Here is a 53823-nt window from a genome sequence, read left to right as displayed (position 1 = left end):
CTTCGGCCTGCCCGTGCCCAGTCGCGAACGCCATCCGACGGCCTTCAACCTGGACCCGGAATACAAACGCGAATGCGTCTGGCACGGCCCGATACTGCGCCCGTCCGCGCTGCTGGCCGACCGCTCCGGCACCCGGGTCCGCATCCGCGACGAGTCCGGCTCCTGGGCTGAAGGCGGCCACTCGATCGCCCTCACCGACAGCATGTTGAGCGAATTCGCCGACCCGCGCCGGTGCCCGGAACTCCTGATCGTCCGCGACCGAGTCCGCGCGTGGCGGTTCTACGACCACTTCCGCACCGACGCCGACGCCCCGGGTAGGCAAAGCCGCATTGGCACCCGCACCTGGGCGTTGGACCACGACGGCGGCGACCTGGCCGCGGCCCTGCGCACCATCCAGGAATCCACCGACGCCGACGCCCTGACCACCGCGATCGACGACGCCTTCCCCGGCTCGTCCGTCGAAGTAGCCACCGCCGACGGCCGCTTCGACCTCCGCTTCCACCAGCACGGCCTGCTGCGCCCGCTCAGCGCCGCCGAACTCTCCGACGGCACCCTGCGCTACCTGCTGTGGGCCGCGGCGCTGCTCAGCCCGCGCCCGCCGGAGCTGCTCGTCCTGAACGAACCGGAAACCAGCCTGCACCCGGACCTGCTGCCGGCGTTGGCCGCGTTGATCACCGCGGCGGCGAAGAAGACGCAGCTGCTGGTGGTTTCGCACTCCCAGCTGCTGGTCCGGTTTCTCGAGGACGCCTCGGTACTGGAACTGGAGAAGGACTTCGGCGCGACGGTGGTCGCCGGGCAGGGACGGCTGGACCAACCGGCTTGGCATTGGCCGAAACGGTAAAGCCTGGCAGGATTGCCGGTATGCCGATCAGAAAGGGCCATGCCGCGTAGGCGCCCGTCGCAGCTCCGGGGCCGCGAGTCGCCCTACCCTCAGCCTGGCCCGCGGTTTGTCCATCCCTCGTACCGGCAGCTGGACCGGCACCCGCCGGAAGACCACGTTCCGTACTACGCCGAGTACGGTCCGGCGACTGATCCAGTGTCCGCGCGGGCCCGGTTAGGCCAGGCGTTGCATCGGTTGCCGCGCAACGCTTCCCGCGAGCTGCGTGCGCGGGTCCGGCCGTTGGACGAGAGATACCTGTCCCGCTCGATCCCCGCACCGGAGGTCCAGCACCTCCGGGCGCTGCCCTAACGTTTCGCCCGCTGCCCGTCTGCCAACTCCGGCGGCCTCCGCCGTTTGGGCGCCGCGGCCGGCCGCCGTGCGCGAGTCGATTTCCCCGGCGTCCGGACCGGCCGGTACGGCTCCGGAACCGGCAGCCGCAGGATCCGCCCGATCTTGCCCGGCCCGAGATGGTTCAAGTCCGCCACCGCCGCGGGTTCGTGCCGGGCGCAACTGGCGAGCACGCCGAACAGGAACATAGTCACGATCAGCGACGTCCCGCCGTACGACACCAGCGGCAGCGTCACCCCGGTGACCGGCAGCGCGTTCACCACGTACCCGATGTTGACCGCCGCCTGCGCCACCAGCAGCACGGTGATCGTCGCGGCCACGATGCGGATCCACGGGTCGAGGTTGCGCGTCGCGATCCGCAGGCCGACCAGCGCGAGCCCACCGAACAGCAGCAGCACCACCGCGCAGCCGAGGAAACCGAGTTCCTCGCCGATCAGCGCGAAAATAAAGTCGTTCTGCACGTTCGGCAGGTACTTCCACTTCGACGCGCCCTGTCCGAGCCCGACGCCGAACAACCCGCCCTCGGCGAGGGCGTACTGCGCCTGCACCGCTTGGTATCCGGCACCGGAGGTGTCCGCGTCGGGGGAGAGGAACGACAGCACGCGCGCGAGCCGGTAGTCCGCGACCAGCGCGAGCACCACGAACCCGCCGACGCCGCCGGCCAGGAGCGCGGCGAAGAGCCGTCCTGGCGCGCCGGAGAACCACAGCAGCGCAAGCAGCACGATGCCGAGCGAGATCGTCCCGCTGAGGTTCGGCTGCGCCATCACCAGCGCGAACATCAGCAGCGCGACCGGCACCAGCGGCACCAGGAGGTGCCGCCAGTGGTGCAGCAGCCGGGCTTTGACGACGAGAATGTGCGCGCCCCACAGGGTCAGCGCGACCTTCGCGACCTCGACCGGTTGCAGTGTCAGCGGTCCCAGCGCGAACCACCGCTGCGCACCGTTCACCTTCGCGCCGAGCGGGGTGAGCACGAGCGTGAGCATCGCCAGCGTCACGAGCATCAGCATCGGCGAGAGGGATCTGATCCGCCGCAACGGAATCCGCAACCCGGCCCACAGCGCGACCAGGCCGATGAGGACGAAGATGACGTGCTTCTGGAACGTGCTGTACACGCCGCCCGGCTGCGCGGAGGACGCCGACAGCACCATGATGACGCCGAGCAGCGTGAGCAGGCCGCACAGCGCGAGCACGAGGTGGAACGACGCCAGCGGCCGGGAGAGCCAGCCGACGATCGCGACCGGAACCCGGGTTCGTCTGTTCCGTGTCGTAGCCACTCGCGCACCGCCGTCCGCCGATTTTCCGGCGCGCGGAAGGAACGCGCCGGGCCGATTATGCCCTAACCGTCCTCATCGGATAGTGCGGCGCGCGGGCATTCGCCGCTGAAGCTATTTCACACAAGGGATTCCGCCCCCGCTCAACGCCGGCGGGGGAGCGGGAACGCCGCTGCTGTGCGTCATCGGGCGCACATACGCAGCCGGTGTCGGCACCGGAGCGCCGCTGAGCAGTTGCGCGACCAGTGACTGGATTTGCCCGGTATTCACGAAGTTGACGTCTTCGCCGGACGGGCTCTTGCCGAAATGGTCGACCGGAAGGGTAACGAAACTGACATTCCCGCCGGTCAGGCTGGACGCTTGCTTCGCGAGCGCGAGCAGGTCCAGCCCGCTGTCGACCGCGGTGTTCTGCTTCGCGACATCCAGGATCCCTTGGAGTTTCGCCGGGTTCGTGAAGGTACCGCCCTGTTTGAGCTGATAGGCCAGCGAAGAGATGAAAGCCTGTTGTCTGCGTTCGCGGTCGAGATCGGTGAAATTGAGCGCTGGATGCACGTTGTCGCGGCGCTGCCGGACGAATTCGACGGCCTGTTCGGCGCTGATCTCCTGCTGGCCGGCGTGGAAATTCGCACCCGAATAGCTGTCCTGGGTGTCCTCGTTGAGGCACACCGTGATCGGCTGGACTACCTGGGCGATCTCGAAGAACGCCACGAGGGTGACCTCGACGAAATGGTCGATCGGGACGCCGCCGAGGAATTTCCGCACGGTGTCGATTTCCGCCCGGCGGCCCGCGTCCCGGGCTCGCTGCTCGCGCTGGGATTTGTCGGTGACATTCTGCGAGACGAGCTGTTTGGCCTTTTCGTCGAACGCCAGCCCGTAGGCCTGTTTGATCTTGCCCTGGCACACGTTGTCCGGACAGCCCGCCAGCGGAACGTAATCGTCGCGCGGGATCGAGATCGACGTCGCCCTGCCGCCGTCGCCGGGAACGTGCAGCAACATCAGCACATTCGCGTTGTAGCCGCCGTCCTGCTGATCCCCGGCGTGCAGCGAGTTGTAGATGTCCTTCGGCAGCGGGTTGCCGTTCTCGTCGAGCCGCGAATCGAGGCCCATGACGAGGATGTTGGTGTCGCCGCCGCTGGAGGTCGACTGCCCGTCGAGCACGTCGGAAACCTGCAGCCCGGACACGACACCGTGGTAGGCAGCCCAGCCGTAGCCGGTCAGCGAGAGCGTCAACGCGGCCGCGAGGGCCAGCGCGACCCGGCCGGTGACCCGCCGCCGCCGGGCCGCGGCACGGGCGGCGACACCACGCGCCGCCGCACTTCGGGACACGGCGGCACGTCTGTCGTGAGGGTCGGTCATCAGGCCTTCCGGTGCCGGGGCGTCATGGTTGACCACTGTTCTGCACACACGCTGTGTACACGCTGAGAACGAAGCTCACGCAGAGTTAACCCAGGGGTGGCGGTGGTCATGGCAAGCACTCCCTCCAGCCCCGCTTCCCGGGCCGATCGCGTTTCCAGGCTCGCGGAGTACTCAACGTCCTCCGCCGGATAACTGTCAAGCAGTTGTACAAGTGTTGTAGTTATCAAAGTGACTCAGGTCACAGTCGAGGTAATGTCGAGAACGCCGTCCGGGCTCCGTCCCCGCAGCACCTGACCGAAGCCGAGAAGGAGACCACGATGGAACCGCAGGAAGTCGCCGAAGTCCTGAACCGCCCGCTCAGCCGTGAACTGCTCGCCCGCGACATCACCCGGCTCGCCTACGTGGCGAAGGACGGCACTCCGCGCAGCGTCCCGATCTCGTTTACCTGGAACGGCACCGAGGTCGTCCTGTGCACCACCAAGAACGCGCCGAAACTGCCTGCGCTGCGGGCGAACCCGATGGTCGCGCTGACCATCGACACCGAGTCGCACCCGCCGAAGATCCTGCTCGTCCGCGGCCGCGCCGAACTCGACTACGTCGACCACATCCCCGACGAGTTCCTCCAGATCAACGGCACCTACGAGATGACGGCGGAACAGCGCGTCGAATGGGAAGCCGAAGTCCGCTCCCTGTACGCGGACGGCATGGTCCGCATCGTCGTCACGCCGACTTGGGCGAAGCTCATCGACTTCGACACCACGCTGCCGTCCGCGGTCGAGGAACTGGTGCAGCGGCGAGCGGAAGCGAACGCCGGATAGCCGTCCGCTGATCCACTACACTGAATCGCCTACACGCCCCCGACGCGCGAAGGCGGAGCGCATGATCCTGGTGACGGGTGCGAGCGGCAACGTGGGATCGGCGCTGGTCAAGCAGTTGCGCGCGGCCGAGGTGCCGTTCCGGGCCGCTTACCATTCCGCGGAGAAAGCACAGAAAGCCACCGCGGACGGAATCGACGCGGTCACCGTCGAAATGTCCGATCCGGCTAGCGTGCAACCGGCGCTGGCCGGAGTGTCGAAGGTTTTCTTGCTGGGTGCGATGAGCCCCGGACAGACCGGCAACGAGTCCAATGTGGTCGAAGCCGCCGTGTCCGCCGGGGTCTCGCACGTGGTGAAACAGTCGCTGTGGCGGGCGGACGAGGAACTCACCCCGATCGCCCGGCTGCACCGTCCCGTCGAGCGGATGCTGGAAACCTCGCCGCTGTCCTGGACCTTTCTCCGGGCGAACTTCTATCTTCAAGCGTTCTCGGGAAACTGGGCCGGAACCATCCGGTCCGGGAATTTCTTCGCCAGCCCGCTGATCCGCGGTCCGATCGCCTTTGTAGACGCCGAAGACATTGCCCGCGTAGCGTTTCGGGCACTGACCGAGGACGGTCACGCAGGCAAAGCGTACACGCTCAGCGGTCCCGAAGCGCTGACGTATGACGAGGCCGCGGCAGTGCTGTCCGAAGTGCTCGGCCGTCCGATCACGTACCGCGGAATGTCGAACGAGCAAGCACTTTCCGCGCTGGCCGAAGCCGGCATGTCCTCGTTCCACGCCAAGGCGCTGGTCGAGGTGTGCAATACGTACCTGGACGGCGGCGCGGAAACCGTGACGTCCACAGTCGAGGACATCACCGGCCAGCGGCCACGGAACTTCCGCGAGTTCGCGACGGCGCACCGGCATTGTTTCGAGGCAGCACAAGGCAGCTGAGCACGGCGGCGACGAGACTGAGCCCGGCGGTGACCAGGAAGACGTCGCCGAGGTCGGCGGCGTAAACCAGCCCGAGCACGGCGACGCCGAGCGTCTGGCCGAGCTGCCGGAACGTAGCCATGGCACCGGACGCCATCCCCGCGCGGTCCCCAGGAACCGCGCTGAGAATCGCGGTGCTGCCCGCAGGTCCGGCGATCCCCATCCCAGCGCCGGTCACGATCAGCCCGGGCAGCAGGCTGAGCCACGTCGAATCGCGGTCGAGCAGCATCCACTCCAGGCCGCAGCCCGCAGCCGCCAGCAGGGCCCCGAGCCCGAGCACGATGCCCGGCGAAACCGCGTGCAGCCGCTTGCCGATCAGGATCGAGGCGAGAAAAGACGTTGCCGCCAACGGAATCAGCGCAAGCCCAGCCTCGGTCGGGCTGAGGTGTACCGCGGTTTGCAGCCAGATCGACACGTAAACCAGGCAGGCGAATACGAAAGAACTCGCGACAACCACGACCAGCACTGTCACGAATGATGCCCGGCGGAACAGTGCGAGATCGAGCATCGGGTGCTTCACTCGTCGCTCGACCACAACGAAACCTGTCAACGCCACGGCCGCGAGAGCGAACACCGGCCACGCATGCTGGATCAACGCGTAGATCACCGCACCCGAACCGACTCCGAAAGCCAGCATGCCACCGAAGTCGATCCGGGTGCCAGCCGGTCGTTTCGGTGCCTCGGCCAGATACTTCCGGGTCAGCAGCAGAGTCAGCACGCTCAACGGCAAATTGAGAAAGAATATCGCCTGCCACCCCGCCCACTGCGTCAAAACGCCACCGAGAAACGGGCCCGCCGCACCAGCGCCACCGAGCACCGCCGTCCACGTCCCGAACGCGGCACCTCGCTCCTTGCCCGCGTAATTGGCTCCCAGCAACGACATCGCAGCCACCATCATCGCCGCGCCGCCGATCCCTTGCACCGCCCGCGCGCCAATCAGCACGCCGACATTCGGCGAGAGCGCACATCCCAGCGACGCCACCGCGAACAACGCAACCGAACCGACGAACACCCGGCGCTGCCCTACGATGTCGCCGATCGCGCCCGCGCTCAACGCGAGAATGGCGAGTACCAAGGTGTAGCTGTTGACCACCCATTGCAGGCTGGCCAGCGATGCTCCCAGCCCGCGTGCCATCTCCGGCAACGCAACCGTCACCACGGTGGTGTCGAGGATCAACATGAACGACCCGAGGCAGATCGCCGCCAACGGCCCCCATTTGCGCATCACAGATCCCTTTCTCTTTCCCCGAAGAGTGATCTCGCTGTCGGCGCGCCTCAAGCAAACTGGCCTTTGGTGGCGGATCCCGTCATCAACTACCGTGAAGTGATGAAACCCGTCACGCTGGACTCCGTGGACCGCCAGCTGATCCACGCGCTGGATCTCGACGGCCGCGCCGCTTTCGCGCGGATCGCCGACGTGCTCGGCGTTTCGGAGAACACCATCGGCAGGCGCTACCGGCGGTTGCGACAGGCCGGGGTGCTCCGGGTAGTCGGCGCGGTCGCGAGCGCGAGACTCGGGTACGCACTGTGGACGGTCCGATTCGCCTGCGCGCCCGCGTCCGGCCTCCCGATCGCGACGGCGCTCGCCAAGCGCCCGGATACGTTTTGGGTCCATTTGCTGTCCGGCGGCACGGAAATCGCGTGCACGACGCAGTCGTCCATTGTGGATGAACCCGACGTGCTGCTGCTCGACAAACTCCCGCGGAGCAGCCGGATCACGTCCGTGTCCGCGCATCAGATGCTGCACGGGTTCACGCGCCTAGGCCGGTGGTCGGCCTTGTCCGACCAACAGATCGCCGCGCTGCAAGTCCCAGTCGACCCCACCGAAGAGATCACCTTCGACGACGCCGACCTGCAGTTAGTGCAAGTCTTGGCCGACGACGGCCGCGCCAGCTACGGCGAACTGGCCGCCGCGTCCGGCCTGTCCGAGTCGACCGTGAAGCGCCGGATCGAAACCCTCCGCCGAGCCGGGGTGCTGTCGTATCAGCTGGATATTTCCCTGCGCGCCTTGGGTTTTCAGGCAGAAGCGCGACTGTGGATGATCGTCCGCCCCTCAGTCGTCACCTCGGTGGCAAGTGCCTTGGCGGAACACGAAGAGGTGCAATTCGCCGCAGTCACCACCGGCCCGGCGAACCTGGTCGCCGCGATCGCCTGCCGAAACGCGACGCACCTGTACGAATACCTCACCGAACGCGTCGGAGCACTCGACGGGATCCAGCAAATGGAAACCGCCCCCGTAGTCCGCACGGTGAAGCGCACTGGATCGCTGCTGCCGCTCTAAACCGCGGCCTTCCCGCTGTAAGCGTTCAGCACCTCGGGCAACGAACCGTGCTGCCTCACGTGCCCCTCGTCCATCCACAACGCGGTATCGCAAAACTCCGCGAGTAACTCGTCGGAATGATTCGCGAACACCAGGATCCCGGACCGCCGCACGAGGTCCTTGAGTCGATCGCGCGCCTTGGCGAGGAACGCCGCGTCGACCGCTCCGAGCCCTTCGTCGAGCAGCAGGATCTCCGGATCGATCGTGGTCACCACCCCGAGCGCGAGCCGCACCCGCATCCCGGCCGAGTAGGTGCGCAACGGCAGCTCGAGATAGTCGCCGAGCTCAGTGAACTCCGCGATGTCCTCGACCCGCTTCGCCATCTGCCGCCGGCTCATCCCCAGAAAGAGCCCCTGTATCAGGATGTTCTCGCGCCCGGACACCTCCGGATCCAGCCCAACCCCCAGATCGAACACCGGCGCGACCCGCCCCACGACCTTCAGTGCGCCGCGCGTCGGCTCGTAAATCCCGGACAGCAACCGCAGCAACGTGGACTTGCCGGCCCCGTTGTGCCCCACCAGCCCGACCCGATCGCCCTCGCCAAGCCGGAACGACACGTCCCGCAACGCCTCGATCACCGGCACCTTGGCCCCGTCGGCGATGGTCCCGCCGACCTTCCCGAGCACCCGCTTCTTCAACGACCGGGTCTTGGCGTCGAAGATCGGAAAGTCGACGTAGGCGTTGCGCACCTCGATGCTGACCATGGCTCCCCCTCCTAGATGCGAACAGGAATTATCATTCGCATATCCGCGACGCTACCAGTAACGTGCCGCGAGTGAGCGAGACCAGCGAGGGCTTCCGCCCGCCGCAACAAGCCCGCAGCCGCGCCGCGCTGCAGAAACTCCTGACCGCAGCCGAACAAGTCCTGGCCGAGCAGGGCCTGGAGTCGTTTACTGTCGCCGCGGTGGCCTCACAGGCAGGCATGTCGGTCGGCACGATCTACCGCCGCTTCGACGGCAAGGAACAGCTGCTGCACGCCGTGAAGGACCGCTTGTTGACCCAGCTGGAAACCAGCGTCCGAGACGCCCTCCGCTCAGCGCCCCCGGACCTGCGCTCGATCTTCACCGCCTTCGTGGCAGCCCTGGCGCAGACCTTCGAAGAACACGACGGGATCTTCCCGGAACTGCTGGACGCCCAACGCTCCGACGGCCGAGACCGCGGCCTGGCCGCCCTGTCCGCGATCCAAGACGCTCTGCTGGAAGCCCTGCCGCTGTCCTCGGCCGAGGTCGAGAACCTGAAAATGGCCGCCAGAACGATCATCGGCGCATGCGTCCACCGCGCCGCGACCAGCAGATTCTGGCCAGACGACCGCCCGTGGGAGACATGGGCGGAGGAAGCGGCGGAGATGGCACTGGCGTACCTGACTTCACCGCCCACGGGCCCCGCTAGGATGTAGCCAGCAGCACGCGACGGCCCTCGTAGCTCAGGGGATAGAGCACGGCTCTCCTAAAGCCGGTGTCGCAGGTTCGAATCCTGCCGGGGGCACACATCCGCAGGTCAGATCCTATTTCGATCAAGAAGGTTCGAACCGGGAAGCCTCAAGAGTCAGAAAACTGTCTGAATTCAGCGCGTGACGGTTCGGCCCCCGACCGTACCTCTCCGCACACGGTCCGCACCTCCCGCGGCTTCCCGCGTAACAGGTCCGCTTCGCTCTGCGATCCCCTTTGCCGGACCATGACGAGGGGGACACCGTGGGGGACGACTCCGACAGACCGAGATGCTTCACCTCGCGATCGATCGGGGCGCTGCTGGCAACCCTGGTCGTTGCATTCGGTCTGACCAGCTTCGCGCCACCGGTCGACCCGGTCGCACGGTCGGCCGGGTTGAGGCCGACCGATCGCAAAGCGCCGACGTGCGACCAGGCCACGGTGATGAACCGGCGGCTCGACGAGCTCGGTCGCGGCGGCTTCACCTGGACGATCGCCGAGCCGCCCGACAATCTGTGGGGCGTGGTCGACCTGCACGGCACGATGCAGGTGCGCATTTCCCCGCGGGTTCCGTGCTCGCACATGATCGACGTGATCAACCACGAGTGGGTTCATACGCGGCAATACGCCAAGTACGGCGACCGCACCATGCAAGCCTACGGCGACGTGCTGGAACCGGTCGCCGACTGCGGCTCGCGACTGCTCGGCTCGGCGTACACGCCGTACCTCGACCAGCGGGGGGACTGGCTGCACCGAGTACGAGGTGGCGTCCGCGCGGTCACTGCTCGCCGCCAACCGACCGGGTTAGCTCTGGTCAGAGCCGAACGCCTGCCCATCGCGCGAACCCAGCCGGAGTCGCGGTGGTGCGCCGCTCGGAAGCGGCGAGCGCCCGCACCGTCTCGGTGACCGATGGGTGGTGACGGGTCGCGTTCGGTGCGACTTCCCTGGCCGCGTTCAACTCTGCGAGAGTGCGCTCTCGGTCACCATGGAGCATCCATGCGCGCGCCATGTCGATGTGGTGGTGCCCGACCCGTTCCGGTCGACGCGGGTCCGTAACTTCGACGGCGGAGGCACGCCGGACGGCTTCGGTGCCGTTGTAGTTCTCGACCGGCTTCGCGCACCAGTGAACGACGATGTTCGTCGTGCTGGCGTCGACGCCGTAGTACGGGACCGCGGGCGGCTGGAACTCGTCCGCGAACGCGCGTACCTCGCCCAGATAGTCGTCGGCCTCGACCGGGTCGCCGGCACGAGCGGCGAGGATCGCTGAGCGCAGGTCCAGTTGGATTGCCACTGACCGACTGGGGCTGACCCGTTTTGACGGACAGGGTCGTTGAGGCGGTCAGGCTATCCGGTGGGTGGGTTCGTAGGTGTTGGGGCTGAGGTAGCCGAGGCTGGAGTGCAGTCGGCGGGTGTTGTACCAGCCTTCGATGTAGCCGAAGATCGCTTTGTGCGCGGCAACCCGGGTAGGCCAGCCGCGCCGGTCGAGCAATTCCGCTTTGATGGTAGCGAAAAACGATTCGGCGACGGCGTTGGGCCAGCACTGTCCCTTGCGCCCCACCGACAAACGCGCGCCGTGCTCGTCGGCGAGGGCACCGAACTGGGCAGGCGTGTATTGACAGCCGCGATCGAAGTGGAAGATCACCCCGGGTTCCGGTCGGCGCTGGGCAACGGCGTTGTTGAGCGCGTCGGCGATCAGGTCGGTGCGCAGGTGATCGGCGGTGGCCCAGCCGACAACGCGGCGGGAACCGAGGTCGATCACCGTGGCCAGATACAGCCAGCCTTCCCAGGTGCGGATGTAGGTGATATCGCCGCACCAGCGAGTGTTGATATCGCTTGTGCTGCAGGAGAAGTCCCGCTTGATCAGATCGGCCGGAGTGTGCGCGCCCGGGTCGGGGACGGTGGTGGTGCGCCACGGTTTCGGAGCTCGTCCGGCGCGGCCGGCGGCGCGCAGGAGCCGGGCGATGCGCTTGCGGGAGTGCCGCCGCCCGCGGTGGCGCAGTTCGGCGTGCAGCCGGGGCGTTCCGTAGGTGCCGTTCGACTCGTCGTGGATCGCGGCGACCACCACGCCGACGACGAATGTGGGATCAATCCCCTGTTCCTCTTCTCCGACTGGCTGCGCCGAGCGCCGGGCTTCGCTCGCATTGGTCCGCCGCGCCGTCCAATCCGGATACGACTCGCCTGCAAAGCCTGCGGCGCGACCGCCAAGCACACGGACCACCGATGCGGCGAGTGCGGCGAAAGCTTCCGTTTGGACATCTAGACAGCCCGGCACCGCGGCGGTGATCCCTCGACACGCTGCGGCACCGGGTGCGCCCCCACCGGACGGGGTGCGGGGGACGGTGGGCTATCCCGAAGACCACCGCCCCCATCCAACAGACTGCGATGACAGGAACACCGGATGGAAACGCCGGACGAGGCGCGCGCGAAACGGATCAAGCGAAACCGCCGGATGATCGAATCCTGGCGAGCCGGTGAGTCGGTCACCGAGATCGCTCGGGAGCACGGGCTGTCGCTGAGCTGGACCGGGCGATTGCTGCGGCAGGAAGGGGCCGTGCTGCCGCCCATCCGACAGGGTGTGAAGCGCACCGACCTCGACATCGAACAGAACATTCTCGACTACGAAGGCGGCGCATCCATACAGGCAGTCACCGACGCACACAGTACGTGCTATGCCACGATCCGTCGGCTCCTGAAGAAACACAAGGAGACGATTCGCCCGCACGGCGGCCAGAACGCCATCGAGCTCTCGCCCCTGCTAACCCTTCGATCCCGCACATAACCACGACCCCATGCCGCACGTCCGCATGCTTCCCTCTCGCAGGCGCGTGGCGGGGCGGTTCCGTTGTCCGGTGAAATGTGCCGGTCGAGCGACGCGCATGGCGGCGATCTAGCGTTCACGAGTCCTTGGGCGCTGCACATCAGGTCGTGCCACGCGTCGCTTCTCCTCCTCCTGAGTAGTTCTATCTAGCTGCGCCTAGATAGGCCTTCGCGTGTTCGCTGGCGAGCCCCCCGTTTGAGGGGTAGACACCGTTGATCTCCGAGCCCCGGTGCCCGTAACGTGACTCTCGGTTACGGGAAGGGGAGGCCGATGGGGTTCACGAGTGTGCCCGCTGCGTTGAGAGCGGCGGGGCGGTCCGCAGGGGAGAAAACGGCCGGTCTGCGCGGCGCGGATTGCGCCGGTCTGGTCGGGCGGGTCTCGGCTGCGGTGCGGGGCGGGAAGGCCGCGGCGGCGGCCGGGGGCTGCCAAGAAGCGTTGTCGTCGACCTTCGCGCAGTGGTGTGCACAGGCGCAGCGGTTCGGCGAGAATCTTGGTGCAGCAGCCGACCGGTACGAGAAGGGCGACCACAGCGCGGCCGGGGTGTTCCCCGTCGCTCCGACGATGCGGGGGCCGCGCTGATGGTGTCACTGGCCGATGTGCGCGCCTGGAACCCGAACGTGCTGGACGAGGTTTGCTCGGCCGTGCGGGCGAAGGTGCAGGTTCTGGTCAGCGAGGGCGGCGACTACGGCAAACTGCTCCCGGTGGACGGCTGGAGCGGTCCCGCCGCCGAGGGCGCGGCCGCCCAGCACAAGACCCACATGCAGGGCCTGGACACCTACGCCGCCGGAGTCGCCGCGATCGGCAAAGCCGTCGGGCAGGCCGCCGACGCGATCCTCGCGCTGCAGGCCGCGATCAAGAACGCCGACGAGCTGGCCCGCAAATACGGGTTCGCGATCACCGCCGACGGCGCGATCGTCTGCGTCTACGCAGGTGACCCGCCACCGGAACTGCACCCGCAGGACCGGGCACGAGCACAACAGCAACTGGCCGACGACGTCGCGCAGATCCTGCGCACCGCCGAAGACATCGACAGCGACCTCGCCGCCGTCCTGGACAAAGCAGCCGCCGGCCAGTTCGGCACCGGGAACGAGTCCACCGTCGCCGCCGCGGCCGCCGACGGATTAAACGCTCCTGGCCTCACCGCGCCCGAACCTCCGCCCAACGCGACGCCATCGCAAGCCTCGGCGTGGTGGGCCACCCTCTCCCCGGCCGAGCGGGACATCCTGATCCGCGACCGCCCCGGCCGGATCGGCGCGATAGACGGACTGCCCGCCGTCGACCGCGACCGCGCGAACCGGGCCGTGCTCGACCGCGACTACGCCGATCTGCAACGGCAGCGCGACGACATCCGCCACCGGCTCGACGGGGTGAAACGCAGCGATCCGCAGCAACAGAAGGAGTACTACGCGCTGGAAAAGCAACTCGACGAGCTCAACGGCAAGATCGCCGGAATGGACCAGATCAAACACCGGCTCGACCAGGCCCTGCCCGGTCAGCCGCCCGCCTACCTGCTTGGCATCAACCCCGCGAACTCCGGGCAGGCGATCGTCGCCATCGGCGATCCCGACCACGCCGCCAACGTCGCCACCTACGTCCCCGGCACCACTGCCGGGCTCAACGACGGCATGCACACCGACATCGAACGCTCCGACGCCATGGCAGCCAAAGCCACGCAGTTGGGTTCCCCGTCCACGTCGGTGATCACGTGGGTGGGGTACGACGCGCCGCAAAGCGTCCTCCCGGACGCGGCCAGCACGAGCTTCGCCGACAAAGCCGAACCCGCGCTGCGCGGTTTTCAGGACGGGCTCGGGGCCGCGCACCACGGGCCGGTGAACACCACCGTCATCGGACACAGCTACGGCACCACCGTCGTCGGCCAAACCGCCCGAGACCTCGGCCTGCCCGCCAACAACCTCGTCATGGTCGCCAGCCCCGGAGTCGGCGTCGACCACGCCAATCAGCTCCACCTCGACGGAACTCCTCAAAACCAAGTCGGCCAGCACATCTACTCCACCGCCTCCACTACCGACCCCATCCCCGCACTCACCAACCTCGACTTCTCCCCGCTCGACGGAATCGACCCCCTCGGACCCGCCCCCACCACCCCCTGGTTCGGCGGGCAGACCTTCGATTCTGACACCGGAAACCCCGCCACCTCCCACAGCGACTACTGGAACAAAGACTCTTCCTCACTCAAGTCGATAGGCAAGGTAATTGCCGGAAGCAAACCATGACTCGTAACTATCAAAAAAAACCTGTGCAGCCGATGAGGCTCGCAACGCTTGCCGCCGTCTTGATCGCAATGACCGCCTGCGGAGGTGCCCCCATGCAGCCAACCCTCACGTCCGAACAGGCCAAGCAGGCGGCGGCGGACGCCGTTCACGCTGCCGCGTCGATCTCCTTCCCTGTCGGGTACAAGCTGACCGAAATCGTATTTCCCGCAGAGTCCTGCACTGACTCGTCGGACAAAGAAACCGGTCAAGTCAGGGTCGGCGTCACCTACTGGGTAGACGGCCCGGACCGCGCGCAAAATAGTTCCTACTACGAAAAGCTAAAAAAGTGGTGGACGGACAACGGCTGGACAATCGAAACCGACACCTGGCAGGGCGACCAATTCGCCAACGCCCATAACGGTGACGGCTACGTCATGAGCCTGACTGGCACGGTGACGGGAACGGTCCTGGGGCGCCTGAGCATCGGAGCTAGTTCGCCGTGCGTCTGGCCCAACGGGACGCCCGAGCCCAAGTCCTGAGACCCGGATGAGCCGTCGACTGGATCAGCCAAGGTCAGCAGTCCTGCTCATTGCTGGGCTGTTCGCTGCAGTCCTGACTGCGTGCAGTGTCGAGAAATCGCCCTTCCCAGGAGACAACGTGGACCGAGACCCCGCAGAAGTCTGGGCCGCACTGATGCGCCTGCCCGACACCGACCAAGCCCGCCAGCAATACCAGCAACTCGACACCGAACTCCGCCAAGCCCTCACCGCCGCCATCCCCAAACTGACGCCCTGGACGCCGCTCGGCACGGCTCGCGAGCAGCGTGCGGCGCACGATTCCCCGGCGTCGGCAACGACGGCGAACAGGCAAGCCTGGGCGACCACGGGGTGACCGGGAACCTGCCGGACGCGGACTAGGAGAAAGCCCTCACCATCATCGGGACCATCGCCCAGCGCTACGGATTCGACCCGCGTCCCCAGCGTCTGCACGACGCGCCCGGATCACACGACGCCGTCTTCCATAACCGGACCGATGAAGGAGCGATCTCCTTCGGCACCGCGCTCAACACCAGCCTTGGCCTCGACCTTGGCTGTCGCCTCTTCTCTGCGGCCAAGCAACGTGGCACCCCGTCGGCCACGCCCTAGCCGGGCGCACCGACCCGCCATCTGCTCAGTTCCGCCCCGCCGCGCTTCCCCCTCGGTTGCGCGGCGAGGCGGTTCCATGCCCGGTTAGTCCTGGTCGAGCTTGGCGACCGGCACGACAGGGCGGCGGACGAGCACGCTGCTCACGACGGACAGGATCGTGCCGACCGCGGACACGATCACGTTGATGGTCTGGTCCGGGATCACCCACCACCCGATGGCGACGACGGCGACGAGGACCAGGCGCACGGCCTCGGCGATGCTCGCGGGCTCGGTGCCGGCGCGGCTCGGCTGATCCGGGGCGGTCACTGCGCGACCGCCGGTTTCGTGCCGAGCCGAGCGGCGGGCTTGTCCACGATCTCGTCGGCCTGCTCGGCGTTGTCCTCGCCGAGCACTGCCACGACGTCGGCGCGCAGCTGCGCGCGGAAATCGTCGAGGCCCGCGCCGACGGCCTTTGGCGACCATGGGCAGGATCGACGGCATCGGGTTGCCGTCCGGCGCCGCGATGTAGTTCGACGCGAAGAAGAGCATCCGTACACGTTGGCGAGCATGTCGTTGAGCGGCTTGGCGTTTGAGCGCGGGGCGATGCCGTCCGCGTTGTTCGGCCCGATCTCAAGCGAAAGCGGGCTAAGCCAGGAATGCAGCTCGGCCAGCTGCCGGGTTCGGGTAGCGTCCATGTCGGGAGCCTCCGTGCTGATGAGTTGAGCGTTGGCGTAGGACTGGTTCCAGCCGACGGCTCCGGCCGAGCCGGGGAGTGCGCCGTCGTCGCGGTACTGATGGATGTCTTAGTGGCCGGTGTATTGCACGCCGTTCCTTGGGGTCTCCGGTTTGAGCCCGTATCGGGCGACCCAGACGGCCGGGACTTCCGGCCAGAGATCCGGCCGGGTCGCCTGCTCCAGCGACGCGTTCATGTAGACCGCCGGCCGGACGCCGAGCTGGCGCATCTGCGAGCAGTACGCGCGGCCGTCGTCCTTGTCCGCAGCGTTCGACCAGATGTGAATCTTCGGGTCGCTCTCGATGTCGCAGCCGGGCGCGACCCCGGTCCCGCCGAGTCGCTTGCACTCCGCCCACAGCACGCGGGCTTCGGCGGCACCGTCGCTGGGCTGGGCGTAGACGTAGCCGCCGAACGGGATGCCGAGACGGCGGAACAACGCGGCGTGCGCGTCCGCAGTTCAAACCCGGCCGTCGGCTTTCTTGCTGTAGACGCGCGCCATCGGCCCTCTTGAGCCAGCCGTATTCCAAGCCGGCAGCGCGGTGACTCCGCGTTGAGCGCGTCTGCGTCACCGGCGGCGTTGCCGCTCATCAACCACGCGGGCTGGAAGTCGAGGCCGTCGACCTGCCACGACTGGCCCGCGCGCGCCTGCGCGCAGGAGACCCACTCGGGTTTGCTGGCCGAGTTCGCCGGGCGCATCCACCGTCGGTACGCACATGGCCGATCAGGGCGGCCGGGTCGAGGAGGCGGCCAGCCAGCTGGGCAACACCAAGGAGATGGTCGAGAAGCGCTACTGGCGCATGCAGGTGACGAACGAGCGGGCCGCGGCTCTGCTGGAGACGTTGCTCGACGCCGAGCCGAAGATCGGCGATTTGAGGGGTCACTAGTGTCAGTAAACCGTCAGAATTCAACTCGATACAACGATGTCCAACTGAGTCACTGCGGGACGGATTCCGTTACGCCACAACATAAATGGAGCTAACATGGCCATGATTCTGCGACAGCCGGTGTCGCAGGTTCGAATCCTGCCGGGGGCACAAAACATGGTGATCGGCATGCCCTCTGGCTCGCGACAAGCCCTTCCTTTCAGTTGGACAAGAGCGGCCGCTTCTCTGCTGTGAGGTCCATTCTCTTCGCGGTGCGCATCAATGATTGCTCACAGCTGCCGGAGCTCCTTCAGGATGTGGAGCACGAGCTTGACGGTCACCACAAAAGCGCCTGCCCCAGCGGTCAGCACGACTTCCGTTCGGGTGCCCACTGCGGCCGCCACGATTCCGGCCACCAGGCAGGCGATCACTCCAGTGAGCACTGCGACCAGGACAAGCAGAGTCCGCTGGCGGGACGACGTCGCACGAGGCTTGGTCATGGGGTAGGAGCCCTTCACTCATCGGACAGCGGCTTCGGACTGTCGCCGCTTGCGCAACCCAGTAGAGAATACTACTATCTTCTCAGCAACCAGAGAGGAATGAGAATTGAAAAAACTGGATCTTGTGGACAGCGACTACGACCGAGTCATGCTGCTCGCACGTGCGTGGCAGGTCTCAGGCGGTGAGGCGGTGCGACGTCTGCTCGACCATTTCGTCCGTGAGGTCGGAACGCCCGCCGCCGCTGGGCAGGAACCTGCTGATGACGGCGTGTCCATCTACGCCGACTACGGAGGCGAGCGCATCGAGGCGCTCTACCACAAAGCTACTAAGCGAGTCGACATTACGAGCGGCGTGCTCGCTGGGTGCTCGTACAAGAGCCCGAGCGGTGCGGCGATGGGGGTTGTCCAAGCACTCAACCCCAATGTGCACAACAACCGCAACGGATGGTCGTTCTGGTTCATCGCCGAGAACGGGGAAGCGCTGCAAACAATTCGGCCGTAGCCGGCCGCGTTCGAGTCTCTCTGCGGCGTGGCCCGCTCGTGCAGCACTGCTTGACCGGCGCGGGTTAAACGAAAAGCTGATCCAGATACCGATCGATCGCCACGCGCGCGGCGCGAGGATCGATCACGTCCAGCTCAAGCAGCGGCGTCAATCCAGTCAACGCGAGGACAAGATTCGTCTCGACGGCCGGGTCCCGATCCTCGGCGATGTGTCCGTCCGCGATGGCTTGCCGGATCATCTGTTCGACGAGCGCTCGTTTCTCGCGCAGGTCGTCGCGCAGCTTCGCGTGCAACTCGGGGTCGTGCAGTGCTTCGAGGACGTACGCGGCGCTCATCCGGCTGGTGGCGCGGGCGTCGGGGTGCAGCGGGAGCATCTCGGTGAGCGTCACCCGCAGCACCTCGCGGGGGTGCGTGACGTCGACGAGCCCCTCGGCGACCCGGTGCGACGTCTGCTCCGCGGCGAACTCCATCGCGAACGTGAGCATCGCCGTCCGCGTCGAGAAGTAGTGCTGAACCTGCCCGAGCGACGCGTCCGCCTCCCGGGCGACCTCGCGCATGGTCGCGCGGTTCCAGCCTTGCTGCGCCACCACTCGCCACAACGCGCGCGCGATCGCTTCCCGGCGCTCGCGGTGGTCGACCTTCTTCGGCACGGCAGCCCTTTCCCTCGTTCCAATACAAGTGACATAATACACTTGACTTGAAACCGGAGGGGGAACGAGAATGGACGACAAGACGCAGCCAGTGGTCCGGACGGTCGAGGGGGCCGTGGCGGGCCGCTGGCGAGCGGGGATGGCGGAGTTCCGCGGGATTCCGTACGCCCAGCCGCCGGTGGGTGATCTCCGGTTCGCCGCGCCGGTCCCGGTCTCGCCCTGGGAGGGGACGCGACAGGCGACCGAATTCGGGCCGCTGCCTCCGCAATCCGGGCCGGTCCAGGTGGAGTCGGCGCACGAAACGGACTGGCTCACCCTCAACGTCGCAACGCCCGACCCGGGTGCGGCTCTGCCCGTGCTGGTCTGGTTGCCGGGCGGCGGATACGTCATCTCGGTAAGCAGCGACCCGAGCTACGACCCGACGCTGCTGTGCGCGGCCGGGCTGGTCGTGGTGAGCGTGAATTACCGGGTCGGCGTCGAAGGGTTCGCGCTCATCGACGGCGCTCCGGCCAACCGCGGGTTCCTCGACCAGATCGCCGCTCTGGAATGGGTGCAGCGCAACATTTCCCGCTTCGGCGGCGACCCCGCGCGAGTGTGCGTCGCAGGTCAGTCCGCGGGAGCGGGATCGGTCGCGTCCTTGCTCGTGACGGCGCAAGGCCTGTTCCAACGCGCCATCGCCCATTCCGTACCCGGTGCGTTCGTCCTCCCTTCCCTCGCCAAGCAGGTCACCGCGGCGCTGGCGAACGGGGAAGACCTCCGAAACGTCGACCCGTGGCAGCTGGCCGAGAGGCTCACCGCGTTCAACGCCAGCCTGTCCGGCCAACGCGACCGCTGGGGGCCGATGGCGCAAATCGGGGCCGGAGTTTGTCCTGTGCTGGACGAGAATTCCCTGCCGCAGACGCCCTGGTCGGCTCTCTCGGACGGCGTCGACCTCCTCGTCGGCCACACCCGCGACGAGTTCCGGCTGTTCTCCGTCATGGCCGGTCGAGTCGGCACGTTCACTGCCGACGACGCGCAACGGGCGCTCGACCTCTTTGCTCCGTCGCCAGACGGCTACCGCGCCGGCTATCCGGAAGCCAGCCCGGAGGAGTTGATGGAGACCGTCTACTCGGACGCGCTTTTCCGGATGCCGAGCCAGCAGTTGGCCGAAGTCAACGCTCTGGCTGGCGGCCGGTCGTACCTGTTCGAGCTGTGTCTGTCCGCGCCCGGTCTGGGCGCGTGTCACAGCCTCGACGTGTGTCTCGCCTTCGGAACTCTGGACAGTCCGGTCGGCCGCCAGGTCTTCGGCGAGATGCCAGTTGCCACCACGCTTCAGGCGTCCGAGGAGCTTCGGCGTGCTTGGGTCAGCTTCGCAGCCACTGGCGATCCGGGGTGGGCCACCTATCGTCCCGGCCAACGGCTGACCCGCGTGCTGGACGTCGAGTCGGAGACCGTTCCCTATCCGGAAGAAGCTTCACGGAAGATTTGGGAGCAGCACACCCCGGTCCCGTTCAGCCTTCCCGCTTAGTCATGCCGACCTGCCGATACCAGTCAAGAAGATCCGGCCGATCAACGCTCCCCGGATCAACCACGCTGTCCGGCTCTTCTCCGCGCAACAGCCGCTTCACCGGAACCTCGAGCTTCTTCCCCGTGCGGGTATGCGGAATCCCCGGCGCCGCAAGGATCTCGTCGGGAACATGCCGCGCGGAAGCACCTCGGCGGATGGCCGCGAGGATTCGGTGTCGCAGCGCTTCATCGAGACGGGCCTCGTCGGTCAGCGTGACGAACAACGGCATCCAGTACCCGCCATCGTCCAGCTCAACGCCGACAACCAGCGCCTCCGCGACCTCCGGAAGTTCCTCGACCGGCCCGTAAATATCGCTGCTGCCCATGCGCACGCCGTGCCGATTCAGCGTCGCGTCCGAACGGCCGTGGATGATCACCGAACCCCGATCGGTGATGGTCGTCCAATCGCCGTGCCGCCACAGCCCCGGAAACGTGTCGAAATACGCGGCTCGGTACCGGCTGCCGTCGGGGTCGTTCCAGAACTGCACCGGCATGGACGGCATCGGCCGCCGCACGACCAGCTCACCGACCGCGCCGCGCACTGATTCCCCGTTGTGCCCCAGCGAATCGAGCGCGACCCCGAGGCAGGGGGCGGACAACTCGCCCGCCCACACCGGCGTGGTGGGCGCCGCGCTCGCGAAGGCGGTGACGACGTCCGTCCCGCCGCTGCTGGAAACGACCTGCACCCGCGGCCCGAGCTCGCCCTCGACCCAGCGGTGCAGGTCAGCCGGAAACGTCGAGCCAGTGACGCCGAGCCGTACCAGCGCGCGCAGGTCATGGTCACCGAGCCGGACCCCGGCCTTGCGGCACGACGCGAGGTAACCGGGACTGGTGCCGAGCGTGGTGACCTGCAGGCGAGCGGCCAGCTGCCACAACGCATCCGGGCGGTCGAACGTCGGGCTGCCGTCGTAGCACACCGCGGTCGCTCCGGTGAGGAGAGCGCCGACGAGTGAGTTCCACAGCATCCAGCTCGGCGTCGTGTACCAGAGGATCCGGTCGCCAGGCCGCAGGTTCTGGTGGAACGCGGAATGTTTCAGCTGCTCGAGGACTACGCCGCCGTGTCCGTGCACTATCCCTTTAGGACGGCCGGTGGTCCCGGAGGAAAAGAGAACCCACAGCGGGTGCTCGAACGGAACGGGCACGGGTGCAAAGACAGCGTCGCCATTGACGATTGACGACCAGGAGATCGCGCCGGGCACCTCGTCATCGAGCACCACTGTCGCGACCAATGTGGACAGTCCGGCGCGCAAGGCCGCCACGTCGGCGCTGCGTTCGATGATGCGGCCGCCGTGCCGGGATTGGGTCGCGGTGATCAACACGGTCGGCGATAGCTGCGCGAACCGCGCGAGCGCGGCCGATCCGACGTAGTCCAACCCGCATCCGGCCCAGATCGCCCCGAGGCTCGCGGTCGCCAGGAACGCCACGAGCGCCTCGGCCGAATTGGGCAGGTAACCCACCACCCGGTCGCCCGGCGATACTCCCCATTCAGCCAGCGCCGCCGCGACCGAGCCGACTTGCCGGCGCAGCTCACCCCAGCTCAGTTCGACCGGCACCGCGTCCTCGGCCACCGCGATCACCGCAGTGGCGTCCTCGTCGCGATCCCGGAAGACCTCGGCTGCATAGTTCAACGTGCTCCCCGGGAACCAAACGCTGCCGGGCATCGCCTCGGTCGCCAGCGCCGGTTGTCCCTCCGGACGCGCCGGCAGTCCGAAGTAGTCCCACACCGCGGACCAGAACCCGTCGAGATCGTGCACCGACCACTCCCACAACGTCCGGTATCCGCCGGTCAGGTCGCGTCCGGTGCGGGCCGACGCGTACCGGGCGAAATCGGTGATCCGCGCAGTCATTCGAGTTCCCATTCCGCGACCGTGGTCCGCACGTCCTTGGCTGCGAGGGCCTCGAACAGCGGCCGACCGCCGGTGTCGGCGAGGGTGACGAACAGCCGGTTTCCGCCATCGGTGCAGCAGGCGATGGGGAACGTGGCGCCGGTTGTGATCGTCTCGCGCACCGTGTTGTCCCGGACCAGCACGACTGCGTGTCCAGTCGTGGTCGCCACCCAGATCCCGCCCGGGGCGGGCCAGATTCCGTCCGGACGAGCGTCGGGGCCGACCAAGCGGGCGAGGTCGGCGTAGAGCCGCCGGTCGGTCAGCGTGCCGTCCGGGCCGACGGTGAAGGTCGTCAGCCGTTGCGCCGCGGTCTCGGCGACGACCAGGGTGCGCCCACCGTCGATGAAGGCGAGACCGTTCGGGAAGTCGAGGTTCTCGGCAGCGACAGTGGCTGAGCCATCGACGCCGACCCGCACCAAACGGCCCGGTCGCGGCGGTTCGCCAGGGACGAACCCGACGTCGTCGACGTACAGATTGCCCTGCTCGTCACCGACGAGATCGCCGAGCGGACCAGTCGCCACGGCGCTGAGATCCACGTAGGTGGAGAACTGCCCGTCCACCCAGACGCCGATGCGCTTCTCGTGCATCATGGCCGCGACCAACCTGCCGTCGGGCAAGAACCACAGTCCGTTCGCCGGGGAGTCCACCTTGGTGGCGCTCCAGGTCCCGCCGTGATCCGTCCACAGTCGACTGCCCTGGGTGTCCGACAGCCACAGCGCGCCCTGATGCCAGCGGGGTCCTTCGCCCCAGATCATCCCGGTGCCGTAAGGCTTCACGCGCGTACCTCCATGCGTCGCGCGAGTTCCTTCGTCGCCGTCTCCAGTTCCGCCGTGTCGGCGGCGAAGGCGAACACGTACCGGTCCGGGCGGATAATGGCCGCGGTGGCAGAATTCGCGGCCAACCATTCTTCGACCGCCGGGCCGCTATCAGCGACCACCGCGACGTCGAGGTGCCGCCACAGTTTCACGATCTCCGCCGAGACGGCCTGTTTGCCGACGACGACGAAGTTGTATCCGGTGACGTCGTCGAGCCGCGTGCCGTCAGCGGCCCGGGGCTGCGGGCTGAGTCGGCTGACCGAGGTGGTCAGGCCGGGGCCGAGCGGCGGACGGAGCGGTTCGAGAGTCTGCGGCTCCGTCAGTTCCGGATGGGTGTCGCCGATGCCGAAGGACTCGATGAGGTTGGCCTGCCGGGCGGACTCGGCGATGTAAGGGCGAACGTGCGGGGCGCGCTCGCTCTCGTAGGTGTCGAGCAGGCTGTCGGGGCTGCTGCCCTGGACGACGGCGGCGAGTTTCCAGGCGAGGTTTGCCGCGTCGCGGAGTCCGGAACACATGCCCTGCCCGAGCATCGGCGGCATTTCGTGGGCGGCGTCGCCGGCAAGGAGCAGCCTGCCGGAACGCCAGCCGCGCACGAGCCGCGCGTGCCATTCGTAAGTGTCGGCGCGCATGATGCGGTAGCTGCCCGGTTCGATCCAGCGGCTGAGCGCGTCGTACACCGCCTGCGGACGTTCGAGCGCGGCGGCGTCGTCTCCGTCGAGGAGCATGAATTCGAACCGAAGCATCGGGGGAAAGATCGGCACGTAGGTGATCGGCCGTTGTCCCTGGCACAGAATGAATCCGGATTCCTGGGGCAGCGCCGGCGGGTGCTGGAACGGATGAATGTCGACGATGAGCGAACGTTGCGTTCCCTCGAGATCTTCAACCTCGGCGTCCATCAGTCGCCGGACGAACGAATTCGCCCCGTCCGAGCCGACGGCGTAGGCCGCGGTCAGCGTCCTGACCTGGTCCCGGCCGGTCACGGTGAGGCGGACGGCGTCGGCGTCCTGGGCGATTTCTGCGACGGACCAGCCGAACCACAGGTCGACGTTCGGGTCGTTCGCGAGCAGACCGCGCAGCCGGGATTCGAAATCCGGCTGGTGGAACTGGTAGTCCGTGCGCCAGCCCTGTCCGGATTCTTCCCGGGCGTGGGCGAATTCGAGGAATGGCGTGCCGTCCGGCAGTTGCAGCGTCCATCCGGTCTGCCGCAGGAACCGCTCCTCCAGATCGGCCGCGCCCAGCGTTTGCAGAGTGCGCATCGATTCGTCGTCGAGATGAGTCGCCCGCGGATGGTGACAGACGATCCGGTTCGGATCGATCGCGGCGACCCTCAGTCCTTTCGCGCTGAGCAGCCGCGCGAGGGTCAGGCCGACCGGACCGCAGCCCACGACCGCGATGTCGTAAGTGTCCATGACTGTTCCTTCGTTCAAGCCGGTTCTTCGACCGGTTGCGACGCGGGGGTTTCGGCGGTGCGGTGGAAACTTCCGAGGACGACGGTGAAGATCGCGCCGAGGATCGCCGGGACCGCGAAAAGCAGGAAATTCCACTGTGGAGCGAACCCGGCGGCAAGGACCCATCCGCCGAGCACCGGCCCGGCTATCGCGCCGATCCGGCCGATTCCCAGCGCGACGCCGATCGCGCTGGCCCTGGCGTGCGCCGGATAAGTGCGGGCGACGTACACGTTGATCAGCCCCTGCACGCCGAACGCGCCCGCGCCGCCGATCAGCACGATCACCGACAGCACCGGCAATGGCGACCGAACGCTCAAGGCGGCCATAGCTACTGCGGCGACAACAAAACACGCGATGATCGGGATTCGCGATCCCGCCCGGTCGGCGAGCGCCGCGATCGCGAGACCGCCGACCGTCGCGCCGACATTGACCAGGGTCAGGAACATCAGCGAGGAATCCAGCGGATACCGCGCGGCCTGCATCAATTGCGGCAACCAAGTGTTGATCCCGAAAATGAGCAAGAATGAACAGATCACCATGGCGCAGAACAGCACGGTCGTTCCGGTATACGGCTGGCGCAACACGACGCGCAGACCGCGTGCTCCGGTCGGCTCTCGCCGGTAGACTGGTGATTCGGGAAGCCAACGGTAAGTCATCGGCACCAGCAGCAATCCGACCGCGCCGCCGACGAGATACTCGGGCCGGAAGTTGTCTCCGCTCAGGAACGCCGCGGCTACGACGGCGGCCAGCGAACCGCCTACAGTAACTCCACATTGGACGATTGCCGAACTGATGTTCTTCCGTTTCGGCGGCGCGAGTTCGAAGATCAGCGGGCCCATCGCGGGGTAGACCGCGCCGACTCCCAGTCCGACGAGGAGCCTGCTGGCACCGAACAATTCCGGATTCGGCGCGAACGCACAAGCGAACATGCCCAGCGAGACGATCGCGATGCTGAGCAAAGTCGTCCGGCGGCGCCCGTGCCGATCGGTGAGCGGCCCGACCAGCAGTGCGCCGAAAAGCATGCCCACCGGCGTGAGGCTGCCCAACGTGCCCAGCTCGGGAAGGGAAAGCTGCCACGGCTGGTGGCGGAGCAGCAGGGGCGTCGTCGCGCCGAAAGCGACGAGGTCGTACCCCTCCAGCGTCATGACGGCCAGCCCGATCGCGATGGCTCGCCACGGCATCTTCATGTGCTCGCCTTGTCCGTGGAAAGACGCAGCACCCGTTCGGCGTTGCCGTGGCTGATCTTCTCCCGGTCGCGGTTGCTGATCGGTGCCTGCTCGAGGAACTGGACGGCCTCGGCGGTGTCTTCGAAGGGATAGTCGACGGCGAACATGATCGCGTCCGCTCCGAGGGCCAGTACCGCCCCGGCGAGCGCGGCCGGGGAGCAAACCCCGCTGGTGGTGATCAGGATGTTGTCGCCGAAGTATTCCGACGGTTTCCGCGCGAGAGTCCGGAGTTCCTGCCGGTCGTGGCGCGAATCGAGCCGCGCGAGCTGAAACGGCAGGAACTCGCCCAGGTGACCGAGGATGAGAGTGGCACCCGGATGCCGGTCGAAGACGCCTCCGAAAACCAGCCGGAGCGCGTGTCCGCTCGTCTCGGCCGCCCAGCTCCACAATGGACCGCGCAGTTCGGGACGTCCGTCGAGTACCTTCCAGGGCTCGGCTGGGGGAGCGCCCGGGTGGAGGTAAAGCGGCACGTCCAGTTCTTCGAGGGCGGACCACACCGGCTCGTAGCGCTGGTCGTCGAGGTAGGTGCCGTTGGTGTGGTCGTTGACGAGAGCTCCGCTGAGCCCGAGTTCGCCGACGGCGCGGTGGAGTTCCGTCACCGCCGCATCCGGATTCTGGAGCGGCAACGCGGCCAGGCCGCGGAACCGATCCGGATGCGCGGCGATCACTTCGGCTAAATGATTATTGGCGATCCGGGCATCCTTGACCGCCTGGTCGGCATCGGTCAGCCCTTGAATGCCGGGTGCGGTCAGGGAAAGCACCTGAACGTCGATGCCGTGCGCGTCCATTTCCGGCAGCCGGTATGTCGTGTAGTCGCACAACCGTTTCCCCCAGTCCTCGACCCACCGCGCGGCGGTTTCCGTCTTGGGCACTGGGTATCCGGCCTGCAGTTCGGGAAGCGCGAACGCTTCTTCCATGGCGATGTAACGCAAGGTGATGGCCTTTCCGCTCAGCTGCCTTCGGCGTGCGCGCCGGTCATGTGCGCCGCCAGGTCCTCCGGGTTGATGAACGACGGCGGAGGCGGCGGGCCCCATTCGTAGAGCGACCGCATGCCCTCGAACGACCGCGGCGTCCAGAGCTGGTCGTCGACGATGGCGTCCATGTCGGAGTAGTACTCGGCGAAGTTCCCGGCGGGATCCTTGAGATACCAGAAGAAATTCGACCCGATGTGGTGGCGGCCGAGACCCCAGACGTGCCGTTCCGGATGCTCGGCGAGCATGCCCATCGCGCCGCGGCCGACTTCGTCCACATCGGACACCTGCCAGGACGTGTGGTGCAGGAAATTGAGCGGAGCCTGCTGCACCAGGAGATTGTGGTGATCGGTGGAGCACCGCAGGAACGCCGCCCGCCCCGGAACCACGTCGCTGACCTTGAACCCGATGCCGTCGGTGAAGAACCGCTGGGTCGATTCCTGCTCGACCGTCCCGATCACGACGTGCCCCAGCGCGAGCGGCCGCACCGGCCCGGTCCGCGACAACACGGGCGCGCGGGTATTGGCGCGGTCCAACCGGCCAGGCCCGTTGTACGGAGTCGCCGCCACCGGTGCGCGGACCAGCCGCGGCGCGACGACCGCTTCGACGGCGATGTCCGCGATCGGCTCCCGGGCGTGCAGCGTGTCGGCCTCGCGCTGCACCGGAAAGCCGAGCCGGTCGAGGTTCGCGGCGATCCGACCGAGGTCGTCGGCGTCGTCGACCGCGACGGTCAAACCCAGCAGGCGGCGGACCCGCGAGTGCGCGAGCACGAACTGCTCGCCGCCCTCGACCGTGGCGAACCTGCCGGGCGCGAGCTGCGTGAGCCCGAAATCGGCGTAGTAGCCGGAGGTGCCCGCGACGTCGGGCACTCCGACGGTCAGCGACTTCAATCTGTGCAGTGCCATGGAATCGCTCCCTTCACCCGGCGACGCAGGTCTGCCGGAGCTGTCCGATGCCCTCGATCTGGGTGACGACCTCGTCGCCCGGCCGCAGGTAGCGCCGCGGGGACCGCGAATGCCCGACCCCCGAGGGCGTGCCGGTGAAGATCAGGTCGCCGGGAAGGAGCGGGCACACCGCCGAGAGCCGCGCGATCAGCTCGGCGACCGAGAAGACCATTGACGACGTGCGCGCCTTCTGCACGCTCTCGCCGTTGACCAGGCACTCGATCGCGAGGTCGTCGGGGTCGGCGAACTCGTCCGCGGTCACCAGCACCGGCCCGGTGGGAGCGAACCCCGGGAACGACTTGCCGAGCGAGAACTGCGGAACCGGCCCCGCCGCCTGGACGACTCGCTCGGAAAAGTCCTGCCCGACCGTCAATCCCGCCACGTGCAGCCAGGCGTCCTCGGCCGCGGTTTTCTCCGCCCGGCGGCCGATCACCACCACAAGTTCCGCTTCCCAGTCGACGAACTCGCTCGGCAGCTTCAGCTCCGTGTCCGGCCCGGTGAGGGACGTGGCGAACTTCGTGAAAGTGGCCGGCGACTCCGGAAGCTCGAGCCCGGCTTCCTGCGCGTGCTCGCGGTAATTCAGCCCGATGGCGAAGATCTGCCGAGGCTTCGGCGAAGGGCTCCCCGCGAGACCCTCGGGCGCGGCCGGTCCGTCGGTCGTCGTCCGCCCCCACTCCGCGAACTCGCTCCAGCGCTCGAAAACCGCGAGCGGATCGGCCGGGAACCGCCCGCCGCTCGCCCCTTCGACGTCGATCGCCCTGTCATTGAGCACCAGGCACATCCGGCCGGCCCGTGTCGTCGTTTGCATTCTCCGCGTCCTTCCGCTGCTTCCCGGCCAGTGAACACCGCTGAATCTCGATAAGTCAACTAAATCTCGAGATTATGGCGAGTATGCGGAACCAGGTACGATCTGCGACATGACTGGCGCTCGCAGCACGACCCGCGTCGAGGACGTCTACCTGCGTCTTCGCGCCGACATCCTCAACGGCCGGCACGCGCCCGGAACGCGGCTGCGCGTCGAAGCGCTCAAAGGGGACTACGACGCCAGCAGCGGCGTCCTGCGTGAAGCGCTGCCCCGGCTGGTCGGCCAGGGGCTCGCGACTTTCGCGCCACAGCAAGGATTCCGGGTCATCGACGTCTCCCCGGACACCCTGCAAGACCTCACCGAGGCGCGCGTGGTCGTCGAAACGCACGTGGTCCGCGAATCCCTCGCGCACGGCACCATCGAATGGGAGTCCGACCTGCTCGCGGCGCACCACAATCTCGCCCGCACCACGTTCGCCGACGAGTCAGACGCGATCAACGAGCGCTGGCTGTCCGCGCACGCCCGGTTCCACCAGGTCCTGCTGGAGGGCTGCCCGAACCAGCACCTGCGCACGGTGGCGACGCAGCTGCGCGAATCGGCCGAGGTCTACCGGTGCTGGGCCCGCGCCTCGAGCGAGGACAACCACCGCGACGTCGCGGCGGAACACCGGCTGATCTGCGAACGCGCGATCGAACGAGACGTCGCGGGCACGGTCGAGGCCCTGCGGGACCACATCGAGCTGACTACGAAGCTGCTGCTCGACGGGTATCGGAGCCGGGAAGAGGGCGACGGATAGTGGTGGTCATGCCTCGAGTTTTGCCCGCGTGCGGACCCGGCGTCCAAGACTGGTTCGCTATCCGGCGATAACTTGACGGCATCGGATCTCGAAAGTCTTGCGGCAAACGGTTTCTCAACTCCGAGCGAGAAACCGCCGCTGCTCCGCCGCCGCGTCCAAGTCCTCCGGACTGTCGCCGCCGAACCCGCCATGCGGCATCGCCTCGAACACGTGCAGTTCGGCTGCCACGCCGGCGGCGCGCAATTTCCGATGCATCCGGACCGTGTTCGACAGGAACAGATCGCGGGTACCGCTCCGGAGGAAGGTGGGCGGGAAGCCGGAAACGTCACCGAAGATCGGGGACAGGTACGGATCCCGCAGGTCGGCACCCGCTGCGTAGAGGGCGTTCGTGGAAGCCAGACTGCGGAGGATGTTGTCGACGCCGTCCAGCGTCTGGAAGGTGTCGCCGGATTCGGTCAGGTCGACTTGCGGCGTGTTGAGCACCAGCGCGGCCGGCATCGGCAACCCGGCGTCCTTGGCGCACAACAAAAGCGCGGCCGCGATGTTCCCTCCCGCGGAATCGCCGCCGACGAACACCTGCGACGGATCACGCTCCCGCAAGGCGCGCTGGTACACGGACATCGCATCATTCAGCGCCGCCGGATACGGATAGAGCGGCGGCAGTCGGTAGTCCACGCCCCACACGAGCATGCCGGTCGACAAGGCGGTCCTGGCCGTTGTCGCCCGGCACGCGTCCCCGCCGCCGACCAGGAGGCCGCCGGGATGCATCCACAGGAAGACGGCGTCGTCATCGACCCCATGCGGCCGCGCGGCGTACCCGGCGGCTCCGTCGACCTCGAAGTCCTCGACGTGCACCGGCAGTCCAGTGACCGGAAACCGCTGGGCTGTCGACTGATTCGCCCGAGCCGCCATCGCGAGCCAGCCATCCGTGTCGTCGGCAGCCGGATAGGTCAACTCGCCGGCGTCGAGGGCGAGCCAAGACCGTGCTTGCTCGCTGATCGTCGACGGAGCGGGAAACACGCGCTCGCTCATGACTGGGCTCCCCTCTGCCTGGTACCATCTTAACTAACTAAATTTAGTGACACAAGGAAGTGGTTCCGGATGCCCAGAACCAGCGAACGCGGCGGCCCGCAGACGCGCGCCCGGATCCTGGCGGTCGCGAACCGGCTGTTCGTGGAGCGCGGGTACGAAGCCGTGACCGTTGCCGAGATCGCGCGGGAGGTCGGGGTTTCCAGCGTGACGGTCTTCAACCACTTCGCGCGAAAGGAAGACCTTTTCCTGGACCGAGCGGCCGACGCCGTGGATCTGCTGCGCGCGGCAGTCCGAGACCGCGCGCCGGACGCCGATATCCTGACCTCCTTGCAGGGCCTGTGCTTCCGCCTGTGCGACGACCGTGCGCCGCTGTCCGGGATCAGCGCCAATTCCGTACCGTTTTTCCGGACGGTCGCTGGTTCCCCCGCGCTGATCGCCCGCGCGCGAGCCATCGGTTCCGAACTCCAGTCCGTCCTCGCCGAGGAGCTAGCCCAAGACCCCGCCTTCGACGGCGACGGGTTTTTGCTCGCGGCCTTCTTTATCGCTGGCTACAGCGCGGTGCTCGTAGAAACCGTCCGCCGCCGCATCGAGGGCGAGCCAGACCGCGCGGTGGCGAAGAACCACCGCGTCCGTCTCGATCAGCTGTTCACGGCACTGCGCGACGGCGTCGTGGCGCGCTGACGAGCAAGACGACCGCTGCCGCCGCGGTGCAGAGCGCGAGCGCGGTACCGGGTGCCGTGGTCTCCGTCGTCGCGCCGAGGAGACCCGAGCCGGCAGCGGCACCGAGGTTGACCGCGGTGTTGATCCAGCTGCTCGCTTCGGTCCGCACGGTGGGATCAGTGCGGGCATCAGCCGCGAGGTAGCCGACGATGAGCAGCGGTGCGATGAAGCCGCCCGCTATGCCGATGCCGACGACCAGCACTGGCGTGGACCCGATGAGCCCAGCGGTCGCGCTGACGCCGATCAGCGCTGTGCCGAGAACGAGCAGCTGTCGTTCGACCGACATCCGCGGATTGAGGCGGCCGTACAGCAAGCCGCCGAGCGCGCTGGCCCCAGCGAACAGGGCCAGGACGACGCCGGGCAGAACCGCGGAACCCTCGGCCGCCCCCATGGCCGGTGCCACGATCTCGACCGCGCCGAGGACGATCCCCGGAGCCATGATGGCGACCACCACCGGGAGAAATCCGGGCGACCGCAACGGTTTCGGCGCTTCCGTGGTTCGTTTGGTGCGGTGCCCGCGCTGTTGCCGGGACAGCGGGCTGAGCACGAAAAGGCCGCTGCCAGTGGCGACGAGGCCGGCCGAGACGTAAAGCGCCAGCGCCGGATCCGCGAGCGCGGTGAGGATCGCGGATGTCAACGGCCCGACCGCGAAAATCAGCTCTTCGGCGACCGCGTCCAGGCTCAGTCCTCGAGTGCGCAGGGGGCCGCTGGCGAGCGCCGCCGACCACACCACGCGCATCGTCGATCCGAACGGCGGGAGCGACAATCCCGCGACGGCACCGAGACCCAGCAAGAAAGGCAACGGCGCGCCCGGATCCACGGCGAACACCACGAGCGCCGTCGTGTGGAACGCGCCCAGCGTGGACAAGACGGTTGCCTGGCCGAATCGGTCGACGGCGCGCGCTCGCCAGGGTGTCGCGACGACGTTGGCGATTCCCAGCGTGGCCGTGACGGCTCCGGCGGCGGCGAACGACCCGCTGCCGGATTCGAGGAGGAACACGAGCGCGAGACCGGACATCGCCAGCGACGACCGGCCAAGGATGCTCGGCAGGAAGGAGCGCACCACGTGGGGCTGGCGCAGCGCGGTCCAGTAGGAAGGGTGTTCAGGTGACACGTCGTTCTCCAGGGCACAGCGCGAGTCGAGGCGCGCGGCTGACGGGGTCCTGCGCCGAAAACGGCGCGTTGAGACCCGCCCGGGCCGGTGCTGGATCTGCGAGGGGCGGGTCGCAGGACCGTCAGCTGAAGAGAACGATGAACTGGAACATCGCCGCGACCGTAGCAGCGCCGGCGCGCCCGGCGGTCACCTTTTTCGCGCGGACTCCAGGCAGCAAGCCTCCCGAACCAGCCGATGAACATCCGCTCCATCTGGATCGGTTACGCAACTCGGCGGCGCCCATCCGAAGAAGTCACTCAAGTGGGTGACCAGCAACCGGGTCGACTGCTGTTCTCGGCCGCTCCGGTGGACCAGCCGCGTCACCTGGTCGTGTCTGGTTTCGAAACCGTGAACAACAGTAGGTAATCTTCCGTAACGGGTGCGGGGAGCCGCCTCCAACCCACGGTTTGCCGGAGGGCTTCGTTGATCAAGCTCATGTTCGCCGACGACGAGGAACTAGTTCGGTCGGGGCTGCGCGCCATGATGTCCGGGGCGTCGGACATCGAGATCGTGGGCGAGGCGAGCGACGGCAGATCGGCGGTCGAGGTCGCCCGTCGCTATCACCCTGACGTCGCGCTGCTCGACATCAAGATGCGCGCCCCTGACGACGGCATTCGCGCGCTCCGGGCCATTCTCGCGCTGCCCGATCCGCCGACCGTCGCCATGCTCACCACCTTCGACATCGACGAGTACGTCAGCCTCGCGCTGCGGCTCGGCGCCAACGGCTTCCTGCTGAAGGACATCGACCCGGCGGCGTTGCTGCGGGCCGTGCGCGACCTGGCCAAGGGCGGTGCCGTCCTCGACCCGGGCGTCGCCGTGCGGATGGTGCAGAGCCACCGCGACGAGCAGCGGGCCGCGCAGCCGGCGCGCAAACTCCTGGCCTCGCTGTCCGAACGCGAACGCGAGGTCGTCGCGCTGATCGGGCAGGGTCTGTCGAACGCCGAGATCGGCGGGCGGCTGCACCTGTCCGAGGCGACGGTGAAGGGGTACGTCTCGGCGGTGCTGTCGAAGATCGGCGCGGCCAACCGGGTGCAGGCCGCGCTCCTGGCCTACCGCGGCGGGCTTCTCGACCAGTAGAACCAGCACATGCTGCTGACCGCGCTCGAGTTCCTCGGGCTGGTGGCGTTCGCGGCGTCCGGGGCGCTGGCCGCGGTCCGGGCGCGGCTGGACGTGTTCGGGGTCGTCGTGGTCGGCCTGACCACGGCACTCGGCGGCGGCATCATCCGCGACGTGCTTCTCGGCATCCACCCGCCGACGTCCCTGCGCAACTGGCCGTACCTGGCCGTCTGCGCGGTGACGGCGCTGGTGGTGTTCGCCTTCCACCCGCAGGTCGCCCGGCTGCGCCACGCCGTGCTGCTCGCGGACGCGGTCGGGCTCGGAGTCTTCGCCACGGCCGGCACGACGCTGGCGCTGAACGCGGGCGCGACCGGGTACGCCGCGTGTCTGATCGGCATGACCAGCGGCATCGGCGGCGGCGCGGTCCGCGACCTGCTGCTGCGGGAGATCCCGCTCGTGCTGCGCAAGGAGATCTACGCGATGGCCGCGCTGACCGGCGCGGTGTGCGTCTGGGCGGGGCACGCGCTGCACCTCCCGGCCGGCGCGGTCACGACCGTCTCGGCGGTGGTCGTGGTCGCGATCCGCGTGCTCGCTCTCTGGCGACACTGGAACGCCCCGGTCGCCCGGCCGCCGGAAGAGCGCTCGTTGTGATTTCCGCGTCCGCGACCCCCGGTGCGGCCAGTGCGAATGTGCCGCCCTGTCCGCGGTCGTCCGGAAATGCTCTTTGTGTGTTCTGCGTGTGTTCTTAGGCGGGTCTCAGCACTCTGCGTAAGACTGACGGCATGCGCATCCTCGTAGTGGACGACGACCGTGCCGTCCGTGAATCGCTCAGGCGGTCTTTGGAGTTCAACGGCTACACCGTGGAGCTCGCGAGCGATGGTGCGCAGGCGTTGGAGACGATCCTCGCCAACCGTCCGGACGCGATGGTTCTCGACGTGATGATGCCGCGCCTCGACGGGCTCGAAGTGGCCCGCCGGCTCCGCAGCACCGGCGACGACCTGCCGATTCTCGTGCTGACCGCCCGCGACACCGTCTCCGACCGGGTCTCCGGCCTCGACGCCGGCGCCGACGACTACCTGCCCAAGCCGTTCGCCCTGGAGGAGCTGCTCGCCCGGTTGCGCGCCCTGCTGCGCCGCGCCGCGCCGGACGCTCAGCAGGGCGAGACGTCGGAGGTGCTGTCGTTCGCCGACCTCACGCTGGACCCGGGCACTCGCGAGGTCCGCCGCGGCGGCCGCGAGATCAGTCTCACCCGCACCGAGTTCGCGCTGCTCGAGCTGTTCCTCTCGTACCCCAAGCACGTGCTGACCCGCGGAAGGATCCTGGAGGAAGTATGGGGTTACGACTTCCCGACGTCGGGCAACGCGCTGGAGGTCTACGTCGGCTATTTGCGCCGCAAGACGGAAGCGGACAACGAACCGAGGCTGATCCACACGGTGCGTGGAGTGGGGTACGTCCTGCGCGAGACCCCGCCGTGACCGACTACCCGGCGGGTGCGCACGCCGCGCCGGAGGGGGAGGTCCCGGATCCGCGGGGCACCCGGTGGACCACCCGGCGGTTCTCGCTGCGCGGCCGCGTCACGCTGCTGGCCGCGGCGTGCGTGGCGGGTGCGGTGGCGCTCGTGTCCCTGTGCGCGTACCTCGTGGTGCGCAACAACCTCCTCACTCAGCTCGACGACAACCTGCTGGCCCGCGCACAAGCCGCGGCGAACTCGCCCCAGGTGCCGACCGACCAGTTGCGCGAGGTCCCGGGAGCCTTGCTGGCGAGCGCTGACCTGCAGATCGGCCAGCTCAACGGCCTCACCGGCGACCTGATCTATCCGCAGCCGGGCACGCGGCCGCCGGTCGGCCCGTCCGAGATGCGCGTCGCGACCGGCGTGCTTCCGCAGTCGCTGCGCACCGACGCGGCCACCGGCATGCGCGTGGTCGCGGTGCCGCTCGGGCACGGCCAGGCGATCGTGCTGGCTCAGTCGATGGCTCCGACGATGCGCGCGCTGAACCAGCTGTCCGTGGTGCTGTTCCTCGTCGGCGGTGCCGGGATCGTGGTGGCCGCGGGTGCGGGCACGGCCGTCGCGCGCGCCGGATTGCGCCCCGTCGACCGGCTGACCTCAGCTGCCGAACGGGTAGCCGCTACCGGAGACCTGCGCCCGATCCCGGTGAGCGGCGATGACGAACTCGCCCGGCTCACGCACAGCTTCAACATCATGCTCGGCACGGTCGCGGACTCGCAGGAACGGCAGCGGCAGCTGGTCGCCGATGCCGGGCACGAGCTGCGGACCCCGCTGACTTCCATGCGCACCAACCTGGAACTGCTGCTGTCGGCCAGCCGTCCGGGCGCGCCGTCGCTGCCGGACGAGGACCGAGCCGACATCGAGGCCGACATTCGCGGCCAGCTCGACGAGCTGACCCAGCTCATCGGCGACCTGGTGGAGCTGGCGCGGCAGGACGAACCGCGCGAGCAGGCCGAACGCGTCGACCTGATGGACGTGGTCGAGCGCGCGCTCGACCGGGCGCGCCGGCGGGCGGGCGAGATCGAGTTCGAGGTCGCGCTGCAGCCGTGGGTCCTCACCGGCGACAACAGCTCGCTCGAGCGGGCGGTGCTGAACCTGCTGGACAATGCGGTGAAGTTCTCGCCGCAGGGTTCGCGGGTGCGGGTCACGCTGCGTCCGCTCGGCGACGGCACCGCGGTGGTCGAGGTCGCGGACTCCGGACCGGGCATCGCCGAGGAAGACCTGCCCAAGGTGTTCGACCGTTTCTACCGCTCTTCGGAGGCACGCACCCTGCCCGGATCCGGCCTCGGGCTGGCGATCGTGAAGCACGCCGCCGAGCGGCACGGCGGCACGGTTTACGCCAACCGGGCACCGGAAGGCGGCGCTCTGCTCACCATCCGGCTACCAGGGGCGCCCGTCGCCTGAGCGGCCCGCCACGCATGGCTGTCGCCCGGGAGGGGGACGCTTGATCTGCACGTCGCGCACACCTGATGTTGAATCGTGTAGGATTTTGTGCAGTTGATGGGTGTGCTTGGGGAGTGGCGGTGCTCGCGCGGCAGCGACAGGCGGTGATCCTCGAGGAAGCACGCCGGACCGGTGCGGTCCGGGTCAGTGACCTCGTCGCGAGGCTCGGCGTCTCCGACATGACGGTCCGCCGAGACCTCGACGTGCTCGCGGGCCGCGGCCTGGTCGAGAAGGTCTACGGCGGCGCGACGTCGCTGGTCGGCAAGAGCACCGACGAACCGGGGTTCGAGGCGAAATCGGTGCGCCAGCGCGCCCAGAAGGAAGCTATCGCTGAACTGGCGGCCACCCTCGTCAAGCCGGGCACCGCGATCGGCCTGTCCGCGGGCACCACCACCTGGACGCTCGCGCACGCCCTCGACGGCGTCGAGGGCCTCACCATCGTCACCAACTCGATCCAGGTCGCCGACGTGCTGCGCAACGCGGGACAGCCGGACCGCACGGTGGTCCTCACCGGCGGGGTGCGCACCCCCTCGGACGCGCTGGTCGGCCCGGTCGCCGTGCAGAGCCTGCGGACACTGCACCTCGACCTGGTGTTCCTCGGCGTCCACGGCATGGCAGTGGGGCCTGGGTTCACCACCCCGAACCTCACCGAGAGCGAAACCGACCGCGCGCTGGTGGAGGCCGGACGGCGGCTGGTGGTGCTCGCCGACCACACAAAGTGGGGCACCGTCGGCATTTCCACGATCGCGGACCTGGAAGAAGCACAGGTCGTGGTGACCGACGACGGACTGGACGACCGCGCGCGGGAAGACCTCGCGGAGCGGGTCGGAGAACTCATGATCGCCGAAACGGCGGAGAACCTCGAGGCAGAAGAAGCGTGAAACGCACTGCGGCACACCTGGCCGACGGCCGGGAGATCATCTATTTCGACCACACCGACGACCGTGAACGGCTCGCCGAGGACACCCGGGACCTGCCGCCGGTCGCGGCGGCCTCGGAGATCCGCCGCGACCCGCTGACCGGCGAGTGGGTCGCGATGGCGGCGCACCGCCAGACGCGCACGTACAAGCCGCCCGCCGACCTCTGCCCGCTCTGCCCGACCCGTCCGGGCAAACCGAGCGAAATCCCCGAAGCCGACTACGACGTGGTCGTCTTCGAGAACCGGTTCCCGTCGTTCTCGCAGCAGGCGACCGGCGAACCGTCCACTGTGGACGGATTGGGCCTCGTCCCGACCGCGCCGGGCCTCGGGCGCTGCGAGGTCGTGTGCTTCACCAGCGACCACGACGGCGCGTTCTCCCGGCTGACTCCGGAACAGGTGCGCCTCGTGGTGGACGCCTGGGCTGACCGCACCGCCGCGCTCGCGGAGACGCCTGGCGTGGAACAGGTCTTCCCGTTCGAGAACCGCGGCGAGGAAATCGGCGTCACGCTCTCGCACCCGCACGGCCAGATCTACGGCTACCCGTTCGTCACGCCGAAGACCGAGCGGATGCTGGCGGTCGCGCGCGAACACGGCGGCTCGGTGCTCGGCGACGTGCTGGCGGCGGAACGGAAATCGGGCGAGCGCGTGATCGCGACCGGCGAGCACTGGACGGCTTTCGTGCCGCCTGCCGCGCGCTGGCCGGTGCACATCCAGATCGTGCCGCACCGGCAGACGCCGGACCTCCCGTCGCTCACCGACGCCGAGCGCGACGACTTTTCCCGCGTGTACCTCGACGTGCTGCGCCGGTGTGACGCGCTGTATGACCGGCCGCTGCCCTACATCGCGGGCTGGCACCAGGCTCCGGTGCGGCGGGACCGGGAGCTGTCGTGGCTGCATCTGGAGCTGTTCTCCGTGCTGCGGGCCAAGGACAAGCTGAAGTACCTGGCCGGATCCGAGTCGGGCATGGCGGTCTGGATCAACGACGCCACCCCGGAACAGATCGCGGAACGGCTTCGTTCGGCAGGCTGACCGGAACTCGCGGCATACTCATCTACGAAACACAGGTTCGACTCAGGAACCTCTCAGGCCCAGCCGCTTAGGTGAGGACATGACCGAGAACGACCCCCACGTGCCCGACTCCGCGGCGGGTCGCCAGGACCCGGGCGCCCAGCCGGGTGCCGAAGGCCAGGCGGCCTGGCAGCAGACCCCGGCTCAGCCGGACCAACCCTCTTCCGGCGGCGACGCGAACCAGTCGGCTTCCAGTGCCACTGGTTCGACCGCCGCGTACGGTTCGGTCGCTGAGGGCTCGGCGGGGACGTCCGGCACCGGCACGGCGAGCGGCGACGCTTCCGGTGCGTACGGAGCGCCTGCGGGGCAGTACGGCACCGCTCAGACGTATGGGGCCGCTGCTCCGGCTGGAAGCACGCCGAATCCGTGGTCGGCCCAAGGCGCGGCCGCGCCGCACGCTGGCGCGCCCCAGAGCGGCGCGATCCCTGGCGCGCAGCAGCCCTACGGCAGCCAATACCCCGGCGGCACGCACACTCCGCCCGCCGGAGCCCCGGCCAATCCTTACGGCGCACCGGGAACCTCGGTGTACGGCGTCCCCGCGCAGCGCGAGAAGAAGGGTTCGGCGGGCAAGCTCCTCGCGAGCGTCGCCGCGATCTCGCTCGTGATCGGCGGCGTGGCGGGCGGAACCGTCGGGTACCTGACCGGCGGGTCCGGTTCGTCGGTGAGCGCGCTCGACGCGCCGAAACCCGCGCAGCAGACCGGCAACGTGCCGGCCGGCTCGGTCGAATCGGTGGCGCAGAAGCTGTCGCCGAGCGTGGTCGAGCTGCAGGTGTCCGGCCGGACCGCGGCGGGCGAGGGCTCCGGCTTCGTGATCAGCAGCGACGGCTACATCCTCACCAACAACCACGTCGTCCAGGTCGCCGCGAACGGCGGCCAGATCCAGGCCGTGTTCCAGGACGGCAAGAAGGCCGCGGCGAAGGTTGTCGGCCGTGACCCGACCACGGACATCGCCGTGGTCAAGGTGTCCGGCGTCAGCAACTTGAAGCCGGTCGAGCTGGGCCGCTCCGACGACCTGCGGGTCGGCCAGCAGGTGGTGGCCATCGGTTCGCCGTACGAGCTGACCGGCACGGTCACCTCGGGCATCGTCAGCTCGCTGCACCGCCCGGTGCAGGCGGGCGGCGACGAAACCGACCAGACCACGGTGATGGACGCGATCCAGACCGACGCCGCGATCAACCCCGGCAACTCGGGCGGTCCGCTGTCGAACATGAACGGCCAGGTCATCGGCATCAACTCGGCCATCTACAGCCCGAACTCGGGCCGCGGCCAGGGCAGCGGCAGCGAGGGCGGCAACGTCGGCATCGGCTTCGCCATCCCGATCGACCAGGCGCGCCGCACCGCGCAGGACATCATCAAGACCGGGCACGCGACCCAGACGTTCATCGGCGCGAAGGTCACCGACGCGCCCCAGGGCGGCGCCCAGCTCGGCGACATCACGCCGGGCAGCCCGGCGGAGAAGGCGGGCCTGAAGTCCGGCGACGTGGTGACCAAGATCGACGACCGCGTCATCGACAGCGCCAACACGCTCGTCGCCGCGATCCGCACCCGCGCCCCGAACGACCAGACCACCTTCACCCTCGCCGACGGACGCACGGTGCAGGTCACCTTGGGCGGACAGGCGGTACCGGCCAACTAGTTCGCTCGGCCGCCGAGGCGCGGCCGAGACCAGCCACGGCTCGACCCCCTATCCGCGCTGGGGCCGAACCTTTGCAGGCCGCGCGCGACCGGAGCACAAGAGCCGGTCGCGCGTGGCCGTTTTTCATGCCCAGCACGCGAAAACCGGCTCGCACACGAAAACACGAAGAGGCTCTCCGTGCCGCCTCCGACTCGGCACGGAGAGCCTCTCCGCGTGCGGTGAGGTGCCCACGCGCACGCTGTCCCAAACGCCGAATCCGCGGGAAAATTCGGGTACCGGAAGAAAACCCAGGTCAACTACGTGCGCGCGGCCGAATTTTCCGCGCCGCCTGCCGCCGTACCTGGACAATCCGGACGAGCGAAACGACCAGGACGGCACTCCACACCACGGCGAGCGTCGCCAGCAGCCCCAGCCACGTGTTCCCGTCGTGCAGACCGGGCTTCGCCGGCACGCCATAAGCACGCCACAGCAGCGGGAACGCCACGAAACCCAGCACCGCGGTCAACGCCGCGCCAACCTGCACCGGCCCTCGCCACGGCAGCGGCAGGAATCGAGCGAGCAGCAGGCCGATCACGCCCGCGATCGGAGCGAACACCGCGTCGTTGACGATCGGACCGCCGCCGATCCACAGCAACGTCGTGAAACTGTCCGGCCACGCCGGCGCCGCGTAGTCGAGGAACAGCACGATCCCGTACGCCAACGCCGCTAATCCGGGCAGCGCCAGCAGAATTCGCGCGGTCTTCACCGCACCTCCAGCTTCTCGACCCACTTCGTCTGCAGCACGCCTGGCCGGCTGGGCGCGATCACGCGGCACGGATACCCGTGGTCGAGATTCAGCACCTCACCGTTCAGTTCCAGCGCCAGCAACGTGAGCGGGTCGGCCGTATGCTCGCCGGGCAACACGCTGACGCCGTACAGGCCGGTCTTCTCCAGCGACGACACCCGCACGTCCACGCCGGGCGAAGTCCCGTTCGCGCGCAGCAGGTCCGGGAACGAGACGCCGCGCCAGGTCGCCATCTGGCTCCACCCTTCGACGCACGCGATCGGCAAGTCCACAGTGGTCTGCGGCAACGCCCGCAGCTCGGCCAGCGTGAACTGCCGAGTCCCCGCCGGAGTCACCACGGACAGTCGCCATCCGGGATCCTGCGCTGCCCGTGTGACCTGCGCCGCCACGGCCGTGCGGTTGACCGGCAACTTCTGCGTGCCCTTGTCCGATCGCCACGACAACCCGGAGACGTTCCGCAGCGCGGGAACGGTCGCCCCAGCGGTCGCCAGCACGGCAACTCCGGTCGCGATCCCCGTGGTGGTCAGGAATCCTCGGCGCGACAACCCAGGGCCAGGCTGCTGAGCGGACGCACGCTCCCGCGTCAGCGCCCGCCGGATCACCGGGAGCTTCACCGCGACATGCACGAAGATCGACCCGATCGCGACCCACGCCACCGCATAGTGCACCTGCGGAAAGTAGAAATTCCACGGATAGTTCTGCGCGACGTTCAGCAGTCCCGAACTCAGCTCGAAGAACGCTGCGCCGGACAGCACAAGGATCGACAGCCGCTCCACGGCGTGCGGCACCGAACGCACCAGCGGCCGCTCGAACAGCTTCGGGTAGACGCTCCACAGTTTGGCCAGCAGCAACGGAATCGCCGCGATCCCGGACAGCACATGCGCGCCCTGCGTCACTCGATACAGCCACACCGGACGGCTCGGCCAGAAGAACCACTCGGGCGGATGCTGGATCAAATGGCTCAGCAGTCCGGTGATGAAGCAGATCAGGAACGCGAGCCCGAGCAGGCTGCCGACCCGGGCCGTCGCGCGCTCGCCGTGCGCACCGCCCTTGAATTGCTCCGCCTTCGGGACCCGGCGATCGACGGCACGGGCCCGTTCGCCGATCTTGGCCTGTGCTGCGGAAACCCGAGCGTCGAAACCGCGCCACGCGGCGGCCAGGCGTTTCATGCGCGCGCCAGCTTCGCGAACCAGCGGCGGCCGCGACTGGTCGTCCACGCCACTCGAAAACCCGTCCGCACCGCGATTTCCGCAATGGCGTCGACACCGACCCACGCCCAGGTGAACCACCGCCCACCAGCGGGATCCGGCCGCAAGCGGACGTGGTCGCGGCGCACTCCCTGGCCGGGCTCCTCCAGTTCCACGAGCACGTCGCCATCTAGCGTGAGCAACTCGTGCACCCGCCGCAGCAGCGCATCGGGATCACCACCGATCCCGATGTTGCCGTCAGCCAGCAGCACGTGACTCCATCGTCCCTCGCCAGGAAGGCGAGTGAAAACGTTGCGCTGCAACGCACTCGCTCCGCGCCGTCGAGTCAGCCGCACCGCGACCGGCGAACTGTCCACGCCGAGGGCCACCACGCCTCGACGCGTCAACGCAGCGGTAAGCCGACCGGGTCCGCAGCCGACGTCGAGCGTCGGACCCGCGCACGCGTCCAGCAGCACGGCGTCGCCCGCACCGCAACCGTCCGCCCAACGACCGACCGGCAGCTCGATCCGGTCGCCGTTGGCGAGCTCCAGCCAGCAGCGATGGCCGAGCAGCCCGCGATCGAATTCCCGCCCAGTCGCGAGTTTCATGCCACCACTCCCACCGCGTCGACCGCGGCGGCGAACCTGGTGTCCGGCCGGATCGCGGCCACCCGCAGCGCGTCCTCCATGGTGTCCACATCGGACAGTGTCGGCAGCTCGACGACGCGGAGCCCGTTTCCTTCCAATGCCGCTCGGGTGCGGAATCCGGTGTCCGGACGCGACATCGGAACTCCGGCGAGCACTTGCGCCTGCCGCGGATCAGCCAGCCCGAGTCCCCACCAGCCCCCGTCTTCCGCGCTGCCCAGCACTGCGCGGCTGTCTCCGTCGACGACCGGCTTGATCGCCGAAGCCAGCAATACGGGGGAGACCTGCGGCGTGTCCATGCCGATCTGCAGCACGGGCAACCCGGCATGCACCGCGGCGGTGTCGGAGTGCGCGTTGGCCAGCCGGGTGCCGAAATCCCAGCCCCGCTGCGCAATCACGGTCGCCTTCCGCAACGCCCGGCCGATTTCGCCGCCTCGCGCCGCCTCCGAGAGGTCGCCCGTCATCGCCACGACGGTGATCGCGCCGTCAGTGGCGAACGCAGCGTCCAGCGTGTCCAACAGCGCGGAGGCGGCGATCTCCGCGGCCTGTTCTGGCGTCGCCGGCGGGCACAACCGAGTCTTCGCGAAGCCCGGCACCGGGGCTTTCGCGACTACAAGCAGGCAGAACGTCATCGGGCGAGCACCCGCCCGAAGTCCCGCACCGCTCGCAACGTGCCGCGCATCGAACCGGACACCTTCGATTTCGTGCCCCGCGCCCGTTCCCGGTAAGTGACGTCGAACTCTTGGACCGTCCAGCCCGCACGCTGAGCCTTCACCAACAGCTCAAGCGGGTAGCCGAAAGCCCGGTCCGTGACGTCGAGAGCCAGCAACTCCCGACGACGCACCGCCCGCAGCGGCGCGATGTCCCGCACTGGCAGCCCACGGGACCGCAAGAGCAGCGAGAGGACGGCATTGCCTGCTCTTGCGTGCCACGGCCAAGCCGCCCGGGAAACCGGCACCCGGCGCCCGACCGCGAGGTCAGCCCCATCCACAACCGCGGCGACCAGACGCGGCAACTCGGCCAGATCGAGTGATCCGTCGGCGTCTGCGAAACAGACGATGTCGGCGGTCGCGTTCTCCAACCCGGTGTGGACAGCGGCACCGTAACCACGCCGCGGCTCGTCGACGACTTTCGCGCCGTGCGCGGCCGCGACATCGGGGGAACCGTCGCGCGACCCGTTGTCCACGACGATCGCGCGATACCCCGCCGGCAGACCGGCGAGCACGCCGGGCAGCGCGGCCGCCTCGTCGAGGCAGGGGAGGACGACGTCCGCTCCGAATTCGTTCACGAGGCGTACGGTAGGTCTGGAAAGGACAGTGCAGAACCCTTGCTGTGCTTACCAAATCCTGACGTTCGCCCAGATCTTACCGACTTCTCACGGATCCGCCGGAACCCTGCCGGACGCCCGCCCGCGGGGTTATCGTGACCGGCGATGAGCGAGTCGACGAAGGCTGCCCGGCTCGCCGAGCCGCCGCCCCCGGTTCCCGTCCGTCCCCGGTTCCGCGCCGATCTCGTGACGGTCGGCGTCACCCTCGTGGTGATCGCCGCCGCGACCGCGGTTGGCGTGTACTACAACCGGCCAGGTTCGGACGTGGTGATCTACGCGTTCGCGCCGCCGTTGTTCGCGCATTGGCTGCCACACGTCGGCCCCGGCTCGGTGTTCGCCGTCCTGATCGCCGCCGGTGTCGTCCTGTACGGCCCGACCCTGGCCGCCCGGCTGCGATGGCGGCGCGCCCTGGCCGCGGGTTACCTGGCCTCCCTCGCCTGGATCTTCTCGCTCGCCATGGTGGACGGCTGGACGCGCGGCTTCACCGGCCGGCTGACCACTGTGCAGGAGTACCTGCACGAAGTCCCCGGCATCACGGACATCCCGCGGTTCCTCCGCGAATTCTCCTCGCGCATCCTCGACTTCCAGCCGAACTCGTGGACCACTCACGTGTCCGGCCACCCGCCCGGCGCGACCCTCGTCTTCGTCTGGCTCGACCGGCTCGGCCTCCACGGCGGTGCCTGGGCGTCGACCGCGGTCGTGCTGGTGGCCGCGCTGGTCGCGGTGGCGGTACCCGCGACGATCGCCCTGCTCGGCCGCCCCGACGCCGCCCGCGCGGCGCTTCCGTTCGCCGTGCTCAGCCCAGGCGCGGTGTGGCTGGGCGTATCCGCGGACGGCCTCTTCGCCGGCGTGACCGCCACCGGCATCGCACTGCTCGCCCTGGCGTCGGTGGGCTTCCGGGAACAGCGCGGTTACGCGTGGCCCACGGCGTTGGCAGCCGGGATTCTCATCGGGTTCGGGATCTTCCTCTCCTACGGCCTCGTCTTGCTCGGCTTGGTCGCGCTGGCCGTCGCCGTGCTCGGCAGGCAATGGCGGGCCACTCTCGTCGCTGCCCTCGGTGCGCTAGCAGTGGTCGCCGTGTTCGCGCTCGCCGGTTTCTGGTGGTTCGACGGCTACCACCTCGTGGTCGAGCGCTACTACCAGGGCGTTGCGCTGGTGCGGCCGTATTCCTACTGGGTGTGGGCCGATCTGGCCGCGGTGGCGGTCGCGTGCGGCCCCGCAGTAGTCGCAGCGGCTCGCCGGGGAGTGGCCAACGCGGTCTTCTTGCCTTCCCGCCGGACGATCCTGCGCGATCCGGTGCTGCTGATCGTGGTGGCGGCTCTGCTCACGATCGTGTTCGCTGATTCGTCCGGCCTGTCGAAGGCTGAGGTAGAACGGATCTGGCTACCGTTCGGCGCGTGGCTGATCCCGGCCACGGCGCTGCTCCCGGCGGGCCACCGCCGCTGGTGGCTTGCCGGACAGGCGGTGGTCGCGCTCGCGGTCAACCACCTGCTGCTGACGAACTGGTGAGGTGAGGCATGGAGGACCAAGCGGGTCGCGTGCTCGTGGTAGACGACGACGAGACCGTGCGCGACGTCGTCCGTCGCTACCTCGAAACCGCCGGTTTCACCGTCGACCTGGCCGGCGACGGCACGGCGGCGCTCGCCCGGTTCGCCGAGCGCGTGCCGGATCTGGTGGTGCTCGACGTGATGATGCCCGGGCTGAACGGCCTGGAGGTGTGCCGTCGGCTGCGGCAGACGAGCCAGGTGCCGATCGTCATGCTCACCGCGCTCGGCGAGGAGGAAAACCGCATCGCCGGACTGCAACTGGGGGCGGACGACTACGTCACCAAACCGTTCAGCCCCAAGGAACTCACCCTGCGCGTGGCATCCGTGCTGCGCCGGGCCCGAATGCCGCGGCCCGAGCCGCCCACGGCTGAATTGACGGACGGCAACCTCCGGCTCCAGATGACTGCCCGCCAGGCGACACTCGACGGCGCGGCGCTTCCGCTGACCACGCGCGAGTTCGACCTCCTCGCGTTCTTCCTCTCCCATCCCGGCGTCGCGTTCAGCCGGGCTGACCTGCTGGAAAAGGTGTGGGGCTGGGATTTCGGCGATCAGTCCACGGTGACTGTCCACGTGCGCCGGCTGCGCGAGAAAATCGAACGTGACCCGGCCAAACCGGTCCGCGTCGCGACGGTGTGGGGCGTCGGCTACCGCTACGACCGGACACAGCCGTGATCGGCTCGGGCGAGTCGGCGTGGGACATGTTCGTCCACGTCCTGCACATCCTGCCGCTCGCCTTGCTGTTCGCCTTGCCGGTGGCAGCGCTGGGCGGACTCGCGCTTTACCTGCTGCGGCACCGGTCGCTGGCCACGACGATGACCACGCTCGTGCTGACTCCGGTCGCCGCGATGCTGGTCGGGATCCTCGGCGTGAGCGGCTTCATGTTCACCGAGGCCCTGACCACGGAACTGCTGGTGTGCCTGCTCGTGGCACTGGTGGCGGTGCCCGCGGCGATGGTGCTGGGCCGGGTCATCGCGCGGCGCAGTGTGTGGGAACGCGAGGCGCGGGAACGCGAACGCGCAGCGGAAGCGTCGCGTCGCGAACTGGTCGCGTGGATCAGCCACGACCTTCGCAGCCCGCTCGCCGGGATCCAGGCGATGGCGGAGGCACTGGCCGACGGCGTGGTTTCGGAGCGCGCCGAGGTGGCCGACTACGCCCAGCGCATCAGCGGCGAGACCACCCGGCTGTCCGGCATGGTGGGGGATCTCTTCGAGCTGTCCCGGATCACCGCGGGCGCACTCGAACTGAGCATGTCGGCGGTGCCGCTGCGCGACGTGGTGAGCGACGCGGTCGCCGCGCAGGCACCCGTGGCTGACCGCAAACGCGTACGGGTGCTGGAAAACGCGTCGGCGTGGCCAGTGGTGTCCGGCAGCGATCCGGAGCTGGCGCGGATCGTGCGGAACCTCGTTTCCAACGCCATCCGGCACACCCCGCCGGACGGCACGGTCGCCGTGCAGATCGGCATCGACGGCGACCAGGCGCTGCTGGCCGTGGACGACGGCTGCGGCGGGATTCCGGACGACGAGATCAGCCGGGTCTTCGACGTCGCCTTCCGCGGCACCCAAGCCCGCACCCCCGACCGCAGCGGCACCACCAGCGGCGGCGGGCTGGGCCTGGCGATCGCGAAGGGCCTGGTGGAGGCACACCGGGGACGGATCGGCGTGCAGAACCACGGCCCAGGATGCCGCTTCGAGGTGCGGTTGCCGCTGGCGGCCTCCTGAGCCGTCTCTTGTGGACAGTCAGGAAGCGGCAACCGCCGCGACCGGCTCCACGCTGTGGTCGGCCGCGATCCGGAAGAACGGCTCGTCCGGGAAATGCGCGGCCGCGACGATCGTGCCGGTACCGACCACCTCGCCGAGCCAACGGCGGCGGGTCAGTTCCGCCTGTCCGGGATTGGCGTCGGACGCAGCACCGATCGCCGGATCAGCCATCTGCTCCGGAATCTGGAAGACGTCGCCGATCAGGACAGCGCGACGGTCTTGATCCGCGACTTCCAGCACGTAATGACCTGGCGTGTGCCCGGGCGCATGCCGGACGGTGACGCCGGGAGCGACCGTTTCCCCGTCAAGCAGCGGTCGCAGTTTGCCCTGGGCGCGAAGGGCTTCCAGCGCTACGCGGCCGCGGTCGTGCCGCCCCGCCGGCTCGATGAACGCTGCCCAGTCGGGCGCGCCATACCGCACTTCGGCATTCGGGAAGTACGGCTCGCCGTTCGGCGCGACCCAGCCGATGTGGTCGGCGTGCAGATGAGTCAGCACCACGGTGTCGATGTCTGCGGGGGCAATCCCGGCCTCAGCGAGCGCTGCGGGCAAGCCGCCGGTGTGCTCCGGCTCGGCGGCGCTGACGACGGGGTGCAGTTGCTCTTTGGAGTGCTGCGGCAGATGCGGCTCGCCGGACGCACGCGGTCCGAAACCGGCGTCGACCAGCACGGTGCGGCCGCCCGTCCGGATCAGGAACGCGCCGATGACCACGGGCACGGTGCTCGGCGCCGAGCGCTTACCCTGAAGTCCCGGGAAGAACGACGACGACAGTTGCAGCCGTCCGTCGGTCAGCGCGTGGATTTCAATGTCCCCCACCACGATGGAACGCATGCCCAGCATCAAGATCCGGTACGGCCGATTCATTCCGGAACGTGATCTTCACCTCATCGGGTGACGGAGGCGCGCAGCTCCGCGGTGGCGAACGCGGCGATGCCCTCCGCAAAGGACGTTTCCGCCCGGAACCCGAGCAGCTCCCGTGCTCGAGCCGGGTCGGCGACCACGTGCCGGACGTCCGCGGGCCGCGCGCCGCCGACGATCCGCGGCTCCGGCCCTCCGCAGGCACGGGCCAGCTCCCGGGCCAGGTCGCCGACGCTGTGCGGCTGTCCGGAACAGACGTTCAGCGGCGTGAGATCTGCCTCCGGACCGTCGCTTCGGAGCGCGAGGACGTTCGCTCGGGCCACGTCGTCCACGTGCACGAAATCCCGCTGTTGCCGCCCGTCCTCAAGCACGGTCGGCGCTTCGCCGCGCTCCAATGCCGAACGGAACAGCGACGCCACGCCCGCGTATGGCGTGTTCTGCGGCATCCGCGGGCCGTAGACGTTGTGGTAGCGCAACGCCCAGACCGTGCCGCCGGTCTGCCGCGCCCATGCGCCCGCGAGATGTTCTTGCGCCAGTTTCGTTGCCGCGTAGGTGCTTCGAGGCAACAGCGGCGCGTCTTCGGGCACGAGTTGCCAGCCCAACTCGGCACCGCAGCGCGGGCAAGCGGGTTCGAATCGTCCGGCGTCCACATCGGACTGCCGGCGGGGTGACGGCGGAACGACACCGTGTTCCGCACACGCGTAGCGCCCCTCTCCGTAGACCACCATCGACGAGGCGAGCACGAGCTTTCGCACCTTCGCCGCATACATCGCGGCCAGCAGCACGGCGGTGCCGTAATCGTTGTTCAGCGCATACGAGGGCGCGTCGGAGGGATCCACGCCGTGCCCGACCACCGCAGCCTGGTGACAGACCGCGTCGACGCCGTCGAGCAGCTCGGCGACGATCTCGGTGTCGGTGACGTCACCGCGGAGGAAACGGTGCCGCTGGGTGTATTCGGGCGGCGTGGTGGAGCCGTGCGCAGTGGACAGCAGGTTGTCCAGCACGACGACCTCGGCGCCGTCGTCGGCCAGCTGATCGGCGATCCGGGACCCGATGAACCCGGCTCCGCCGGTGATGAGCACTCGCACCCCGCCGACGCTAGGCGGCCCGCCCCGGGGTGCGCGCGGCCTGCGGGGACCACGTCACCGAATCGTCAGAAATCACCGGGCCCGTGGCGGCGAAGCGGGCCCCGAACCGGATACGGTGTCGGCATGGAACGGAGCGCACAGCGGCTGGGCCGGGCACTCGTGGTGATTGTGGACGACCGGGTCGCGCACGGGGAGCACGAGGACACCTCGGGGCCGCTCGTCACCGAGTTGCTCGAGGAGGCCGGGTTCATCGTCGACGGCGTCGTGGTGGTCGAGGCCGAGACCGCGGGCATCCGCAACGCGCTCAACACGGCGGTGATCGGCGGGGCTGACCTGGTGATCACGGTCGGCGGCACCGGAGTGTCGCCGCGCGACCGCACGCCGGACGCGACCGCCGGGGTCCTCGACCGCCCGATCCCGGGCATCGGCGAGGCCCTGCGCGCCTCGGGGCTGGCCGCGGGCGCGGTCGACGCCGGGATCTCCCGCGGCCTGGCCGGCGTTTCGGGCAGCACGCTGGTGGTCAACCTGGCCGGCTCGCGCGCGGCTGTGCGCGACGGCATGGCGACCCTCTCCTCGCTGGTCCCGCACGTGATCGACGAGCTTTCCGGTCTCGAAGAGGTCTGAGCCCGGCCGTTTCGCGGCGGATGTCTCTCTGCACTTGTCAAACAACAGGTGGGACGATGGACCCATGCCGCACGAGGAACGACGTCCCCGCACAGACGAGGCCCAGCGCCGCCGCCGGGTCGACGAGATCTTCGGCGACGTCCTGCCGGAGACCACGTCCGATGAGCGGGGCCGGGGCCCGGAGACCACTCCGGATTCGTGGTACCTCGAGAACCGGCCCCCGCATCACGATCGGTGACCCCTCAGTTGTCGCGGCTGGAGGGGCCGTTGCCCTGCTGCGCACGCAGGAGGTCACGGATTTCGATGAGCAGCTCGACGTCGGTGGGCTCGGCGGGACCGGGCTCCTGGCCGCGCTTCCGCCGCTCCTGCAGGTGCTTCACCGGCAGGACGACCAGGAAGTAGACGATCGCCGCCACGATCACGAAGTTGATCGCCGCGTTGATCACGCCGCCGAAGTCCATGAAGGTCGCGCCGTTTGCCTTGAGGATCCGGAAACCGAGCCCCTGCGCCGCGTCGGAACCGCCGATCGCGCTGATCAGCGGCTTGATCAGGCCGTTGGTGAACGCGGTGACGATCGCGGTGAACGCGGCGCCGATCACGACGGCGACCGCGAGGTCGACGACGTTGCCGCGCATCAGGAAGTCCTTGAAACCTTTCAGCACTGCTGCTCCCAGGGGATTCGGGACGGGCGTCTGGCCGTCTTCAGACAGCCGTCGCCCGTCGGAACGGGGTCGGGTTAGCGGAGAGTAACCGTTACCGGTCGTTCGAGCGAGGAAGCAGCGACCTGCGTGGCAACCTGTGCCGGCAGCGCGAGCAGCACCAGTGGACCCTTCTGCGGCGGGCCCAAAGTGCGGTTCCCGGTGTCGTCGGAACGCCGGACGGTGACCACCGAAGCCCCTCTGGCCAGCACAGACGCGGAATTTGTGGTATCCGCGCCCGCGACGACGTCAACGCGCTGGCCCGGCTGAAGCAACTCGGCGACGGCCGCGTCCGCGAGCCGGACGGCCACGGTGACCGCGCCGGGTTCACCCGTTGCGGGGAGGTTGTTGCCCAGAAGCCGGACGTCGGTGATGGGCTCGCCGGCTCGCGCCGCGCCGGACAGAAGCCGGCCCACCGCTGTGTCGGTCGCCGAGAGCGCGCCGGACGGGCGGAGGTTGTCGGGCAGCGCGACGGTCCGCACGTCCGCAGCGCGCAGGACTGAGCCCGCGGGCAGGTCGCGTGCGGAGACCACCGTCGAGGTGGCGGGTGCGCCCCGTGCGGAGGGCGGGAGAAACAGGACGAGCAGGCCGGCCAAGAGCAAGGCCGCCGCGAGACACCGGCGGAGCATCCGGGCTCGCCGCCCGCGCGGCAGACGGACGTCAGGCAGCGCGGGAAGGCGGCTGAGCAAGGTGTTCACGGTTGTCCCCTCGTCGGTTCCGGTACGGCGGGATGCCGCACGAATCCGACGTTAAGGACGTCGCGAACCGGCCGGAAGAGCCGATTCGCGAACCTGTGGACAACTGGCCCCTTGTGGATAACTCGGGGGTCAGGAGGGCGTGGAAGCCGTTTTTGTCGTGCTCGTCGTGGAGGATGTGTTCGAGGACGAAGAAGACGTCGACGAAGAGGAGGTGGTGGACGACGAGTCGGACTTGGCGCTCTCGGTCTTGGCCGGGGTCGCGGAGGTGCTCGACTTGCTCGAATCACGCGAATCCGTGCGGTAGAACCCGCTGCCCTTGAAGACCACGCCGACCGAACTGAAGACCTTGCGCAGGGCGCCGGAGCACTGCGGGCAGACGGTCAGGCTGGGGTCGGAGAAGGACTGCACCGCCTCGAAGCGGTGGTCACATTCCTTGCAGGCGTACTGGTACGTGGGCACTGAAGCTCCTTCATGCACTGGCACTCGACCTACAAGAGTGCTAACCCAATTGTGCTGGACAGCATTCCCTCAGCGCAATTACCCCTTGCTCACAGTGCGGGCGAGGAAGGGGCGGTGGCGGGTTAGTGCTGGTCAGGACGTCCTAGGTGGCGGTTGGTGGGTGGCTGGACTGCGGCTGATCCGGTCGGCTGGGCCGTTGCTGGGCTGGTTGGCGGGGTCTGGAGGGCCTTGTGGGCGGGCTTGCTCGCGGCGGTTTTGGTCGTCGTGAGGGCCGGGTGCTGGTGTGGGTTGTGTGCGGATGCGTGGTTTGGGTGGTTCGTGGCTGGACGGCGGCGATCGGATTCGGGCGGCGGGTCATGGTGGCGGCCATCGGGTTCGGTGGGGCCATGGCGGTGGGCATCAGGTTCGGGCGGCGGTACCGGACACGGCTAGCCGATTGAGTGGTCTTGACCACTTTTGAGTTTTGAGCCGAGCCGAGTCGGGCCGAGCCGAGCCGCGCCGAGCCGCCTGGTGCCGCCGAGCCGAGCCGCGCTGTGCGGAGCCGTCGAGCCGAGCTGAGCCGCGTCGCGTGGAGCCGTGGAGCCGTGGCGCCGTTGAGCCGTTGAGAGGCGTCGCATGGAGCAGCCGAGGCGAGCCGTGTCGCACTGAGCCGCCGAGCGGAGCCGTGTCGCGCCGAGCGGCGGTCTCATCTGGCAGCGGCAGCCGTTGGCAGCTGGATGAGGCCGGAGGGCGTCAGGGCGGCGGTCATGGGCACGTCATGGGGTTCGGCCGGGAGGCGGTCGACGACCTCCTCTGCGCGCACCACGGCCACGCGGGCGGTGTCGGGCGCGGCGGTCAGGGTGCGGTCGTAGTAGCCCGCTCCGCGGCCGAGGCGGGTGCCGTGGCGGTCGACGGCCAGGGCTGGGATCAGCAGCACCTCCGCCGACGCCACTGCGGCGGTGCCCAGGCGTGGGCCGGAGGGTTCGAGGACGCCGCGGAGGCGTCCGGGGATCAGGGCGTCCGGGCCGGTGTACTCAGACCAGTCGAGTGGGCCGGGCGTGTCCGGGATGACGGGCAGCAGGACGCGCGCGCCCGTCGCGGCCAGGGCGTTCACCAGGGAGATTTGGCCGGGCTCGGTGCCGAAAGGGAGGTACGCGCACACCGTTTCCGCGTGGATCGACGACGCCGCGGTCGCCAGGGCGGCTGCCTCGCGAGCATGGGCTTCGGGGGGCAGTTCGGCGCGGGAGCGAAGGATTCGTGTCCGCCACTCCGCCTTGCTCGGGGTCTCATTGCCCGGCTCGTGCATGAGACCAGGTTAGGCTTTGCGCCCATGACGGGCGCCTCAACCACCCAGACCTTCAGAACCGCCATCGTGCCTGCCGCAGGCCTCGGCACGCGATTCCTGCCGACCACGAAAGCGGTGCCCAAAGAGCTGCTGCCAGTGGTCGACACGCCGGGGATCGAGATCGTCGCGAGCGAGGCGGCGAGTGCGGGGGCGAAGCGGCTGGTGATCGTCACCTCGCCGGACAAGGAAGCTGTCGTCCGGTACTTCGAGGCGAAGCCGGACCTGGAGAAGACGCTCGAGGACAAGGGCAAGACCGAGCTGCTGGCGAAGGTCCGGCGCGGGCCGGAGCTGCTGGACGTCGAGGTCGCGATCCAGGAGCAGGCACTCGGGCTCGGGCACGCGGTCGCGCAGGCCGAGCCGAACCTCACCGACGAAGACACCGCTGTCGCCGTTCTCCTGCCCGATGACCTCGTGTTGCCCGCCGGGGTCCTCGACCGGATGTCGGCCGTCCGCGCCCAGTACGGCGGGAGCGTGCTTTGCGCCTTCGACATCCCGAAGGAGCAGATCTCCCCGTACGGCGTCTTCGACGTCACCGACACCGGCGACCCGGACGTCAAGCAGGTCCACGGCATGGTCGAGAAGCCCAAGCCGGAGGACGCGCCGTCGACCTACGCCGCGGCTGGGCGGTACCTGCTCGACCGGGCGATTTTCGACGCGCTGCGCCGGATCGAGCCCGGTGCGGGCGGCGAGCTGCAGCTCACCGACGCCGTCGCGCTGCTGATCCGGGAGGGGCACCCCGTGCACATCGTCGTCCACCGCGGCGGGCGGCACGACCTGGGCAACCCGGGCGGATTCCTGCGCGCCGCCGTCGATTTCGCGCTCGAGGACCCGGATTACGGGCCGTCGCTGCGCACCTGGCTGACCGAACGGATCGGAAACGATCGCCCATGACGGACTCCCTCGATTCCACCCCTGCCGTCCCGACCGAAGACGTGCCCGAACCGGCGGTTCAGGCCGTCGCCGCGGCGGAATCGGCGGAAATCGTTGCCTCGACGGAAGAATCCGCCGAGACCGGCGATTTCCGCTCGGTCGACGAGCAGATCGCGCTGACCCTCGACGCCGCCGTGCG

At 68.6% G+C, this 53823-nt stretch carries 62 protein-coding genes and 1 tRNA gene (2 of these 63 cut by a window edge); 33 read left to right on the top strand and 30 right to left on the bottom strand.

Annotation, left to right across the window (positions count from 1 at the left end):
- Positions 1-841: the 3' portion of an AAA family ATPase gene (locus EIZ44_RS15670; protein WP_134729310.1), read on the top strand. It extends 326 nt beyond the left edge of the window; the window shows 841 of its 1167 coding nt (coding positions 327-1167); its start codon lies off the left edge, out of view; its stop codon occupies positions 839-841.
- Positions 842-1185: 344 nt separating this feature from the next.
- Here EIZ44_RS15670 and ftsW read toward each other — a convergent pair whose 3' ends face one another.
- Positions 1186-2502 (bottom strand): putative lipid II flippase FtsW, encoded by a 1317-nt coding sequence (gene ftsW / locus EIZ44_RS15665; RefSeq protein WP_134729308.1) that lies wholly within the window; start codon positions 2500-2502, stop codon positions 1186-1188.
- A 111-nt stretch (positions 2503-2613) separates the two neighbouring features.
- The gene (locus tag EIZ44_RS15660) at positions 2614-3825 is read right to left on the bottom strand and encodes an LCP family protein (protein WP_240691314.1); all 1212 of its coding nucleotides are present in this window, start codon (positions 3823-3825) and stop codon (positions 2614-2616) included.
- Between the two features lie 347 nt (positions 3826-4172).
- Between EIZ44_RS15660 and EIZ44_RS15655 the strand changes: the two genes are divergently transcribed.
- Entirely contained in the window at positions 4173-4673 is a 501-nt protein-coding gene (locus EIZ44_RS15655) for a pyridoxamine 5'-phosphate oxidase family protein (protein WP_043830726.1), read from the top strand.
- 61 nt (positions 4674-4734) lie between these two features.
- Positions 4735-5604 carry an SDR family oxidoreductase gene (locus tag EIZ44_RS15650; protein ID WP_134729304.1) on the top strand — a complete coding sequence of 290 codons (870 nt, stop codon included), beginning with the start codon at positions 4735-4737 and terminating at the stop codon, positions 5602-5604.
- Here the strand turns inward: EIZ44_RS15650 and EIZ44_RS15645 are convergent.
- A complete protein-coding gene (locus tag EIZ44_RS15645; protein WP_134729302.1) occupies positions 5525-7015 on the bottom strand; it encodes an MFS transporter in 1491 nt (496 codons plus the stop codon). The genes EIZ44_RS15650 and EIZ44_RS15645 overlap by 80 nt on opposite strands.
- Between EIZ44_RS15645 and EIZ44_RS15640 the strand changes: the two genes are divergently transcribed.
- A complete protein-coding gene (locus tag EIZ44_RS15640) occupies positions 6971-7924 on the top strand; it encodes an Lrp/AsnC family transcriptional regulator (protein ID WP_167754141.1) in 954 nt (317 codons plus the stop codon). The two genes, EIZ44_RS15645 and EIZ44_RS15640, sit on opposite strands and share 45 nt — an antisense overlap.
- On the opposite strand, the gene wzt is transcribed toward EIZ44_RS15640, so the two are convergent.
- Positions 7921-8667, bottom strand: a complete 747-nt coding sequence (gene wzt / locus EIZ44_RS15635; protein WP_134729298.1) for a galactan export ABC transporter ATP-binding subunit Wzt/RfbE — start codon at positions 8665-8667, stop codon at positions 7921-7923. The genes EIZ44_RS15640 and wzt overlap by 4 nt on opposite strands.
- A 71-nt stretch (positions 8668-8738) precedes the next feature.
- On the opposite strand from wzt, the gene EIZ44_RS15630 reads away from it, so the two are divergent.
- The 4 genes from EIZ44_RS15630 to EIZ44_RS15615 all read left to right on the top strand — a co-directional run bounded on the left by EIZ44_RS15630 (position 8739) and on the right by EIZ44_RS15615 (position 10657).
- Entirely contained in the window at positions 8739-9359 is a 621-nt protein-coding gene (locus EIZ44_RS15630) for a TetR/AcrR family transcriptional regulator (protein WP_043830740.1), read from the top strand.
- Positions 9360-9375: 16 nt separating this feature from the next.
- Positions 9376-9448, top strand: a tRNA-Arg gene (locus tag EIZ44_RS15625).
- Positions 9449-9786: 338 nt separating this feature from the next.
- Positions 9787-10296 carry a hypothetical protein gene (locus EIZ44_RS15620; RefSeq protein ID WP_134665210.1) on the top strand — a complete coding sequence of 170 codons (510 nt, stop codon included), beginning with the start codon at positions 9787-9789 and terminating at the stop codon, positions 10294-10296.
- Between the two features lie 115 nt (positions 10297-10411).
- A complete protein-coding gene (locus EIZ44_RS15615; protein ID WP_167754140.1) occupies positions 10412-10657 on the top strand; it encodes a hypothetical protein in 246 nt (81 codons plus the stop codon).
- Positions 10658-10729: 72 nt separating this feature from the next.
- Here EIZ44_RS15615 and EIZ44_RS15610 read toward each other — a convergent pair whose 3' ends face one another.
- Positions 10730-11599 (bottom strand): IS3 family transposase, encoded by an 870-nt coding sequence (locus EIZ44_RS15610; RefSeq protein ID WP_081684799.1) that lies wholly within the window; start codon positions 11597-11599, stop codon positions 10730-10732.
- 189 nt (positions 11600-11788) lie between these two features.
- Here EIZ44_RS15610 and EIZ44_RS15605 point away from each other — a divergent pair, with 189 nt between their 5' ends.
- From EIZ44_RS15605 to EIZ44_RS45915, 6 genes are all read left to right on the top strand, one after another.
- On the top strand, positions 11789-12169 hold the full coding sequence (locus EIZ44_RS15605) for a hypothetical protein (RefSeq protein ID WP_037811083.1): 381 nt from the start codon (positions 11789-11791) through the stop codon (positions 12167-12169).
- A 309-nt stretch (positions 12170-12478) separates the two neighbouring features.
- The gene (locus EIZ44_RS15600) at positions 12479-12787 is read left to right on the top strand and encodes a type VII secretion target (protein ID WP_037811085.1); all 309 of its coding nucleotides are present in this window, start codon (positions 12479-12481) and stop codon (positions 12785-12787) included.
- Positions 12787-14442, top strand: a complete 1656-nt coding sequence (locus EIZ44_RS15595; protein ID WP_037811087.1) for an alpha/beta hydrolase — start codon at positions 12787-12789, stop codon at positions 14440-14442. The genes EIZ44_RS15600 and EIZ44_RS15595 overlap by 1 nt, the downstream gene beginning before the upstream one ends.
- Complete coding sequence (locus EIZ44_RS15590; protein WP_200864272.1) at positions 14439-14960, top strand: hypothetical protein; 522 nt, start codon at positions 14439-14441, stop codon at positions 14958-14960. Before EIZ44_RS15595 ends, EIZ44_RS15590 begins: the two co-directional genes overlap by 4 nt.
- Positions 14961-15078: 118 nt before the next feature.
- Positions 15079-15312 carry an LppA family lipoprotein gene (locus EIZ44_RS45920; protein WP_276323727.1) on the top strand — a complete coding sequence of 78 codons (234 nt, stop codon included), beginning with the start codon at positions 15079-15081 and terminating at the stop codon, positions 15310-15312.
- A 41-nt stretch (positions 15313-15353) separates the two neighbouring features.
- Positions 15354-15566, top strand: coding sequence for a hypothetical protein (locus EIZ44_RS45915; protein ID WP_338081072.1), 213 nt, complete (start codon positions 15354-15356; stop codon positions 15564-15566).
- Positions 15567-15650: 84 nt separating this feature from the next.
- Here the strand turns inward: EIZ44_RS45915 and EIZ44_RS15580 are convergent, their stop codons facing one another.
- The 3 genes from EIZ44_RS15580 to EIZ44_RS15570 all read right to left on the bottom strand — a co-directional run bounded on the left by EIZ44_RS15580 (position 15651) and on the right by EIZ44_RS15570 (position 16714).
- On the bottom strand, positions 15651-15872 hold the full coding sequence (locus EIZ44_RS15580) for a hypothetical protein (protein ID WP_037811091.1): 222 nt from the start codon (positions 15870-15872) through the stop codon (positions 15651-15653).
- The gene (locus tag EIZ44_RS15575) at positions 15869-16240 is read right to left on the bottom strand and encodes a hypothetical protein (RefSeq protein WP_134729296.1); all 372 of its coding nucleotides are present in this window, start codon (positions 16238-16240) and stop codon (positions 15869-15871) included. Before EIZ44_RS15575 ends, EIZ44_RS15580 begins: the two co-directional genes overlap by 4 nt.
- Before the next feature lie 108 nt (positions 16241-16348).
- Positions 16349-16714, bottom strand: a complete 366-nt coding sequence (locus tag EIZ44_RS15570; RefSeq protein ID WP_134729294.1) for a glycoside hydrolase family 25 domain-containing protein — start codon at positions 16712-16714, stop codon at positions 16349-16351.
- Between the two features lie 277 nt (positions 16715-16991).
- On the opposite strand from EIZ44_RS15570, the gene EIZ44_RS44695 reads away from it, so the two are divergent.
- Entirely contained in the window at positions 16992-17162 is a 171-nt protein-coding gene (locus EIZ44_RS44695) for a hypothetical protein (RefSeq protein ID WP_167754139.1), read from the top strand.
- 269 nt (positions 17163-17431) lie between these two features.
- On the opposite strand, the gene EIZ44_RS15565 is transcribed toward EIZ44_RS44695, so the two are convergent.
- Entirely contained in the window at positions 17432-17641 is a 210-nt protein-coding gene (locus tag EIZ44_RS15565; RefSeq protein WP_134729292.1) for a hypothetical protein, read from the bottom strand.
- Between the two features lie 106 nt (positions 17642-17747).
- On the opposite strand from EIZ44_RS15565, the gene EIZ44_RS15560 reads away from it, so the two are divergent.
- Positions 17748-18143 carry a hypothetical protein gene (locus EIZ44_RS15560; RefSeq protein WP_051171969.1) on the top strand — a complete coding sequence of 132 codons (396 nt, stop codon included), beginning with the start codon at positions 17748-17750 and terminating at the stop codon, positions 18141-18143.
- 64 nt (positions 18144-18207) lie between these two features.
- Here EIZ44_RS15560 and EIZ44_RS15555 read toward each other — a convergent pair whose 3' ends face one another.
- Entirely contained in the window at positions 18208-18792 is a 585-nt protein-coding gene (locus EIZ44_RS15555) for a TetR/AcrR family transcriptional regulator (protein WP_037811096.1), read from the bottom strand.
- A 70-nt stretch (positions 18793-18862) separates the two neighbouring features.
- On the opposite strand from EIZ44_RS15555, the gene EIZ44_RS15550 reads away from it, so the two are divergent.
- Positions 18863-20299 carry a carboxylesterase/lipase family protein gene (locus EIZ44_RS15550; protein WP_134729290.1) on the top strand — a complete coding sequence of 479 codons (1437 nt, stop codon included), beginning with the start codon at positions 18863-18865 and terminating at the stop codon, positions 20297-20299.
- On the opposite strand, the gene EIZ44_RS15545 is transcribed toward EIZ44_RS15550, so the two are convergent.
- Genes EIZ44_RS15545 through EIZ44_RS15515 form a run of 7 tightly spaced genes read right to left on the bottom strand, consistent with a single transcriptional unit; the run spans position 20283 to position 28435 of the window.
- Positions 20283-22184 (bottom strand): acetoacetate--CoA ligase, encoded by a 1902-nt coding sequence (locus EIZ44_RS15545; RefSeq protein WP_240691313.1) that lies wholly within the window; start codon positions 22182-22184, stop codon positions 20283-20285. The genes EIZ44_RS15550 and EIZ44_RS15545 overlap by 17 nt on opposite strands.
- A complete protein-coding gene (locus EIZ44_RS15540; RefSeq protein ID WP_167754138.1) occupies positions 22181-22999 on the bottom strand; it encodes an SMP-30/gluconolactonase/LRE family protein in 819 nt (272 codons plus the stop codon). Before EIZ44_RS15540 ends, EIZ44_RS15545 begins: the two co-directional genes overlap by 4 nt.
- Entirely contained in the window at positions 22996-24447 is a 1452-nt protein-coding gene (locus EIZ44_RS15535) for a bifunctional 3-(3-hydroxy-phenyl)propionate/3-hydroxycinnamic acid hydroxylase (RefSeq protein WP_167754137.1), read from the bottom strand. The genes EIZ44_RS15540 and EIZ44_RS15535 overlap by 4 nt, the downstream gene beginning before the upstream one ends.
- Before the next feature lie 14 nt (positions 24448-24461).
- Entirely contained in the window at positions 24462-25673 is a 1212-nt protein-coding gene (locus EIZ44_RS15530; protein WP_240691312.1) for an MFS transporter, read from the bottom strand.
- Positions 25670-26644, bottom strand: a complete 975-nt coding sequence (locus tag EIZ44_RS15525; protein WP_134729282.1) for an amidohydrolase family protein — start codon at positions 26642-26644, stop codon at positions 25670-25672. The genes EIZ44_RS15530 and EIZ44_RS15525 overlap by 4 nt, the downstream gene beginning before the upstream one ends.
- A 17-nt stretch (positions 26645-26661) precedes the next feature.
- A complete protein-coding gene (locus EIZ44_RS15520) occupies positions 26662-27588 on the bottom strand; it encodes a VOC family protein (RefSeq protein WP_134729280.1) in 927 nt (308 codons plus the stop codon).
- Between the two features lie 13 nt (positions 27589-27601).
- The gene (locus tag EIZ44_RS15515; protein WP_134729278.1) at positions 27602-28435 is read right to left on the bottom strand and encodes a fumarylacetoacetate hydrolase family protein; all 834 of its coding nucleotides are present in this window, start codon (positions 28433-28435) and stop codon (positions 27602-27604) included.
- 109 nt (positions 28436-28544) lie between these two features.
- Here EIZ44_RS15515 and EIZ44_RS15510 point away from each other — a divergent pair, with 109 nt between their 5' ends.
- Positions 28545-29228: a GntR family transcriptional regulator gene (locus EIZ44_RS15510; protein WP_037811108.1), complete on the top strand. Its 684-nt coding sequence runs from the start codon at positions 28545-28547 to the stop codon at positions 29226-29228.
- Between the two features lie 114 nt (positions 29229-29342).
- Here the strand turns inward: EIZ44_RS15510 and EIZ44_RS15505 are convergent, their stop codons facing one another.
- Positions 29343-30260: an alpha/beta hydrolase gene (locus EIZ44_RS15505; protein WP_134729276.1), complete on the bottom strand. Its 918-nt coding sequence runs from the start codon at positions 30258-30260 to the stop codon at positions 29343-29345.
- 69 nt (positions 30261-30329) lie between these two features.
- On the opposite strand from EIZ44_RS15505, the gene EIZ44_RS15500 reads away from it, so the two are divergent.
- A complete protein-coding gene (locus EIZ44_RS15500; RefSeq protein ID WP_134729274.1) occupies positions 30330-30941 on the top strand; it encodes a TetR/AcrR family transcriptional regulator in 612 nt (203 codons plus the stop codon).
- Here the strand turns inward: EIZ44_RS15500 and EIZ44_RS15495 are convergent.
- On the bottom strand, positions 30907-32094 hold the full coding sequence (locus tag EIZ44_RS15495; RefSeq protein WP_205673160.1) for an MFS transporter: 1188 nt from the start codon (positions 32092-32094) through the stop codon (positions 30907-30909). The two genes, EIZ44_RS15500 and EIZ44_RS15495, sit on opposite strands and share 35 nt — an antisense overlap.
- A 462-nt stretch (positions 32095-32556) precedes the next feature.
- Between EIZ44_RS15495 and EIZ44_RS15490 the strand changes: the two genes are divergently transcribed.
- The 7 genes from EIZ44_RS15490 (at position 32557) to EIZ44_RS15460 (ending at position 39762) form a co-directional block, all read left to right on the top strand.
- Positions 32557-33210: a response regulator gene (locus EIZ44_RS15490; protein ID WP_009083595.1), complete on the top strand. Its 654-nt coding sequence runs from the start codon at positions 32557-32559 to the stop codon at positions 33208-33210.
- A gap of 9 nt (positions 33211-33219) precedes the next feature.
- Positions 33220-33840 (top strand): trimeric intracellular cation channel family protein, encoded by a 621-nt coding sequence (locus EIZ44_RS15485; RefSeq protein WP_134665171.1) that lies wholly within the window; start codon positions 33220-33222, stop codon positions 33838-33840.
- A 131-nt stretch (positions 33841-33971) separates the two neighbouring features.
- Positions 33972-34664, top strand: a complete 693-nt coding sequence (locus EIZ44_RS15480) for a response regulator transcription factor (RefSeq protein WP_037811118.1) — start codon at positions 33972-33974, stop codon at positions 34662-34664.
- Positions 34661-36100 carry a sensor histidine kinase gene (locus EIZ44_RS15475; RefSeq protein ID WP_134665169.1) on the top strand — a complete coding sequence of 480 codons (1440 nt, stop codon included), beginning with the start codon at positions 34661-34663 and terminating at the stop codon, positions 36098-36100. The genes EIZ44_RS15480 and EIZ44_RS15475 overlap by 4 nt, the downstream gene beginning before the upstream one ends.
- A gap of 119 nt (positions 36101-36219) precedes the next feature.
- The gene (locus EIZ44_RS15470; protein WP_106961260.1) at positions 36220-37020 is read left to right on the top strand and encodes a DeoR/GlpR family DNA-binding transcription regulator; all 801 of its coding nucleotides are present in this window, start codon (positions 36220-36222) and stop codon (positions 37018-37020) included.
- A complete protein-coding gene (gene galT, locus EIZ44_RS15465) occupies positions 37017-38087 on the top strand; it encodes a galactose-1-phosphate uridylyltransferase (RefSeq protein ID WP_134729270.1) in 1071 nt (356 codons plus the stop codon). Before EIZ44_RS15470 ends, galT begins: the two co-directional genes overlap by 4 nt.
- Positions 38088-38166: 79 nt before the next feature.
- A complete protein-coding gene (locus EIZ44_RS15460) occupies positions 38167-39762 on the top strand; it encodes a S1C family serine protease (RefSeq protein ID WP_134729268.1) in 1596 nt (531 codons plus the stop codon).
- A 292-nt stretch (positions 39763-40054) separates the two neighbouring features.
- On the opposite strand, the gene EIZ44_RS15455 is transcribed toward EIZ44_RS15460, so the two are convergent.
- From EIZ44_RS15455 to EIZ44_RS15435, 5 genes are read right to left on the bottom strand one after another with little or no spacing between them, the layout of a single operon-like run.
- Positions 40055-40507 carry a hypothetical protein gene (locus EIZ44_RS15455; RefSeq protein ID WP_134729266.1) on the bottom strand — a complete coding sequence of 151 codons (453 nt, stop codon included), beginning with the start codon at positions 40505-40507 and terminating at the stop codon, positions 40055-40057.
- Positions 40504-41715 (bottom strand): molybdopterin-dependent oxidoreductase, encoded by a 1212-nt coding sequence (locus EIZ44_RS15450; protein ID WP_240691311.1) that lies wholly within the window; start codon positions 41713-41715, stop codon positions 40504-40506. Before EIZ44_RS15450 ends, EIZ44_RS15455 begins: the two co-directional genes overlap by 4 nt.
- Positions 41712-42341 (bottom strand): class I SAM-dependent methyltransferase, encoded by a 630-nt coding sequence (locus EIZ44_RS15445; RefSeq protein ID WP_134729264.1) that lies wholly within the window; start codon positions 42339-42341, stop codon positions 41712-41714. The genes EIZ44_RS15450 and EIZ44_RS15445 overlap by 4 nt, the downstream gene beginning before the upstream one ends.
- On the bottom strand, positions 42338-43009 hold the full coding sequence (locus EIZ44_RS15440) for a TIGR04282 family arsenosugar biosynthesis glycosyltransferase (protein WP_134665165.1): 672 nt from the start codon (positions 43007-43009) through the stop codon (positions 42338-42340). Before EIZ44_RS15440 ends, EIZ44_RS15445 begins: the two co-directional genes overlap by 4 nt.
- Positions 43006-43665, bottom strand: a complete 660-nt coding sequence (locus EIZ44_RS15435) for a glycosyltransferase family 2 protein (protein WP_134665163.1) — start codon at positions 43663-43665, stop codon at positions 43006-43008. Before EIZ44_RS15435 ends, EIZ44_RS15440 begins: the two co-directional genes overlap by 4 nt.
- Positions 43666-43809: 144 nt before the next feature.
- On the opposite strand from EIZ44_RS15435, the gene EIZ44_RS15430 reads away from it, so the two are divergent.
- The 3 genes from EIZ44_RS15430 to EIZ44_RS15420 are packed head-to-tail and all read left to right on the top strand — an operon-like array spanning position 43810 to position 46969.
- Positions 43810-45213 carry a hypothetical protein gene (locus tag EIZ44_RS15430; RefSeq protein WP_037811132.1) on the top strand — a complete coding sequence of 468 codons (1404 nt, stop codon included), beginning with the start codon at positions 43810-43812 and terminating at the stop codon, positions 45211-45213.
- An 8-nt stretch (positions 45214-45221) separates the two neighbouring features.
- On the top strand, positions 45222-45923 hold the full coding sequence (locus tag EIZ44_RS15425; RefSeq protein WP_037811133.1) for a response regulator transcription factor: 702 nt from the start codon (positions 45222-45224) through the stop codon (positions 45921-45923).
- The gene (locus tag EIZ44_RS15420; protein WP_134729262.1) at positions 45920-46969 is read left to right on the top strand and encodes a sensor histidine kinase; all 1050 of its coding nucleotides are present in this window, start codon (positions 45920-45922) and stop codon (positions 46967-46969) included. Before EIZ44_RS15425 ends, EIZ44_RS15420 begins: the two co-directional genes overlap by 4 nt.
- An 18-nt stretch (positions 46970-46987) precedes the next feature.
- On the opposite strand, the gene EIZ44_RS15415 is transcribed toward EIZ44_RS15420, so the two are convergent.
- The gene (locus EIZ44_RS15415) at positions 46988-47836 is read right to left on the bottom strand and encodes an MBL fold metallo-hydrolase (protein ID WP_240691310.1); all 849 of its coding nucleotides are present in this window, start codon (positions 47834-47836) and stop codon (positions 46988-46990) included.
- A gap of 53 nt (positions 47837-47889) precedes the next feature.
- Positions 47890-48951, bottom strand: a complete 1062-nt coding sequence (locus EIZ44_RS15410; protein ID WP_134729258.1) for an SDR family NAD(P)-dependent oxidoreductase — start codon at positions 48949-48951, stop codon at positions 47890-47892.
- A 123-nt stretch (positions 48952-49074) separates the two neighbouring features.
- Here EIZ44_RS15410 and EIZ44_RS15405 point away from each other — a divergent pair, with 123 nt between their 5' ends.
- Positions 49075-49575: a MogA/MoaB family molybdenum cofactor biosynthesis protein gene (locus EIZ44_RS15405; RefSeq protein ID WP_009083558.1), complete on the top strand. Its 501-nt coding sequence runs from the start codon at positions 49075-49077 to the stop codon at positions 49573-49575.
- 64 nt (positions 49576-49639) lie between these two features.
- Positions 49640-49813 (top strand): hypothetical protein, encoded by a 174-nt coding sequence (locus EIZ44_RS44690; RefSeq protein WP_162836035.1) that lies wholly within the window; start codon positions 49640-49642, stop codon positions 49811-49813.
- 4 nt (positions 49814-49817) lie between these two features.
- On the opposite strand, the gene mscL is transcribed toward EIZ44_RS44690, so the two are convergent.
- The 4 genes from mscL to EIZ44_RS15385 all read right to left on the bottom strand — a co-directional run bounded on the left by mscL (position 49818) and on the right by EIZ44_RS15385 (position 52715).
- On the bottom strand, positions 49818-50237 hold the full coding sequence (mscL, locus tag EIZ44_RS15400; RefSeq protein WP_134729256.1) for a large-conductance mechanosensitive channel protein MscL: 420 nt from the start codon (positions 50235-50237) through the stop codon (positions 49818-49820).
- Between the two features lie 74 nt (positions 50238-50311).
- Entirely contained in the window at positions 50312-50971 is a 660-nt protein-coding gene (locus EIZ44_RS15395) for an SAF domain-containing protein (protein WP_240690731.1), read from the bottom strand.
- Positions 50972-51100: 129 nt separating this feature from the next.
- Positions 51101-51430, bottom strand: coding sequence for an FmdB family zinc ribbon protein (locus tag EIZ44_RS15390; RefSeq protein ID WP_078870386.1), 330 nt, complete (start codon positions 51428-51430; stop codon positions 51101-51103).
- A 685-nt stretch (positions 51431-52115) separates the two neighbouring features.
- On the bottom strand, positions 52116-52715 hold the full coding sequence (locus tag EIZ44_RS15385; protein WP_134729254.1) for a 5-formyltetrahydrofolate cyclo-ligase: 600 nt from the start codon (positions 52713-52715) through the stop codon (positions 52116-52118).
- Between the two features lie 24 nt (positions 52716-52739).
- Here EIZ44_RS15385 and EIZ44_RS15380 point away from each other — a divergent pair, with 24 nt between their 5' ends.
- Entirely contained in the window at positions 52740-53645 is a 906-nt protein-coding gene (locus tag EIZ44_RS15380; protein ID WP_037811139.1) for a UTP--glucose-1-phosphate uridylyltransferase, read from the top strand.
- Positions 53642-53823, top strand: partial view of a molybdotransferase-like divisome protein Glp gene (glp, locus tag EIZ44_RS15375; protein ID WP_199817529.1) — the 5' end (the start) only. 1174 nt of this gene lie beyond the right edge of the window; the window shows 182 of its 1356 coding nt (coding positions 1-182); it begins with the start codon at positions 53642-53644; its stop codon lies off the right edge, out of view. Before EIZ44_RS15380 ends, glp begins: the two co-directional genes overlap by 4 nt.

The sequence above is a fragment of the Amycolatopsis nivea genome (assembly GCF_004522235.1).
Taxonomy (GTDB): domain Bacteria; phylum Actinomycetota; class Actinomycetes; order Mycobacteriales; family Pseudonocardiaceae; genus Amycolatopsis; species Amycolatopsis nivea.
Note: the sequence above shows the minus strand (reverse complement) of the source record. Positions and strands in the feature narration are given on the sequence as shown.

Excerpts from the sequence above, each read along its gene's own strand:
- EIZ44_RS15415 (WP_240691310.1), bottom strand. The coding sequence starts at position 47,836 with ATGCGTTCCATCGTGGTGGGGGACATTGAAATCCACGCGCTGACCGAC.
- EIZ44_RS15460 (WP_134729268.1), top strand. The coding sequence starts at position 38,167 with ATGACCGAGAACGACCCCCACGTGCCCGACTCCGCGGCGGGTCGCCAG.
- EIZ44_RS15590 (WP_200864272.1), top strand. The coding sequence starts at position 14,439 with ATGACTCGTAACTATCAAAAAAAACCTGTGCAGCCGATGAGGCTCGCA.
- EIZ44_RS15450 (WP_240691311.1), bottom strand. The coding sequence starts at position 41,715 with ATGAAACGCCTGGCCGCCGCGTGGCGCGGTTTCGACGCTCGGGTTTCC.
- EIZ44_RS15545 (WP_240691313.1), bottom strand. The coding sequence starts at position 22,184 with ATGACTGCGCGGATCACCGATTTCGCCCGGTACGCGTCGGCCCGCACC.
- EIZ44_RS15485 (WP_134665171.1), top strand. The coding sequence starts at position 33,220 with ATGCTGCTGACCGCGCTCGAGTTCCTCGGGCTGGTGGCGTTCGCGGCG.
- EIZ44_RS15575 (WP_134729296.1), bottom strand. The coding sequence starts at position 16,240 with ATGGACGCTACCCGAACCCGGCAGCTGGCCGAGCTGCATTCCTGGCTT.
- EIZ44_RS15505 (WP_134729276.1), bottom strand. The coding sequence starts at position 30,260 with ATGAGCGAGCGCGTGTTTCCCGCTCCGTCGACGATCAGCGAGCAAGCA.
- EIZ44_RS15445 (WP_134729264.1), bottom strand. The coding sequence starts at position 42,341 with ATGAAACTCGCGACTGGGCGGGAATTCGATCGCGGGCTGCTCGGCCAT.
- EIZ44_RS15600 (WP_037811085.1), top strand. The coding sequence starts at position 12,479 with ATGGGGTTCACGAGTGTGCCCGCTGCGTTGAGAGCGGCGGGGCGGTCC.
- EIZ44_RS15605 (WP_037811083.1), top strand. The coding sequence starts at position 11,789 with ATGGAAACGCCGGACGAGGCGCGCGCGAAACGGATCAAGCGAAACCGC.
- EIZ44_RS15535 (WP_167754137.1), bottom strand. The coding sequence starts at position 24,447 with ATGGACACTTACGACATCGCGGTCGTGGGCTGCGGTCCGGTCGGCCTG.
- EIZ44_RS15380 (WP_037811139.1), top strand. The coding sequence starts at position 52,740 with ATGACGGGCGCCTCAACCACCCAGACCTTCAGAACCGCCATCGTGCCT.
- EIZ44_RS15440 (WP_134665165.1), bottom strand. The coding sequence starts at position 43,009 with ATGACGTTCTGCCTGCTTGTAGTCGCGAAAGCCCCGGTGCCGGGCTTC.
- EIZ44_RS15550 (WP_134729290.1), top strand. The coding sequence starts at position 18,863 with ATGGACGACAAGACGCAGCCAGTGGTCCGGACGGTCGAGGGGGCCGTG.
- EIZ44_RS15480 (WP_037811118.1), top strand. The coding sequence starts at position 33,972 with ATGCGCATCCTCGTAGTGGACGACGACCGTGCCGTCCGTGAATCGCTC.
- EIZ44_RS15405 (WP_009083558.1), top strand. The coding sequence starts at position 49,075 with ATGGAACGGAGCGCACAGCGGCTGGGCCGGGCACTCGTGGTGATTGTG.
- EIZ44_RS44690 (WP_162836035.1), top strand. The coding sequence starts at position 49,640 with ATGCCGCACGAGGAACGACGTCCCCGCACAGACGAGGCCCAGCGCCGC.
- EIZ44_RS15515 (WP_134729278.1), bottom strand. The coding sequence starts at position 28,435 with ATGCAAACGACGACACGGGCCGGCCGGATGTGCCTGGTGCTCAATGAC.
- EIZ44_RS15385 (WP_134729254.1), bottom strand. The coding sequence starts at position 52,715 with ATGCACGAGCCGGGCAATGAGACCCCGAGCAAGGCGGAGTGGCGGACA.
- EIZ44_RS15655 (WP_043830726.1), top strand. The coding sequence starts at position 4,173 with ATGGAACCGCAGGAAGTCGCCGAAGTCCTGAACCGCCCGCTCAGCCGT.
- EIZ44_RS15500 (WP_134729274.1), top strand. The coding sequence starts at position 30,330 with ATGCCCAGAACCAGCGAACGCGGCGGCCCGCAGACGCGCGCCCGGATC.
- EIZ44_RS44695 (WP_167754139.1), top strand. The coding sequence starts at position 16,992 with ATGGCCGATCAGGGCGGCCGGGTCGAGGAGGCGGCCAGCCAGCTGGGC.
- EIZ44_RS15520 (WP_134729280.1), bottom strand. The coding sequence starts at position 27,588 with ATGGCACTGCACAGATTGAAGTCGCTGACCGTCGGAGTGCCCGACGTC.
- EIZ44_RS15650 (WP_134729304.1), top strand. The coding sequence starts at position 4,735 with ATGATCCTGGTGACGGGTGCGAGCGGCAACGTGGGATCGGCGCTGGTC.
- EIZ44_RS15565 (WP_134729292.1), bottom strand. The coding sequence starts at position 17,641 with ATGACCAAGCCTCGTGCGACGTCGTCCCGCCAGCGGACTCTGCTTGTC.
- EIZ44_RS15595 (WP_037811087.1), top strand. The coding sequence starts at position 12,787 with ATGGTGTCACTGGCCGATGTGCGCGCCTGGAACCCGAACGTGCTGGAC.
- EIZ44_RS15640 (WP_167754141.1), top strand. The coding sequence starts at position 6,971 with ATGAAACCCGTCACGCTGGACTCCGTGGACCGCCAGCTGATCCACGCG.
- EIZ44_RS15425 (WP_037811133.1), top strand. The coding sequence starts at position 45,222 with ATGGAGGACCAAGCGGGTCGCGTGCTCGTGGTAGACGACGACGAGACC.
- wzt (WP_134729298.1), bottom strand. The coding sequence starts at position 8,667 with ATGGTCAGCATCGAGGTGCGCAACGCCTACGTCGACTTTCCGATCTTC.
- EIZ44_RS15510 (WP_037811108.1), top strand. The coding sequence starts at position 28,545 with ATGACTGGCGCTCGCAGCACGACCCGCGTCGAGGACGTCTACCTGCGT.
- EIZ44_RS15530 (WP_240691312.1), bottom strand. The coding sequence starts at position 25,673 with ATGAAGATGCCGTGGCGAGCCATCGCGATCGGGCTGGCCGTCATGACG.
- EIZ44_RS15430 (WP_037811132.1), top strand. The coding sequence starts at position 43,810 with ATGAGCGAGTCGACGAAGGCTGCCCGGCTCGCCGAGCCGCCGCCCCCG.